The sequence below is a fragment of the Streptomyces sp. NK15101 genome (assembly GCF_020400725.1).
Taxonomy (GTDB): Bacteria; Actinomycetota; Actinomycetes; order Streptomycetales; family Streptomycetaceae; genus Streptomyces.
Window position 1 is genome coordinate 1 of record NZ_JAINVG010000058.1, and the last position, 48,588, is coordinate 48,588.

The 48,588-nt window shown below is 73.9% G+C and carries 40 protein-coding genes; 25 read left to right on the top strand and 15 right to left on the bottom strand.

What is annotated here, in order from left to right; translation table 11 throughout:
- The 3 genes from K7G60_RS26440 to K7G60_RS26450 all read right to left on the bottom strand — a co-directional run.
- A partial coding sequence (locus K7G60_RS26440) for a P-loop NTPase (RefSeq protein ID WP_225803454.1) occupies positions 1 to 650 on the bottom strand: 650 nt, incomplete at its 3' end.
- Between the two features lie 44 nt (positions 651 to 694).
- The gene (locus K7G60_RS26445) at positions 695 to 1,258 is read right to left on the bottom strand and encodes a DUF1003 domain-containing protein (protein WP_225803455.1); all 564 of its coding nucleotides are present in this window, start codon (positions 1,256 to 1,258) and stop codon (positions 695 to 697) included.
- Entirely contained in the window at positions 1,248 to 2,519 is a 1,272-nt protein-coding gene (locus K7G60_RS26450; RefSeq protein WP_225803456.1) for a magnesium transporter MgtE N-terminal domain-containing protein, read from the bottom strand. The genes K7G60_RS26445 and K7G60_RS26450 overlap by 11 nt, the downstream gene beginning before the upstream one ends.
- A 289-nt stretch (positions 2,520 to 2,808) precedes the next feature.
- Between K7G60_RS26450 and K7G60_RS26455 the strand changes: the two genes are divergently transcribed.
- The gene (locus K7G60_RS26455; RefSeq protein ID WP_225803457.1) at positions 2,809 to 3,567 is read left to right on the top strand and encodes a hypothetical protein; all 759 of its coding nucleotides are present in this window, start codon (positions 2,809 to 2,811) and stop codon (positions 3,565 to 3,567) included.
- Here the strand turns inward: K7G60_RS26455 and K7G60_RS26460 are convergent.
- Positions 3,564 to 4,073: a hypothetical protein gene (locus K7G60_RS26460; RefSeq protein WP_225803458.1), complete on the bottom strand. Its 510-nt coding sequence runs from the start codon at positions 4,071 to 4,073 to the stop codon at positions 3,564 to 3,566. The two genes, K7G60_RS26455 and K7G60_RS26460, sit on opposite strands and share 4 nt — an antisense overlap.
- A 60-nt stretch (positions 4,074 to 4,133) precedes the next feature.
- Positions 4,134 to 5,261: a magnesium and cobalt transport protein CorA gene (locus K7G60_RS26465; protein WP_225803459.1), complete on the bottom strand. Its 1,128-nt coding sequence runs from the start codon at positions 5,259 to 5,261 to the stop codon at positions 4,134 to 4,136.
- Between the two features lie 420 nt (positions 5,262 to 5,681).
- Here K7G60_RS26465 and K7G60_RS26470 point away from each other — a divergent pair, with 420 nt between their 5' ends.
- The 4 genes from K7G60_RS26470 to K7G60_RS26485 all read left to right on the top strand — a co-directional run bounded on the left by K7G60_RS26470 (position 5,682) and on the right by K7G60_RS26485 (position 9,047).
- The gene (locus K7G60_RS26470; RefSeq protein WP_225803460.1) at positions 5,682 to 6,266 is read left to right on the top strand and encodes a suppressor of fused domain protein; all 585 of its coding nucleotides are present in this window, start codon (positions 5,682 to 5,684) and stop codon (positions 6,264 to 6,266) included.
- 177 nt (positions 6,267 to 6,443) lie between these two features.
- Complete coding sequence (locus K7G60_RS26475; protein WP_225803461.1) at positions 6,444 to 7,082, top strand: DUF6758 family protein; 639 nt, start codon at positions 6,444 to 6,446, stop codon at positions 7,080 to 7,082.
- A 137-nt stretch (positions 7,083 to 7,219) separates the two neighbouring features.
- Entirely contained in the window at positions 7,220 to 8,083 is an 864-nt protein-coding gene (locus tag K7G60_RS26480; RefSeq protein ID WP_225803485.1) for a PHP domain-containing protein, read from the top strand.
- A gap of 358 nt (positions 8,084 to 8,441) precedes the next feature.
- Positions 8,442 to 9,047, top strand: coding sequence for a MarC family protein (locus K7G60_RS26485; RefSeq protein WP_225803462.1), 606 nt, complete (start codon positions 8,442 to 8,444; stop codon positions 9,045 to 9,047).
- Between the two features lie 101 nt (positions 9,048 to 9,148).
- Here the strand turns inward: K7G60_RS26485 and K7G60_RS26490 are convergent, their stop codons facing one another.
- Complete coding sequence (locus K7G60_RS26490) at positions 9,149 to 9,301, bottom strand: hypothetical protein (RefSeq protein WP_086024648.1); 153 nt, start codon at positions 9,299 to 9,301, stop codon at positions 9,149 to 9,151.
- Positions 9,302 to 9,476: 175 nt separating this feature from the next.
- On the opposite strand from K7G60_RS26490, the gene K7G60_RS26495 reads away from it, so the two are divergent.
- Positions 9,477 to 10,418 (top strand): NYN domain-containing protein, encoded by a 942-nt coding sequence (locus K7G60_RS26495; protein ID WP_374115691.1) that lies wholly within the window; start codon positions 9,477 to 9,479, stop codon positions 10,416 to 10,418.
- Here the strand turns inward: K7G60_RS26495 and K7G60_RS26500 are convergent.
- Positions 10,402 to 11,289, bottom strand: a complete 888-nt coding sequence (locus K7G60_RS26500; RefSeq protein WP_225803463.1) for an alpha/beta fold hydrolase — start codon at positions 11,287 to 11,289, stop codon at positions 10,402 to 10,404. The genes K7G60_RS26495 and K7G60_RS26500 overlap by 17 nt on opposite strands.
- Positions 11,290 to 11,780: 491 nt before the next feature.
- Positions 11,781 to 14,408 carry a DEAD/DEAH box helicase gene (locus tag K7G60_RS26505; RefSeq protein WP_225803464.1) on the bottom strand — a complete coding sequence of 876 codons (2,628 nt, stop codon included), beginning with the start codon at positions 14,406 to 14,408 and terminating at the stop codon, positions 11,781 to 11,783.
- A gap of 486 nt (positions 14,409 to 14,894) precedes the next feature.
- On the opposite strand from K7G60_RS26505, the gene K7G60_RS26510 reads away from it, so the two are divergent.
- On the top strand, positions 14,895 to 15,617 hold the full coding sequence (locus tag K7G60_RS26510) for a ferritin-like fold-containing protein (protein ID WP_225803465.1): 723 nt from the start codon (positions 14,895 to 14,897) through the stop codon (positions 15,615 to 15,617).
- A gap of 34 nt (positions 15,618 to 15,651) precedes the next feature.
- Here K7G60_RS26510 and K7G60_RS26515 read toward each other — a convergent pair whose 3' ends face one another.
- The 4 genes from K7G60_RS26515 to K7G60_RS26530 form a co-directional block, all read right to left on the bottom strand.
- Positions 15,652 to 15,921, bottom strand: coding sequence for a hypothetical protein (locus K7G60_RS26515; protein WP_225803466.1), 270 nt, complete (start codon positions 15,919 to 15,921; stop codon positions 15,652 to 15,654).
- Positions 15,922 to 16,109: 188 nt separating this feature from the next.
- Positions 16,110 to 16,337: a DUF3107 domain-containing protein gene (locus tag K7G60_RS26520; RefSeq protein ID WP_073809026.1), complete on the bottom strand. Its 228-nt coding sequence runs from the start codon at positions 16,335 to 16,337 to the stop codon at positions 16,110 to 16,112.
- A gap of 178 nt (positions 16,338 to 16,515) precedes the next feature.
- Complete coding sequence (locus K7G60_RS26525) at positions 16,516 to 17,175, bottom strand: TetR/AcrR family transcriptional regulator (RefSeq protein ID WP_041131117.1); 660 nt, start codon at positions 17,173 to 17,175, stop codon at positions 16,516 to 16,518.
- A 164-nt stretch (positions 17,176 to 17,339) separates the two neighbouring features.
- The gene (locus K7G60_RS26530) at positions 17,340 to 17,555 is read right to left on the bottom strand and encodes a hypothetical protein (protein WP_225803467.1); all 216 of its coding nucleotides are present in this window, start codon (positions 17,553 to 17,555) and stop codon (positions 17,340 to 17,342) included.
- 140 nt (positions 17,556 to 17,695) lie between these two features.
- Between K7G60_RS26530 and K7G60_RS26535 the strand changes: the two genes are divergently transcribed.
- From K7G60_RS26535 to moeZ, 12 genes are all read left to right on the top strand, one after another.
- A complete protein-coding gene (locus K7G60_RS26535) occupies positions 17,696 to 18,661 on the top strand; it encodes an alpha/beta fold hydrolase (protein ID WP_225803468.1) in 966 nt (321 codons plus the stop codon).
- Positions 18,662 to 18,669: 8 nt separating this feature from the next.
- Positions 18,670 to 20,265 carry a DUF3152 domain-containing protein gene (locus K7G60_RS26540; RefSeq protein ID WP_225803469.1) on the top strand — a complete coding sequence of 532 codons (1,596 nt, stop codon included), beginning with the start codon at positions 18,670 to 18,672 and terminating at the stop codon, positions 20,263 to 20,265.
- 101 nt (positions 20,266 to 20,366) lie between these two features.
- The gene (locus K7G60_RS39495; RefSeq protein WP_374115692.1) at positions 20,367 to 20,462 is read left to right on the top strand and encodes an Ms4533A family Cys-rich leader peptide; all 96 of its coding nucleotides are present in this window, start codon (positions 20,367 to 20,369) and stop codon (positions 20,460 to 20,462) included.
- A gap of 151 nt (positions 20,463 to 20,613) precedes the next feature.
- On the top strand, positions 20,614 to 22,341 hold the full coding sequence (locus tag K7G60_RS26545; RefSeq protein ID WP_225803470.1) for an ABC transporter substrate-binding protein: 1,728 nt from the start codon (positions 20,614 to 20,616) through the stop codon (positions 22,339 to 22,341).
- Positions 22,338 to 23,315 (top strand): ABC transporter permease, encoded by a 978-nt coding sequence (locus tag K7G60_RS26550; RefSeq protein WP_225803471.1) that lies wholly within the window; start codon positions 22,338 to 22,340, stop codon positions 23,313 to 23,315. Before K7G60_RS26545 ends, K7G60_RS26550 begins: the two co-directional genes overlap by 4 nt.
- The gene (locus tag K7G60_RS26555; protein ID WP_225803472.1) at positions 23,312 to 24,301 is read left to right on the top strand and encodes an ABC transporter permease; all 990 of its coding nucleotides are present in this window, start codon (positions 23,312 to 23,314) and stop codon (positions 24,299 to 24,301) included. Before K7G60_RS26550 ends, K7G60_RS26555 begins: the two co-directional genes overlap by 4 nt.
- Complete coding sequence (locus K7G60_RS26560) at positions 24,298 to 25,989, top strand: ABC transporter ATP-binding protein (protein WP_225803473.1); 1,692 nt, start codon at positions 24,298 to 24,300, stop codon at positions 25,987 to 25,989. Before K7G60_RS26555 ends, K7G60_RS26560 begins: the two co-directional genes overlap by 4 nt.
- Positions 25,990 to 26,179: 190 nt before the next feature.
- Positions 26,180 to 27,817, top strand: coding sequence for a glycosyltransferase (locus K7G60_RS26565; protein WP_225803474.1), 1,638 nt, complete (start codon positions 26,180 to 26,182; stop codon positions 27,815 to 27,817).
- Between the two features lie 13 nt (positions 27,818 to 27,830).
- The gene (locus K7G60_RS26570) at positions 27,831 to 29,405 is read left to right on the top strand and encodes a hypothetical protein (protein ID WP_263986351.1); all 1,575 of its coding nucleotides are present in this window, start codon (positions 27,831 to 27,833) and stop codon (positions 29,403 to 29,405) included.
- Positions 29,406 to 29,603: 198 nt separating this feature from the next.
- A complete protein-coding gene (locus K7G60_RS26575; RefSeq protein WP_225803475.1) occupies positions 29,604 to 30,575 on the top strand; it encodes an NAD(P)-dependent oxidoreductase in 972 nt (323 codons plus the stop codon).
- Positions 30,563 to 31,309 (top strand): spherulation-specific family 4 protein, encoded by a 747-nt coding sequence (locus K7G60_RS26580; protein ID WP_225803476.1) that lies wholly within the window; start codon positions 30,563 to 30,565, stop codon positions 31,307 to 31,309. Before K7G60_RS26575 ends, K7G60_RS26580 begins: the two co-directional genes overlap by 13 nt.
- 63 nt (positions 31,310 to 31,372) lie before the next feature.
- Positions 31,373 to 32,551 carry an adenylyltransferase/sulfurtransferase MoeZ gene (gene moeZ, locus K7G60_RS26585; protein ID WP_225803477.1) on the top strand — a complete coding sequence of 393 codons (1,179 nt, stop codon included), beginning with the start codon at positions 31,373 to 31,375 and terminating at the stop codon, positions 32,549 to 32,551.
- Positions 32,552 to 32,617: 66 nt separating this feature from the next.
- Here the strand turns inward: moeZ and K7G60_RS26590 are convergent, their stop codons facing one another.
- Together K7G60_RS26590 and K7G60_RS26595 are read right to left on the bottom strand one after the other, a co-directional pair.
- Positions 32,618 to 34,195 carry an alpha/beta hydrolase gene (locus K7G60_RS26590; RefSeq protein WP_225803478.1) on the bottom strand — a complete coding sequence of 526 codons (1,578 nt, stop codon included), beginning with the start codon at positions 34,193 to 34,195 and terminating at the stop codon, positions 32,618 to 32,620.
- 116 nt (positions 34,196 to 34,311) lie between these two features.
- A complete protein-coding gene (locus K7G60_RS26595) occupies positions 34,312 to 36,954 on the bottom strand; it encodes a lysylphosphatidylglycerol synthase domain-containing protein (RefSeq protein ID WP_374115693.1) in 2,643 nt (880 codons plus the stop codon).
- A gap of 159 nt (positions 36,955 to 37,113) precedes the next feature.
- Here K7G60_RS26595 and K7G60_RS26600 point away from each other — a divergent pair, with 159 nt between their 5' ends.
- From K7G60_RS26600 to nudC, 6 genes are all read left to right on the top strand, one after another.
- The gene (locus K7G60_RS26600) at positions 37,114 to 37,479 is read left to right on the top strand and encodes an MGMT family protein (protein ID WP_225803480.1); all 366 of its coding nucleotides are present in this window, start codon (positions 37,114 to 37,116) and stop codon (positions 37,477 to 37,479) included.
- A gap of 176 nt (positions 37,480 to 37,655) precedes the next feature.
- Positions 37,656 to 41,093 carry an ATP-dependent helicase gene (locus K7G60_RS26605; protein WP_374115694.1) on the top strand — a complete coding sequence of 1,146 codons (3,438 nt, stop codon included), beginning with the start codon at positions 37,656 to 37,658 and terminating at the stop codon, positions 41,091 to 41,093.
- Between the two features lie 73 nt (positions 41,094 to 41,166).
- Entirely contained in the window at positions 41,167 to 41,982 is an 816-nt protein-coding gene (locus tag K7G60_RS26610) for a hypothetical protein (RefSeq protein ID WP_225803481.1), read from the top strand.
- A 59-nt stretch (positions 41,983 to 42,041) separates the two neighbouring features.
- Positions 42,042 to 45,512: an ATP-dependent DNA helicase gene (locus K7G60_RS26615; protein WP_225803482.1), complete on the top strand. Its 3,471-nt coding sequence runs from the start codon at positions 42,042 to 42,044 to the stop codon at positions 45,510 to 45,512.
- Positions 45,513 to 45,521: 9 nt separating this feature from the next.
- Entirely contained in the window at positions 45,522 to 46,940 is a 1,419-nt protein-coding gene (locus tag K7G60_RS26620; RefSeq protein WP_225803483.1) for a dipeptidase, read from the top strand.
- 35 nt (positions 46,941 to 46,975) lie between these two features.
- Positions 46,976 to 47,944: an NAD(+) diphosphatase gene (nudC, locus tag K7G60_RS26625; RefSeq protein WP_225803484.1), complete on the top strand. Its 969-nt coding sequence runs from the start codon at positions 46,976 to 46,978 to the stop codon at positions 47,942 to 47,944.
- Between the two features lie 82 nt (positions 47,945 to 48,026).
- Here the strand turns inward: nudC and K7G60_RS26630 are convergent.
- On the bottom strand, positions 48,027 to 48,588 hold a 562-nt coding region (locus K7G60_RS26630; protein WP_374115695.1), incomplete at its 5' end, for an acyltransferase family protein.

A 48,588-nucleotide genomic window follows, 5' to 3' on the forward strand; every position in this document is an offset into this window, starting at 1 on the left:
TCGCCCCAGTACACGTCCGCGAGGAACTGCTGCAGCGCGCGGTGCAGCATCGGGCCGCGCCACACCACCGGCGCGTTGCCCGGGGTGAACATGCCGATGGAGATGACCTTCACGCCGTTCGCCGACGGCGGCATGATCATGTTCTCGACCTGGGTCGGACGGCCGTCCGCGCCCAGCATCCGCGGCACGCTGTGGCCGTAGATGTCGGCGTCCACGACACCGACCTTCAGCCCGTCGGCGGCCATCGCCGCGGCCAGGTTCACGGTCACGGAGGACTTGCCGACGCCGCCCTTGCCGGAGGCCACCGCGTACACCCGGGTCAGCGAGCCCGGCTTCGCGAAGGGGACCTCGCGCTCGGCGCTCGTGCCGCGCAGCGCCGCCGCCAGCTCCTTGCGCTGCTCGTCGCTCATCACGTCCAGCGAGACGTCGACGGCGGTGACGCCCTCGACCCGGGAGACGGCCTCGGTCACGCGCTGTGTGATGGTGTCGCGCATCGGGCAGCCGGAGACCGTCAGGTAGACCGTGACGGCGACCTTGCCGTCCGGTCCGATCTCCACCGACTTCACCATGCCGAGCTCAGTGATCGGCTTGTTGATCTCAGGGTCGTTCACCGTCGCCAGTGCTTCGAGCACCGCGTCTTCCGTAGCCATACCGACGATGGTACGGCGCCGACCACGGGCCGATGAAAGGGCTGTCAACGGTCGGGTACGTCACTTCCGCGGTCCTCGCCGGACGGGAATAGATCCCGGCGCTCCTCCATCTCCTTGAGCAGGTCCTGCAGCTCCGAGCGGATCCAGTCGCGGGTCGCGACCTCGCCGAGGCCCATCCGCAGCGCCGCGATCTCCCGGGTCAGGTACTCGGTGTCCGCGATCGACCGCTCGTTCTGCTTCCGGTCCTGTTCGAGATTGACCCGGTCCCGGTCGTCCTGCCGGTTCTGGGCGAGCAGGATCAGCGGCGCCGCGTACGAGGCCTGCAGGGACAGCGCGAGCGTCAGGAAGATGAAGGGGTACTCGTCGAACTTCAGCGACGACGGCGCGAAGACGTTCCACCCGATCCACACGACGACCGTCAGGGTCATCCAGACCAGGAACCTGCCCGTGCCCAGGAAGCGCGCGATCCGTTCCGAGAGGCGCCCGAAGGCCTCGGGGTCGTACTCCGGCAGCAGCCGGGACCGCCGCTCGCGCGGCAGGTCGAGCCGGATGCGGGGCACGGACCGCTCCCGCTCGCGCTCCCGGTCCCGCTCGCGCTCAGCCGCCATGTCCGGCCCCCTCCTCGTGGAACTCGGTCTCCCGCCAGTCGTCCGGCAGCAGGTGGTCGAGCACGTCGTCGACGGTGACCGCGCCGAGCAGCGAGCCGCTCTCGTCGACCACGGGCGCGGCGACCATGTTGTACGCGGCGAGGTAGCTGGTCACGGCCGGCAGCGGGGTGCCGGGCCCGAGCGGCGGCAGATCGCTGTCCACGAGCGAACCGACCAGCGTGAACGGCGGGTCGCGCAGGAGCCGCTGGAAGTGCACCGTGCCCAGGTACTTGCCGGTCGGCGTCTCGTCCGGCGGCCGGCACACGTACACCTGCGCCGCGAGCGCCGGGGACAGGTCCTGCTGACGGACCCGGGCCAGCGCGTCCGCGACGGTCGCGTCCGGGCGCAGCACGATCGGCTCGGTCGTCATCAGACCGCCCGCCGTGCGCTCCTCGTACGCCAGCAGCCGGCGCACGTCGGCCGCGTCGTCCGGCCGCATCAGGGTGAGCAGCCGCTCCTGGTCCTCCTCGGGCAGCTCGGACAGCAGGTCGGCCGCGTCGTCCGGGTCCATCGCCTCCAGGACGTCGGCGGCGCGCTCCTCCTTCAGCTTGCCGATGATCTCGATCTGGTCGTCCTCCGGCAGCTCCTCCAGGACGTCGGCGAGCCGGTCGTCGTCGAGGGCGGCGGCGACCTCGGCGCGCCGCTTGGGGGAGAGGTGGTGCAGGGCGTTGGCGAGGTCGGCGGGACGCAGCCGCTCGAAGGTGGCGAGCAGGCTCTCGGCGCCCTGCCCGTGCTCCTCCAGGGAGAAACCGGTGACGGCCGACCACTCGACGGTCAGCGTCTCCCCCTTGCGGCTCAGCACCCCGCCCTTCCCCTTGCGGACGAAGACCTTGTCGATCTCCCAGTCGCGGCGGGCGGGCAGCTGCTGGATGGCGACGTCGAGGACGGTGACCTCCTCGCCCGACTCCACCAGCGTCACGCGCCGGTCGAGGAGCTCGCCGAGGACGAGCCGCTCGGTGGGGCGCTGCTCGAAGCGCCGCATGTTGACGACGCCGGTCGTGATGACCTGGCCGGAGGCGACACCGGTGACCCGGGTCATGGGGACGAAGACCCGGCGGCGGCTCAGCACCTCCACGACCAGGCCGAGCAGCCGGGGCGGCCTGCGGCCGACGCGGAGCATGGCGACGAGGTCGCTGACCCGGCCCACCTGGTCGCCGACCGGGTCGAAGACGGGGACCCCGGCGAGATGGGAGACGAAGACCCGGGGGGCGCCTGCCGCCATGCCACGCGCCTCCTCGATGCCGCACGATTCGAGCTGCCGCAGAGCTTTGCCGGGGATTGCAGAGCTTTGCCGGGTTCAGGCTAGCCCGTGACGTTCCGCCCCGCCCCGGCAGTGACTCCGTACGGCTGCCTGCGAGGCCCGTCACCTGGCCCGGGTACGCTGCGGTCTGCCGTTCCCCCCATCGGCCCCGACACCGGACCCGGCCCTTCCGCCCGGCCGGAACGCGGCCGCCCCGGCATCCCGTACGGGCCGCGCCCGTCCCCCACACTCGACACGAGAGGCAGCGCAGATGACCGTTCGTACCCCGTCATCGCGTATCCGCAGGGCCGTCGCGCCCCTGGCGCTCTGCGCCGGACTGACGGTGGGACTCACGGCCTGCGCAGCCGACCCGGACGAGGGGACGAACGGCGTGGGGAGACTCTCCGCACCCGAGATCGAGAGCAAGGCGCAGACCGCGGCGGACGCGGCGAAGGCGGTACGGCTGTCCGGCACCCTGGTCAGCAAGGGTGGCACCTTCAAGCTGAACATGCGCCTCAAGCAGGAGGGCGCCACCGGCTCGGTGACGACGAAGAACAGCACCTTCGAGCTGCTGCGGGTCGGCGACGCGCTCTACCTGAAGGCCGACGCCGGGTTCTGGGCCCACGACGGCAAGGAGGGCGAGACGCCGTCCGAGGCGGACTCCGAGGCCGCCGACAAGCTCGACGACAAGTACGTGAAGGTCCCGCAGGGCGACCCCTCGTACAAGCAGCTGCGCGGCTTCACCGACATGGGGCTGCTCCTCGACGGCCTGATCGGCCTGCACGGCGAGAAGGTCAAGGGCGACCGGGACCAGATCGGCGGAGTCCGCACGGTCAAGGTCAAGGGCGGGGCCGACGGCGAGGGCGGCACGCTCGACGTGTCCCTGGACGGCGAGCCTTACCCCGTGCAGTTCGCACGGGGCGGGGGAGGGGGCGTGGTGGTGCTCTCCGAGTGGAACAAGGACTTCCCGCTCACCGAGCCGTCGAAGGAGGAGACCCTCGACTACGGCAAGCAGCTGCCCCGTACCTAGGACCGCTTCTTCTTCCGGAACAGCAGCTTCGGCAGACCCGCCGGGACCGGGCGGCGGGTGTTCGCCGACGTCGGCAGCGGGACTGCGGCCAGGGAGCCGTCCGGCAGCTCCGTGGTCGAGGACCGCGGGTCGAGCCGCACCACGCGGCACTCGCGCGCCCAGCGCTCGGGCATGGCCTCGCCGTCGGGGGCGTTGAGCCGCTTCCCCTTCAGCTCGGCGACCGCCGCGTCCCACTCCTCCGTACCGGGGGCGATCTCGCGGACGGCGGCGGTCCAGGCGACGAGCCGGCCGCCCTTGTCCTTGCTGCGGACGGTCACCTCGGCCGTGCCGCCGTCCACCAAGCCCGGCAGCGGCTGCTCGCCGGGCCCGTCGCCGACGACGTGCGCGGCGCCGTCGTGCCAGACGTGCCAGAGCGCGCGGGCGGGTCCCGTGCCGCGCACCCACACCAGGCCCGACTTCTTGGTGGCCTCCTCGACGAGGGCGGACCCGAGCAGCTCTTCTGTCATGGCCCGAAGCCTATCGGGCCGGCCCCGGAGGGCCTGCCGGTCGGGCCGGGCCCGCGAGGCCTACAGCCAGCCGTTGCGCTTGAGCGTGCGGTGGATGGTGAAGCAGACCGCGATGATGCCGGTCAGCACCATCGGGTAGCCGTACTTCCAGTGCAGCTCGGGCATGTGGTCGAAGTTCATGCCGTACACCCCGCAGACCGCCGTGGGGACGGCGACGATCGCCGCCCACGAGGTGATCTTGCGCATGTCCTCGTTCTGCGCGACGGTCGCCTGCGCCAGGTTGGCCTGGAGGATCGAGTTGAGCAGCTCGTCGAAGCCGACGACCTGCTCCTGGACGCGGGCGAGGTGGTCGGCGACGTCCCGGAAGTACTTCTGGATGTCGGGGTCGACCAGCCGCATCGGCCGCTCGGAGAGCAGCTGCATCGGACGGAGCAGCGGCGTGACGGCCCGCTTGAACTCCAGCACCTCGCGCTTGAGCTGGTAGATCCGGCCGGTGTCCGTGCCGCGCGTGGAGCCCTTCGCGGCCGGCGAGAAGACGTCGATCTCCAGCTGGTCGATGTCCAGCTCGACGGCGTCGGCGACCGCGATGTAACCGTCGACGACGTGGTCGGCGATGGCGTGCAGGACGGCCGAGGGACCCTTGGCGAGGAGCTCCGGCTCGCCCTGGAGGCGGTGGCGGAGGTTGCGCAGCGAGCCCTGGCCGCCGTGCCGGACGGTGATGACGAAGTCGGGGCCGGTGAAGACCATCACCTCGCCGGTCTCCACCACCTCGCTGGTCGCGGTGAGTTCGGCGTGCTCGACGTAGTGGATCGTCTTGAAGACGGTGAAGAGGGTGTCGTCGTACCGCTCCAGCTTGGGCCGCTGGTGGGCGTGGACGGCGTCCTCGACGGCGAGCGGGTGCAGCCCGAACTCGGCGGCGATACCGGCGAATTCGGCCTCGGTCGGCTCGTGCAGGCCGATCCACGCGAAGCCGCCGCTCTCCCGCACCTGGCGCATCGCGCCGCGCGGCGTGAGGCACGCGCGGTCGTCGATCCGGCGCCCGTCGCGGTAGACGGCGCAGTCGACCACGGCGCTGGAGGCCGAGTGGTCACGGGTGGGGTCGTACGAGGTGTACGTGGTGGGGGTCTTGCGCAGGCTGTGACGGAAGCTCGGGCGGACGGCAGCGGTGATGTCACGGATCATCGACATGGGCGTGCTCCTTCACGGATCGGCCGTCGGCGCGGAGCGTGGCACAGCCCGGAATGGGGACGGAGAGGTACGTCGTCCACAAAGCGGGCGGCACCGGAGGGGCGCGGAGACGGCGGTCGCTACAGACAGGGAAAGGCGAAAATTGCTCTTCCGTCGTGCGAGATGCCGGAGGGGCGGGTCCGTGCCGGACCCGGACGTCACCGGAAGGAGCGCACCGGGCTGGGGTGCGGAGCGGCGGAAGAGCGGCTGGTACTGCCCGATCGACTTCGGTCCATCGCAGTCCCACCTCCTCCGGCCGGTCCCCTGTCGGGGATGACGTGTGACGAGCAGTCGGGAATCCCGACCAGTGGCCAACACTATCAGCCGACAGAGGGTCAATCCCTTACTTTGCCCGTTCCATACGCGATCTATGCTCCCCGCATGGGAGAAGTTCTTGCACTGGTCGAGGCCCGGCTGCGGACCGCCCTCGGCGAACCGGACGCGCGGGCCGCGGTGACCTTCCTCGGCACGGACCGGATCGAGGTGCTGCGCTTCGTCGACGGCGACCTCGTGCGGTACGCGACCCTCGGGATGTCCGCCCAGCCGATGGCCGATCCGACCTCCGCGCTCGCCGACCCGGTGAAGGGCCCGCGCGCGGAGCTCGTCCTCACGGTACGGGGCGGGCTCGCCGACACCGACAAGGTGCTGCGGCCGCTCGCCGTCCTCGCCGCCACCCCGCAGGTCGAGGGCGTGGTCGTGGCCCCGGGAGCCTCGCTCGACGTCGGCGACCCGCTCTGGCCCGGCGCCCCCTTCAGCTCGGTGCTCGTCGCCGGGTCGGGCGGCCTGGTGGAGGACCTGGAGCTCGACGAGCCCATGGACCCCGTCCGCTTCCTGCCCCTCCTCCCGATGACCTCGAACGAGGCGGCGTGGAAGCGGGTGCACGGGGCACAGGCCCTGGAGGAGCGCTGGCTGGCGCAGGGCACGGACCTGCGCGATCCGCTGCGCAGGTCCGTGAACCTGGACTGAGGACCCGTCGGTTCCGCCGCGGATCCCGCCCTGACGGAGAACGCGCGGCCCCGGAGCGCCCTCCCGGCCGTGGCCGGGAGAGCGCATGCCCACCGCGGGTGAACGCCCCGGGCCGGACGGGTGATCGTTCGCAGCCGTTCTTGACGCGGGGCGGAAGAGCTAGGACCGTTGAGCCCTATGAGGGGCGAACCCAGTTGTCCGAAGTGCGGTGGCCGGGTCAGGGCGCCCGGTCTCTTCGCCGACTCCTGGCAGTGTGACGTGCACGGCTCGGTGCACCCGCTCCAGCCCGTGATCCCGCCCAGCGTCGAGGGCCTCGGGGTCGTGGTGCACAGATCCCACGTCCCGGTGTGGATGCCGTGGCCCCTGCCCGTCGGCTGGCTCTTCACCGGAGTCGCGTACGCCGGGGACGACCGCAGCGGCGGACGCGCGACGGCCGTCGCCTGCTCCGGGCCCGGCCCGCTCGGGGGGATCGGCGAGCTGCTCCTGGTCGCGGAGGAGCTCGGCGTCGGACTCGGCGCCCGGTACGCCGGCATCGACGGCCTCGATCCCGGCTCCGGCATGGCCATCGACAAGCCGCCCCAGGTGAAGATGCTCGCCGCCGGGCGTCCCACCCCGCTCTGGCACGTCACCGGCGCCCCGCAGGACCGCGCGGTCTTCGCGGGCGAGGCGCGCGGCCTGTGGCTGTGGGCGATCGTCTGGCCCGAGCAGTCAGGCCTCCTGATGTACGACGAGCTGGTCCTCACGGACCTGCGCGACGCGGGGGCCGAGGTCGACCTGCTGCCCTGCGGCGCGCTCACGCCGAGGCTGCTCGGCTGAGGGGCGCCTTCCACCGGCGGGTCCGGCGGTGAGCGGGTCAGGCGGTCCGTCCGGTGACGTTCCGTACGGACGTGTTCGATTCGCCCGTTATGCTGGAGCGTCCCTCCGTCCGTGCCGAGTCCCTGGAGTACCGCGTCGTGCGCATCGATCTGCACACCCACTCCACGGCCTCCGACGGTACGGACTCCCCGGCCGAGCTCGTCCGGAACGCGGCCGCGGCCGGTCTCGACGTCGTCGCGCTCACGGACCACGACACCACCCGCGGCCACGCCGAGGCGATCGCGGCCCTGCCCGAGGGGCTGACCCTCGTCACCGGTGCCGAGCTGTCCTGCCGGATGGACGGCATCGGGCTTCACATGCTCGCGTACCTCTTCGACCCCGAGGAGCCGGCGCTGCTCGCCGAGCGCGAACTCGTCCGCGACGACCGGGTGCCGCGCGCCCGCGGCATGGTCGGCAAGCTCCAGGAGCTCGGCGTCCCCGTCACCTGGGAGCAGGTCGCCCGGATCGCCGGCGAGGGCTCCGTGGGCCGCCCGCACGTCGCCGAGGCGCTCGTCGAGCTCGGGGTCGTCCCGGACGTGTCCGGCGCGTTCACGCCCGAGTGGCTCGCCGACGGCGGCCGGGCGTACGTCGGGAAGCACGAGTTGGACCCGGTCGACGCGATCCGCCTCGTCAAGGCGGCCGGCGGGGTCACCGTCTTCGCGCACCCGCTCGCCGTCAAGCGCGGCCAGGTGCTGCCGGAGGCCTCGATAGCCCGGCTCGCCGAGGCCGGACTCGACGGCATCGAGGTCGACCACATGGACCACGACGAGGTGACGCGGGCCCGGCTGCGGGGACTCGCGAAGGAGCTCGGTCTGCTGACCACGGGCTCCAGCGACTACCACGGCAGCCGCAAGACCTGTCGCCTCGGCGAGTACACCACCGATCCCGAGATCTACGGCGAGATCACCCGCCGCGCCGCGGGCGCCTTCCCGGTGCCGGGCGCCGGGGGACCCGCCGTCTGAGGCCACTCCGGCGGACCGGGCCGCACGGCCCTGCCCCCGGACTTCCAGGAGCCCGCTGAGGCGTCCGTCTCCCCGGCCGCCCGGGGACCCGCCGCGCCGGTTCGCCGGCCGGGACCCCGCTTCCCGGCGGTCCGCGCCGCGCCCGGTCCGCCGGCGCCGCGTCCGGTCCGCCGGCGCGGGCGTGCGTCCCGCCCCTGCTCCGCGCTCCCGGCCGTTCCTCTTCCCGTTCCCGGTCCGCCCCCGTACGGCTCCGTGCCGTGCGCGGGGTGGCGCTCCTTCCGCCCCGGCGCCGGAATCATGCATTCCGCTCCGTAGGGACACACCCCACCGTTCCACCTCTCCCGCAAGGCACCCCACCGTGTTCGACGTCGCCGTCTTCGGCTCGCTGTTCCTCACCCTCTTCGTCATCATGGATCCCCCCGGGATCACCCCGATCTTCCTCGCCCTCACCTCCGGGCGACCGGCCAAGGTGCAGCGCCGGATGGCCTGGCAGGCCGTCGCCGTCGCCTTCGGCGTCATCACCGTCTTCGGCCTGCTGGGCCAGCAGATCCTGGACTACCTGCACGTCTCCGTCCCCGCGCTGATGATCGCGGGCGGTCTCCTGCTGCTGCTCATCGCGCTCGACCTGCTCACCGGCAAGACCGACGAGCCCAAGCAGACCAAGGACGTCAACGTCGCCCTCGTCCCCCTCGGCATGCCGCTGCTCGCCGGGCCGGGCGCCATCGTCTCGGTCATCCTCGCCGTGCAGAACGCCGACGGCGTCGCCTCGCAGGTCTCCGTCTGGACCGCCATCGCCGCCATGCACGTCGTGCTCTGGCTGACCATGCGGTACTCGCTGGTGATCATCCGCGTCATCAAGGACGGCGGCGTCGTCCTGGTGACCCGCCTCGCCGGCATGATGCTCTCCGCCATCGCCGTGCAGCAGATCATCAACGGCATCACCCAGGTGATCCAGAACGCCTGATCAGGCGCCCGGGAAGCCCCCGGACACCACTGCGCCCCCGTACGGATTCCGCTCTTGCGAAGTCCGTGCGGGGGCGCGGTGCGTGGGGTGGACCCGACCTGTTACGAGGCCGAGGTCTCGGCGGGGCGGATCCAGATGCGCTGGCCGATCGAGGCGGCCTGCTGCACGATCCGGTTGACGGAGGCGGCGTCCACGACGGTCCGGTCGACGGGCGTGCCGTCGATGTCGTCGAGTCGCAGGATTTCGAAGCGCACGGGCTTCTCCCTTCGTCTGAGTTGATCCTCCTGGTGGAGAACTGCGTTGCGTACGGGTCCAACGCCATGCATCCGGCAAACATTCCTTACGCTAAAGAAAATTTTCGGATGACTAACTACCCGTGGGTAGGAAAGTGTGGCGGCCGGTCCCGGAGCGGCGGACAATGAGCCCCGTATGAACGACGCAGCCACCCCCCGACCGAACGCGGCCACGGCCGACACCGACGCCCGCCTGCACGCGCTGGACACCCGCCTGGAGCGCACCAATGAGCTCCTGCAGCGGATGCTGGCCGAGGTGGCCAAGACCCCCTCCACCCACGCCATCTTCGTCGACGCCGGTTACGTCCATGCTGCAGCCGGGTTGCTTGTGGCGGGCACCGAGGACCGGCGCTCCTTCGACCTCGACGCCGAGGGCCTCATCGAGGCCTTCATCGACACGGCCCGCACGATCTTCGCGGACAGCCGGCTCCTCCGCGTCTACTGGTACGACGGCGCCCGCCGCCGCATCCACACCCCCGAGCAGCAGACCATCGCCGAGCTCCCCGACGTCAAGGTGCGCCTCGGCAACCTCAACGCCAGCAACCAGCAGAAGGGCGTCGACTCCCTCATCCGCACCGACCTGGAGTCCCTCGCCCGCCACCGCGCCATCAGCGACGCCGCCCTCGTCGGCGGCGACGAGGACCTCGTCTCGGCCGTCGAGGCCGCCCAGGGCTACGGCGCCCGCGTCCACCTCTGGGGCATCGAGGCCGCCGAGGGACGCAACCAGGCCGAGGCACTGCTCTGGGAGGTCGACAGCCAGCGCACCTTCGAGCTGGACTTCTGCCGCCCGTACGTCACGCGCCGCCCCGTCACCACGTACGAGAACGAGGGCGAGCCGCTGCCCTCCCGCGAGGAGGTGCGCTTCGTCGGCGCCCAGATCGCCGCGGCCTGGCTCGCCGAGCGGGGCCGGGACCGGCTCGCCGAACTCCTGCCGGGCGCGCCCTACCTGCCGGGACCGGTCGACCAGGACCTGCTCGTCGAGGCGGAGCGCCTGCTCAGCCGCTCCCTGCGCGGCCACGCCGCACTCCGGCGCTCACTGCGCGACGGCTTCTGGCAGCACCTCAAGGCGCAGTACTGACCCTGGCCGGACTGCTGGTCCGCTCCCAGAAGCCGGTGAGGCGCTCCGTCAGCTCATGGGGGTGCGACACGTTGGGGGAGTGGCCGGCGCCCGCCACCACCGTGTGGTGCGCACCGGTGCGGGCGGCCGCCGCCGAGAGGTCCGCCGGGGCCCAGACCATCTCCTCCGCCCCGTACGCGATGTGCAGCGGCAGGCGCAGCGCGGCCAGCTCCTCCGTGCCGTCCTGACGGGCCAGCAGGAGCCGTCCCGCGCCCGCCAGTTGGGCGATCCTGGTGCGCATCCAGCGCCGCCGCAGGAAGCCCGCGAGCTCCGGCGTGTCGCCCGTGGCCGGCTCGTCGCCCCGGCTGTCCAGCCAGCACATGGCCTGCCACACCCGCTCCTTCGGCAGCACCGCCAGCGAGGCGCGCAGCACCCGCACCCGGATCCGCTGCGGCCGGGCCACCCGGCCGGGACCCGAGGAGAGCAGGGTGAGCGAGCGGAAGGCGCCGGGTGCGAGGGCGGCCGCCGCGCGGGCCACCAGGCCCCCGAAGGAGTGGCCGACCAGGTGCACCGGGCCGTCCCCGAGCGCCGCCGCCTGCGCCACCGCGTCGAGCGCGAGCGCCTTGCGGCGGTAGGCGGCCCGGCCCCGGGGGCCCGGCGTCTCGTTCTGGCCGCGCCCGTCCACGGCCACCGCCCGGTACCCGGCCTCGCTCAGCGGCCCGAGCAGCGCGAGGAAGTCCTCCTTGCTGCCGGTGTACCCGGGCAGCAGCAGCACCGTGCCCCGCCGCTCGCCCGCGGCCGCCGCGTCGAGCACGGCGAACGGCCCGCGCGCGGTCTCGAGCCGACGGGCACGGGTGCGGGGTGGCAGGACGAGGGAACGGGGCTTGCTCATATCTGGACTGTAGTGGGGAGCCGGGGGCCCGGCCTCGCCGCGCCCCTGTTGCGGGCGCCGTTCCGCCGGGCCCGCGCCCACCCGTCGCGCCCCCGTCGCGGGCGGTCGCTCTGCTGGGCGGCGCCCACCCCTCGCGCCCCGTTGTGGGCAGTCGTTCCGCTGGGGCGGAACGGGTGGGCACAACGGACGGCGCCCCTTGCCGGGCCCAGGCTCCCGCACCTGGACCCGCACCCCGTGCACAACTCCCTGGTGGTGCGGGTCCAGGCGCGGAACGCGGAGGCGCCGCTGAAGGGCGCCGTCCCGTGTGCTCACCCTCCCCCGAGCTCTCGGCTTCGCTCGAGCAGGGGGGACCCCCTTGCCCCAGCGGGACGATCGCCCACACGGCGGGTGAGCCGGGGCACCGCCCCGCAGGGCACGGGGCGCGGGGGTGCGTCGTACGGCCGAGCGGCCCGCCCCCGGAAGGGGCGGGCCGCTCGGGATCGGCGGTGGGGTCAGCTCTCGGGCTGGGCCGCCGCCTTCTTCGTGGTGCGACGGCGCGGGGCGGCCTTCTTGGGGGCCTCCTCGCTCGCCGTTTCCTCGACCGCCACGGCCTTCTTGGTGGTGCGGCGGCGAGCCGGCGCCTTCGGTTCGGTCTTCGGCGCGGAGGCCTCGGGAGCCTCGGCCACGACCGCCTTCTTCGTGGTGCGACGGCGCGGGGCGGCCTTCTTGGGGGCCTCCTCGGCCGGCGGTGCCTCGACGGTCTCGGCGACCGGTTCGGCCACGGCCTTCTTCGCCGTGCGGCGACGCGGGGCTGCCTTCTTCGGGGCCTCCTCGGGCGCCTCCTCCTTCGGGGCCTCCGCCACGACGGGCTCGGCGACGGCGACCGGCGCGGTCACCGAAGCGACGACGATGACCTCGGCGGGCGCCCCGGAGGCCGGGGACCCGGCGGGCCGACGGACCGCGCGGCGGCGGCGCGGCGCGGGCTCCTCCGCGACCGGAGCGGCGACCGGCTCGGCGGCCGGAGCCTCGACGACCGGCGCCTCGGCGGTCACCGGGGGTCCGGCGGGCCGACGGGCGGCGCGGCGGCGGCGCGGCGCGGGAAGCTCGACGACCAGGGCCTCGGCGGTCGGCGCCTCGGCGACCGGCTCCTCGACGACGACCGGAGCGGCCTCGACGACCGGCTCGGCCACCGGCTCCGCGACGGCCTTCTTCGCCGTGCGACGGCGCGGGGCGGCCTTCTTCGGCTCCTCGGCCTTCGGGGCCTCCGTCACGACGGGCTCCTGGACGACGACCGGAGCGGCCTCGGCGACCTGCGCCTCGGCGGACCGCTGGGCCATCAGGGCGACCGCGGCGGTCTCGGGCGTCTGGAACGACACGGTCTCCTCGACCGGACGCGCCACCCGGGCACGGCGGCGGCGCGGAGCCGGAGCCGGCTCCGCGGCCACGGGGGCCCGGTCGACCGGAGCGGCCGTCACGGCCTCCGGACGGGCGGCACGGGCACGGCGGCGGGGGGCCTTCGGCGTCTCGACGACCGGCGTCTCGACGACCGGCGTCTCGACGACCGGCGCCGCGGCGACCGGGGCCTCGAGGACGGGCGCCTTCACCGGAGCCTCGGTGGCGGCCGGAGCCGCGACGACCGGAGCCGCGACGACCGGAGCCTCGGCGGCCGGCGCCTCGACGACCGCCGGGGCCGTCGCGACCGCCTGGGCCGCGACCGGCACGGAGCCCGGGGCGCCGACGCGGGTGCGACGGCGGCGGCGCGGGGTGCGCGGCCCGGCCTCGGCGCGGGCCTCGTCCGCCGCGGACTCGACGGCCGGAGCCGCCGACGCCGGGGCGTCACCGAGCTCGCCGCCACCGCGGGTGCGGCGACGCTGGCGCGGGGTCCGCGTACGGGCCGGGCGCTCCTCGGTCCGCTCGGCGGCCTTCGGGCCGCGGCCACGGCGACCGCCGGGCTCGCCCAGGTCCTCCAGCTCCTCCGCGTCCAGACCCGCGCGGGTCCGCTCGGCGCGGGGCAGGATGCCCTTGGTGCCCGCCGGGATGTCCAGGTCCTCGTAGAGGTGCGGGGACGAGGAGTACGTCTCGACCGGGTCGTGGAAGTCCAGTCCGAGCGCCTTGTTGATGAGCTGCCAGCGCGGGATGTCGTCCCAGTCGACCAGCGTCACCGCGGTGCCCTTGGCACCGGCGCGGCCGGTGCGGCCCACGCGGTGGAGGAAGGTCTTCTCGTCCTCGGGGGACTGGTAGTTGATGACGTGGGTGACGCCCTCGACGTCGATGCCGCGGGCGGCGACGTCGGTGCAGACGAGCACGTCGACCTTGCCGTTGCGGAAGGCGCGCAGCGCCTGCTCGCGGGCGCCCTGGCCGAGGTCGCCGTGGACGGCGCCGGAGGCGAAGCCGCGCCGCTCCAGCTGCTCGGCGATGTCGGCCGCCGTGCGCTTCGTGCGGCAGAAGATCATCGCGAGCCCGCGGCCGTTGGCCTGCAGGATGCGGGAGACCATCTCCGGCTTGTCCATGTTGTGCGCGCGGTAGACGTGCTGCTTGATGTTGGCGACGGTCACGCCCTCGCCGTCGGGCGAGGTGGCCCGGATGTGCGTGGGCTGCGACATGTAGCGGCGGGCCAGGCCGATGACCGCGCCGGGCATGGTCGCCGAGAACAGCATCGTCTGGCGCTTGGCCGGAAGCATGTTCATGATCTTCTCGACGTCGGGCAGGAAGCCCAGGTCGAGCATCTCGTCGGCCTCGTCGAGGACGAGGACCTTCACGTGCGAGAGGTCGAGCTTGCGCTGGCCGGCGAGGTCGAGCAGACGGCCGGGGGTGCCGACGACGACGTCGACGCCCTTCTGCAGCGCCTCGACCTGCGGCTCGTACGCCCGGCCGCCGTAGATGGCGAGCACGCGGACGTTGCGCACCTTGCCCGCGGTGAGCAGGTCGTTGGTGACCTGCTGGCACAGCTCGCGGGTGGGGACGACGACGAGCGCCTGCGGGGCGTCGGTCAGCTGCTCGGGCTTGGCCCGGCCGGCCTCGACGTCCGTGGGGACGGTGACGCGCTCCAGGATGGGGAGGCCGAAACCGAGGGTCTTGCCCGTGCCGGTCTTCGCCTGGCCGATGACGTCGGTGCCGGTGAGGGCGACCGGGAGGGTCATCTCCTGGATGGGAAAGGGGGTGACGATGCCGACGGCCTCCAGGGCCTCGGCCGTTTCGGGGAGGATTCCGAGTTCTCGGAAAGTCGTAGTCAGGGTGCTGCCTCTTCTGTGAGACGCGGTGCGAGGCGAACGAAGGGGGTCGTACCGTGCCGGGATCTTCCGGGGGGATCAGGGGAGATCACCGCCGGGTGGCGCGGGACCACTGCCGTCGCTCGAGCGTCGTACCGCTGAGGGTGACCCTTCCGCGGGTCCGCCGGAAGGGCTGTCGGGCCGGAGCCGATCGGGCCACCGACCGGGCATCCTCATTCATGAGTCGGCCCACTGAATACGTCCGAACGTGCGAAAGCGTGTCCGCATACTCAGCAGGCGCCTTACCACTGTACCCCGGATTCGCGCATGTGTGTTGGGAGAAATCGTGATGAGGGCACGGTCACACTGACTGACCAGGACCTTCCCGGGCCGCGCGAGCGGGCTATTGTGCGCTCCATGGAGACGCCTGACAACGCCACACCCACCGGGATCGCCGCCAAGGACTGGGCGGAGGCTTCCGCCGAGCCGCAGTACCGCGCCGCCGTGATCGACCTCCTCGGCGCCCTCGCCTACGGAGAGCTCGCGGCCTTCGAGCGGCTCGCCGAGGACGCCAAGCTGGCGCCGACCCTCGCGGACAAGGCGGAGCTGGCGAAGATGGCCGCGGCCGAGTTCCAGCACTTCGAGCGGCTGCGGGACCGCCTCGCCGCCGTCGACGCCGAGCCGACCTCGGCCATGGAGCCCTTCGCGAAGGCGCTCGACGACTTCCACCGCCTGACCGCGCCCTCGGACTGGCTGGAGGGCCTGGTCAAGGCGTACGTGGGCGACTCGATCGCCAGCGACTTCTACCGGGAGGTCGCGGCCCGCCTCGACTCCGACACGCGCGGGCTCGTCCTCGCGGTGCTCGACGACACCGGCCACGGCAACTTCGCGGTGGGGAAGGTCCGCGCGGCGATCGACGCCGACCCGCGCGTCGGCGGCCGGCTCGCGCTCTGGGCGCGCCGGCTGATGGGCGAGGCGCTCTCCCAGGCCCAGCGCGTGGTCGCCGAGCGCGACGCGCTCTCGACGATGCTGGTCGGCGGCGTGGCGGACGGCTTCGACCTCGCCGAGGTCGGCCGGATGTTCTCCCGGATCACCGAGGCGCACACCAAGCGCATGGCCGCGCTGGGCCTCGCGGCCTGAGTCGGGGGCCGGCCGGACAGCGGCCGGGCGCCGGTCAGACGGTGGCTGATCGGCGCAGTCTGCGGGAGGCCGGGCGGATCAGCAGCGACAGCAGCACCGCCGTCACGGCCACCGCGCCGATCAGGGTGGCGAGGAAGTGACCGGGGCCGAGCGCCCCGTGGGTCACGAGCGCGCCGAAGACGCCGCCGAGCGCCCCGGTGACGAGGACGATCGCGCGGACGGGGAGGCGGTCGGGCAGCCGCTGCGCGGCGACCCAGGCCAGGGCGAAACCGAGCAGGGCGGAGCCGAGGGCTTCCAGGAGCACGGTGGATCACCTCGCGAGGGATGCGGGGCGGGTGGTGCGGTCAGAGGCGTCCTACCCCCGGCGCCCGGAACGCAATCCTCCCGTACCCCCTGACGTGGGAGTACGGGAGCGGCGCACGGGAGTACGGACGTGCGAAAGGCCCGGCGGACCGAAGTGGTCCACCGGGCCTTTCCCGTCGGATCCGGGGCTCAGAGCGCGCCGAAGCCCACGCGGCGCACGGTGGGCTCGCCGAGCTCCACGTACGCGATCTTCTCGGCGGGAACGAGGACCTTGCGGCCCTTCTCGTCCGAGAGGCTGAGCAGCTGCGCCTTGCCGGCCAGCGCGTCGGCCACCGCGCGCTCGACCTCCTCGGCGGACTGCCCGCTCTCCAGAACGATCTCCCGGGGTGCGTGCTGCACGCCGATCTTGACCTCCACGGCTATGTCCCTCCGAACGGTCAGCGTTGCGCGAAATACCCGCGCCGTACGCTGCACACATTAGCCCGGTGAGGGGACCCGCACGGGTCAGCCGCCGCACGCCAGGAGCGAACAGCGTCCGAGGGGGCCCTTGCGCGAGCGAAGCCGAGAGCTCGGGGGAGCGGCGCGCGGGAAGGCGTCAGTGCCCCTCGGCGCTCAACTGGCCGTCCACCGGGTGCAGCGGGAAGCCCGCGATGCCGCGCCAGGCGAGCGAGGTGAGCAGCCCGACCGCCTTGTCGCGGGGGATGCCCGATCCGCTGGACAGCCAGTAGCGGGCCACGACCTGGGAGACCCCGCCGAGGCCGACGGCGAGCAGCATCGACTCGTCCTTCGACAGGCCGGTGTCCTCGGCGATCACGTCGGAGATGGCCTCCGCGCACTGCAGGCTGACCCGGTCCACGCGCTCGCGCACGGCCGGCTCGTTCGTCAGGTCGGACTCGAAGACGAGCCGGAACGCGCCGCCCTCGTCCTCCACGTACGCGAAGTACGCGTCCATCGTCGCCGCGACCCGGAGCTTGTTGTCCGTGGTGGACGCCAGCGCCGTGCGCACGGCCAGCAGGAGGGACTCGCAGTGCTGGTCGAGCAGGGCGAGATAGAGCTCGAGCTTGCCCGGGAAGTGCTGGTACAACACCGGCTTGCTGACGCCGGCCCGCTCGGCGATGTCGTCCATGGCTGCGGAGTGGTACCCCTGGGCGACGAAGACCTCCTGGGCCGCGCCGAGCAGCTGGTTCCGTCGGGCACGTCGCGGCAGGCGCGTGCCCCGAGGGCGTGCTGCCTCTGTCTGCTCGATGGCGCTCACGCGGCCTCCCAAAAATCGATCCATGCGCGCTGTCGCGCCGCGCCGCCATCGTACTTTTGGGTAACCCGGCTGTGCGCGGTGCGAACGCAGAATTTCACGGACCGGACGCCCGGGTCGACAGTCGATTCAAGATTAAACCGAACAAATCAGCGGGAGTCGCGTGCTCAGCGGTAGTCGTCCTCGTCGAGGGCGACGACACGCGCCTGTTCGGACGCGTCCGCCTCGTTCGCCGAGTCGCGCTCGAGGTGGGTGGGCTGTTCGTCCTCGCGCTGCTGGAGTTCGGTGTGCTGCTCGGCAGCGTCGGCCTCGGGGATTTCCTGGTCCAGCACGACGTCCTCTTCCTCGGTGAATGTGTCCGGCTCGCTCGGATCGACAGTCATACGGTTCCTTCCGGGGGTGCGGGTCGCGGCGCTCCCGATGGCCCTCTCTCCGAGCCTAGGAGCGAACGCGCCCCGCCGCACACGCACCTGTGACCCCACCCACACACGTCGGCGCGTGATCGTCTCGTAATATTGCGGCCATGTCCTCGACCGAGCTGCCGGAAACCCGGACCGCCGCCGCCTCGCCCGCGTCGCGGGCCCGCGCCGTACGGGTCGCCGAAGGCGAGGAGCTCCGCTCCGTCGCGCTGCCCGGACTCACCCTCACCGTGCGCGCCCGGCCGGGGAACCGGCCCGGTCTGCCGCCCGCGCTGTACGTCCACGGACTCGGCGGCTCCTCGCAGAACTGGTCCGCCCTCATGCCGCTGCTCGCGGACCACGTCGACGGCGAGGCGGTCGACCTGCCCGGCTTCGGCGACTCCCCGCCGCCCGACGACGGCAACTACTCGGTCACCGGGCACGCCCGCGCCGTCATCCGGCTCCTCGACGCCGGCGGGCGCGGACCGGTCCACCTCCTCGGCAACTCGCTGGGCGGCGCCGTCGCCACCCGTGTCGCCGCCGTCCGGCCCGACCTGGTCCGCACCCTCACCCTCGTCTCCCCGGCCCTGCCCGAGCTGCGCGCCCAGCGCACCGCCTGGCCGACCGCGCTGCTAGCGGTGCCCGGCGTCGCCCCCCTCTTCGCGAAGCTCACCAAGGACTGGACGGCCGAGCAGCGGGTCAAGGGCGTCCTCGCCCTCTGTTACGGGGACCCCGGCCTGGTCACCGACGAGGGCCTCCGGCACGCCGTGGAGGAGATGGAGCGGCGCCTGGAGCTCCCGTACTTCTGGGACGTCATGGCGCGCTCCTCGCGCGGCATCGTCGACGCGTACACCCTGGGCGGGCAGCATGGGCTGTGGCGCCAGGCCGAGCGGGTCCTCGCCCCGACGCTCCTCGTCTACGGCAGGCGCGACCGGCTCGTCTCGTACCGGATGGCCCGGAAGGCGGCCGCCGCCTTCCGCGGCTCGCGCCTGCTGACCCTCCCCGAGGCGGGGCACGTGGCGATGATGGAGTACCCGGAGGCGGTCGCCCAGGCCGTCCGGGACCTGATCGCCGATGACGGCGGGAGCTGATCCGGGGCGTGGGACGACATAGTCGCAAGGGCTCCGCGCCCTCGGTGGCCGACACCGGGCAGCAGGCGGGAGCGGGGACGGGGACGGGGGCCTCGTCCCCGGCAGGGCCGCCGCCCGGGACGGGACGCCGCCGCAGGACCACGGCCGCCGGCGGCCAGGACGCCACCGGCCCGCAGGGGTACGGGACCCCGGCGCACGGCACGCCGGTGTACGGGACCCCGGCACAGGGCACGCCGGTGTACGGGACCCCGGCGCACGGCACCCCCCAGTACGGGGCTCCGGTCCCGGGGGCGCCGCGCCAGGGGGCTCCCGCGCAGGGGACTCCCCGCCAGGCGGCCCCCCAGTACGGGGCCCCGCCGCAAGGGACTCCCCCGCAAGGGACTCCCCCGCAAGGGACTCCGCGGCACGGGACCCCCGCGCACGGCACCCCCCGGTACGGGACCCCTGGGCAAGGGGCTTCGGGGCGTGGCGCGGCAGGGTACGGGCCGCCGCGGCACGCCACGCCCGCCCACGGGACCCCCGCGTACGCCGGCGGGGCCTTCGACACCCCCGCGCACGGCACCCCCGGCACCCCGGCGCACGGCGTCCCCGCCTACGGGGCGTCCGTACGGGGCGGTCATCCGCAGCACGACGAGGCCTCCGCCCCGCGCCCCGCTCCCTACGGCCCCCGCGGCGCCGGCGCCCGGCCCTCCGCGCCCGGACAGGACGGTGCCGAGGCGCCGTTCGTCCCCGCGCCGCGCCGGGAGGGCGCCGACGGGAGTCCGGAGGCGGAGGCCCCGGCCTCCCGGGGCGGTCTCGGCCGTGCCCTCACCGGAGTCGCGGCCGCCGCCGTCGCCACGGTCCTCGCCGTCGTCGTCGCCGGGCAGGTCGCCGACCGGGACGAGCCCCCGGCCGCCGCCCGCGCCGCCGAGGAGCCGGCCGAGCGGCCCTCGGACGACACCTCGGCCTCCCGGTCCGACGAGCGGGCGGTCCCGGCGAAGCCGGTGCCCGTCGTCGCCCCGCCGACGTACGAGCAGCTGATGACCCGCCAGTTCCCGATCGACCCGAAGCTGAAGGGCCCGGGGGAGTTCGAGGCGGTGCCGGGCCTGGCGAAGGCGCCCGGCAAGGGGCGGCTGATCCGCTACCGGGTCGACGTCGAGAAGGGGATCGGTCTCGACCCGAAGCTCTTCGCCGACGCCGTGCAGAAGACCCTCAACGACAAGCGCAGTTGGGCCGGCCGGGGCGAGATGACCTTCGAGCGCATCTCCAGCGGCGAGCCGGAGTTCGTGATCACCCTGGCCAGCCCGGGGACCACCGGCACCTGGTGCGCGAAGTCCGGGCTCGACACCACCGTCGACAACGTCTCCTGCGACTCGGCCTCGACCCAGCGCGTGATGATCAACGCGTTCCGCTGGGCGAAGGGGTCGGAGACCTTCGGTCCGAAGGCGATGCACGCCTATCGCCAGATGCTCATCAACCACGAGGTCGGGCACCGCCTCGGGCACGGTCACGTGAGCTGCCGCACGCCGGGCGCGCTCGCCCCCGTGATGCAGCAGCAGACGAAGTCCCTGGACATCGACGGCATCAAGTGCCGCCCCAACCCCTGGGTCTATCCGACGAGTTGACGCCACGCCCGATCGGAGGGTGTCCGCATCCCGAGACGACCGTCTCGGGATGGAGTGGATGCGCGTTGACATCGCTCACGCGTTCGTCCATATTTCTCGGCATGTCGCCCCGCCACGCCGTTTCCGACAGCGCCGCCCTCCAGCTGGCGCTCTTCGGCGTGACCGGACACACGGTCGCCGACATTCTCTGTAGCTGACGCAGCCCGAGCGCTCGTCGGCCTTTCGTTTTTCTCGCCGCGCCCGGGTTCTTCATTCCCGCAGGCGCCGTCCCCCCTTTCGGGCTCTTTCTCCGTGCCTGCGGAATTCCTTTTCCCCTTTCCGCAGTCCACCCCGAGAGGTCTCTTTCCGATGCGTCATTCGTCCGTCATCTCGCGCCGCGTGGCAGCGGCCGCCGTCAGTGTCGTCCTGGCCTCGGGCGCCGCCGCATGCGGTCCCGAGGACGCGGGCGCCAAGGGCGGTACCTCCGGCAAGGCCGCGGGCGCCCCGCAGAAGGGCGGCACGCTCACCGTCCTCAACAGCGAGGCCCAGAGCGACTTCGACCCGGCCCGCCTCTACACCTCCGGCGGCGGCAACGTCCCCTCCCTCGTCTTCCGCACGCTCACCACCCGCAACCGCGAGGCGGGCGCCGCCGGCACCCGGGTCGTCCCCGACCTCGCCACCGACACCGGCCGCCCCAACAAGGACGCCACGGAGTGGACGTACACCCTGAAGGAGGGCCTGAAGTTCGAGGACGGCACGCCCATCACCAGCGCCGACGTCAAGTACGGCATCGAGCGCTCCTTCGCGGCCGAGCTCTCCGGCGGCGCGCCCTACCTGCGTGACTGGCTCGTCGGCGGCGACACCTACCAGGGCCCCTACAAGGACAAGAAGGGCCTCGCGTCGATCGTCACCCCCGACGCGCGGACCATCGTCTTCAAACTGAAGAAGCCCGAGGGCGAGTTCCCCTTCGTCGCCACCCAGACGCAGTTCGCCCCCGTCCCCAAGGCCAAGGACTCCGGCACCAAGTACGAGGAGCACCCGGTCTCCTCCGGCCCGTACAAGGTCGTGAAGAACGAGAACGACGGCGAGCACCTCGTCCTGGAGCGCAACGAGCACTGGGACCCGAAGACCGACGAGGAGCGCAAGGCCTACCCCGACAAGATCGACGTCAGGTCCGGGCTCGACGAGGCCGTCATCAACCAGCGCCTCGCCACCTCCTCCGGCGCCGACGCCTCCGCGGTCACCACCGACACCAACCTCGGACCCGCCGAACTCGCCCAGATCGGCTCCGACAAGGCGCTCGCCGCCCGCGTCGGCACCGGCCACTTCGGCTTCACCGCCTACCTCGCCTTCAACCCGAAGGTGAAGCCCTTCGACAACCCGAAGGTCCGCCAGGCGATCTCGTACGCGGTCAACCGCACCAGCGTCGTCAACGCGGCCGGCGGCTCCGCCCTCGCCGAGGCCGGCACCACCTTCCTGCCCGAGCAGAAGTCCTTCGGTTTCACGCCGTACGACCACTTCCCGGCCGGGAGGACGGGCAACCCGGAGAAGGCCAAGCAGCTGCTCAAGGAGGCCGGCTACCCGAACGGCCTGACCGTCACCCTGCTCCACTCCACCGCCCAGAACCGGCTCACCAGCCCCGAGGTCGCCACCGCCGTCCAGGAGGCCCTCGGCAAGGCCGGCATCACCGTCGAGCTCGACGGGCAGGAGCCCAACTCCTTCAACGAGAAGCGCTGGAGCGTCAAGGACGCCCCCGGCTTCTTCCTCTCCCGCTGGGGCGCCGACTGGCCGGCCGGCGGCCCGTTCCTCGCGCCGATCTTCGACGGACGCCAGATCGTCACCGACGGCTCCAACTACAACCACGCGCAGCTGAACGACCCGGCGGTCAACAAGGAGATCGACGAGATCAACAAGCTGACCGACCTCGGGGCCGCCGCCGCCCGCTGGGGCGCCCTCGACAAGAAGATCGGTGAGCAGGCCCTCGACGTGCCGCTCTTCCACCCGGTCTACAAGCGGCTCGTCGGCAAGGACGTCAAGAACGTCGTCATCAGCGACTGGACCGGCGTCCTCGACATCTCGCAGGTCGCGGTCAAGTGACCACGCTCACCGACGCTCCGGCGCCCGTGACGGGGCCTCCCGTCACGGGCGCCGCCCGGCAGGCGTGGCGACGGCTGCGCACCCGCCCGGCCGCCCTCGTCTCCGCCGCCGTCCTCCTCCTGCTCGTCCTCCTCGCCCTCGCCGCGCCGCTGCTCGCCGCACTGGCGGGCCAGGACCCGCACACGTACCACGACGACCTCGTCGACTCGGCCCGCGGCGGCGTCCCCTACGGCGCCTTCGGCGGGGCGAGCGCCGACCACTGGCTCGGCATCGAACCCGGCACCGGCCGCGACCTGTTCGTCCGGCTCCTCTACGGCGCCCGGGTCTCCCTCCTCGTCGCCGTCGGCGCCACCGTCGTCCAGGTCCTGCTCGGGCTGCTCGTCGGCCTCGCCGCCGGGCTCGGCAACCGCTGGGTCGACGGCGTCCTCGGCCGGATCACCGACGTCTTCCTCGCCCTGCCGTTCCTCGTCCTCGCCATCGCCCTCACCGCCGTCGTCCCCCGCGACTTCCCGCGCCCGCTGCTGCTCATCCTGGTCATCGGCCTGCTCGGCTGGGCCGGCACCTCCCGGATCGTGCGCGCCCAGACCCTCACCCTCAAGGGCCTCGACTTCGTCGCCGCCTCACGGCTCGCCGGATCGGGGCGGTGGCGGACCGCCCGGCGCGAGCTGCTGCCCTCGCTCGCCGCGCCCGTCATCACGTACGCGGCGATCCTCGTCCCCACCAACATCGTGGTCGAGGCCTCGCTCTCCTTCCTCGGCGTGGGCGTCACCCCGCCCACCCCCTCCTGGGGGCAGATGCTGTCCACCGCGCAGACCTGGTTCCGGGCCGACCCGGCGTACGTGCTGCTCCCGGCCGGACTGCTCTTCACGACCGTGCTCGCCTTCACCGTCCTCGGCGACGCCGTCCGCACCGCCCTCGACCCGCGCGAGGCCGGCCGGCTCGGCGTGGGCACGCGAAAGGAGACCTCCCGATGACCCGCTACGCCCTGAAGCGGCTCGCGGGCGCCGCGTTCGTCCTCCTCGCGCTCTCCGTCCTCGTGTACGCGCTGTTCTACGTCGCACCCGGCGACCCCGCCCGGCTCGCCTGCGGCGAGCGCTGCAACCCGCAGCAGATCGCCCAGGTGCGGGAGCAACTCGGCCTGAACGAGAGCGTGACCGCCCAGTACCTGCACTTCCTCCAGGGCGTCTTCGCCGGCCGCGACCACTTCACCGGCACCGGCGTCCTGCACTGCGACGCGCCCTGCCTCGGCCTGTCGTACCAGACCGACCAGCAGGTCACCGAGCTCATCCTGGACCGGCTGCCCGCCACCGCCTCGCTCGCCCTCGGCGCCATGGTGATCTGGCTCGTCGTCGGCATCGGCACCGGGCTGCTCTCCGCGCTCCGCCGCGGCGGACTCACCGAGCGGACCCTCACCGTGCTCACCCTCGCCGGCACCGGCACGCCCGTCTTCATCCTGGGCCTGCTGCTGCTCATGGCGGTCTGCGCCTACCTCCAGTGGCTGCCCTTCCCGACCTACGTACCGCTCGGCGAGGACCCCGAGCAGTGGGCCTGGAACATGCTGCTGCCCTGGCTCGCCCTCGGCTTCTTCGAATCCGCCAAGTACGCGCGGCTCACCCGGAGCTCCACCCTGGAGACGCTCGCCGAGGACCACATCCGCACCTTCCGCGCGTACGGGGTGGGGGAGCGGTCCGTCGTCACCCGCCACGCGCTGCGCGGCGCCGTGCCGCCGGTCATCGCGCTCAGCGCCATCGACCTCGGCACCATGTTCGGCGGGGCCGTGCTGACCGAGTCGCTCTTCGGCATCCCCGGCCTCGGCAAGACCCTCATCGACGGCGTCCGCCACGTCGACCTGCCGATCGTCGTGGGCATCGTGCTCCTCACCGGGGTCGCCGTGGTCCTCGCGAACGTCGTCGCCGACCTCCTCTACGCCCTCGCCGACCGAAGGGTCGCCCTGACATGACGCTCCCGAACCACCGGCCCGGCGCCGTGGCCCCGCTCGTCGAACCGGACCCCCGGCCCGGCGCCGCGGCCCCGCTCGTCGAGGTCGACCGCCTCACCGTCGACTTCGACGGCGGCGCCCGGGCCGTCGACGGCCTCTCCTTCACCCTGGAGGCCGGCCGCGCGCTCGCCCTCGTCGGCGAGTCCGGCAGCGGCAAGTCCACCGTCGCCGGCGCCCTCCTCGGCCTCCACCGGGGCACGGGCGCGCGGCTCGGCGGCACCGTGCGGGTCGGCGGCATCGACGTCGGCGCCGCCGGCCCCGCCGAGCTGCGGCGGCTGCGCGGCGGGGTGGCCGCCATGGTCTTCCAGGACCCGCTGTCCGCCCTGGACCCCTACCACTCCGTCGGCGACCAGATCGCCGAGGTCTACCGGATCCATCACCCTGGATCCCGAAAGGCGGCCCGGGCCCGCGCCGTCGACGTCCTAGGCCGGGTCGGCATCCCCGACGCGGCCCGCCGCTCCCGCTCCCGCCCGCACGAGTTCAGCGGCGGCATGCGACAGCGCGCCCTCCTCGCCATGGCCCTCGCCTGCGAGCCGCGGCTCGTCGTCGCCGACGAACCCACCACCGCCCTCGACGTCACCGTGCAGGCCCAGATCCTCGACCTGCTGCACGAACTGCGGCGCGAGACCGGCACCGCCCTGCTCCTCGTCACGCACGACGTGGGCGTGGCCGCCGAGAGCGTCGACGAGGTGCTCGTCATGCGCCACGGGCGCGAGGTCGAGCGCGGCGCCGTCGCCGGAGTGCTCGGCGCGCCCTCGGCGCCGTACACGCGCGCGCTGCTCTCCGCCGTGCCCCGGCTCGACGGACCGGTCAGGACCGCCCCCGAAACGAAGGAGACGCTGCTCGAAGCGGTCGGCCTGCGGCGGGAGTTCGGCCGGGGCAAGGCCGCCGTGACCGCCGTCGACGGGGTCTCCCTCACCGTCCGCGCCGGCGAGACCCTCGGCGTCGTCGGCGAGTCCGGCAGCGGCAAGACCACCCTCGGACGGATGCTCGTCCGCCTCCTCGACCCCACCGGCGGCGAACTCCGTTACCGGGGCGAGGAGATCGGCGGGCTGTCCGACAAGCGGCTGCTGCCGTACCGGCGAGAGCTCCAGATGGTCTTCCAGGATCCCGTCTCCTCGCTCAACCCGCGCCGTTCCGTCGGCGAGTCGATCGCCGACCCGCTGCGCGTGGCGGGGGAGCGGGACGAGACCCGGATCCGGGGCAGGGTGCGCGAACTGCTCGACCGGGTGGGGCTCGATCCCGACCGGTACGCGGCCTATCCGCACGAGTTCAGCGGCGGCCAGCGCCAGCGCGTCGGCATCGCCCGCGCGCTCGCCGCCGAACCCCGGCTGATCGTCTGCGACGAACCCGTCTCCGCCCTCGACGTCACCACCCAGGCCCAGGTCACCGCGCTGCTCGCCGAGCTCCAGGCCGAACTCGGCCTCGGGCTCGTCTTCATCGCCCACGACCTCGCCGTGGTCCGGCAGGTCAGCGACCGGGTCGCCGTCATGCGCGGGGGCCGGATCGTCGAGCAGGGCACGGTCGACGAGGTGTACGGCGAGCCCCGGGATCCGTACACCCGGCAGCTGCTCGCCGCCGTCCCCTCCCTCGACCCGGTCCTCGCGGCCGAGCGCAGGGAACGGCGCCGGGAGCTGGCCGCCGCCTGACGCTCCGTGATCGTTCCACCGCGTACCGCGACGGAACGCGACCGGGGTGGGAAAGTTACGTGCATTCACCCCTTCCGGTGGTGCGACGGACAACCGTCCGTCGCACCACCGGTGTCTCCGCTTACGTTCTTCCCGCTGCGAGTCACCGGGCCGACGGTGGCGGCCGTCAAGGGAGATCGGGGGTGCACGCGTGCGGATCGGATTGCTCACGGAGGGTGGCTACCCGTACGCCACCGGTGACTCCGGACGCTGGTGCGAGCGGCTCGTGCGCGGGCTCGGACAGCACCGGTTCGACCTCTACGCCCTCGGTCCCGCCGGCACCCCGCGGCCCCTGCCGCCGAACGCCCGCGTCGCCCGCACCGCCGACCTCGGCGGCCCCGACGGGACCCCGGCCACCTCCGGAGCGTGGAGCCCCTGCGAGCCGCGCGCCTCCCGCCGGGCCTACGGACGCCACGAACGGCGCCGCTTCACCGAGGCCTGCCACCGGCTCGCCACCGGGCTCTGCGCCGAGGACGGCGAAGTCCCCTTCGCCGAAGGGCTCTACGCCCTCGCCGAACTCGCCCGCGAGCGCGGCGGACTGCCCGGCGCCCTCCGCTCCGACGACGCCGTCCGCGTCCTGGAGTCCGCCTGCCGCGCGCCCGGCGCACGCCGGGGCGCTGCCGCCGCGGGACTCCCCGACCACCTCGCCTTCGCCGAGCACCTGGAGCGGGCCCTGCGTCCCCTCTCCCTCGACTGGTACGGGGAGGACGCGCTCGGCGCCGCCGACCTCTGCCACGCCGCCGCCGGAGGCGCCACCGCCCTTCCCGGACTGCTGGCCAAACGCTTCTTCGGGACCCCGCTGCTCGTCACCGAGTACGGCGTACCGCTGCGCGCCCACTACCTCTCCACGGCCGGCGCCGACCGCTCCGCCCCCCTGCGCGCCCTGCTCGCCGCGCTCCACGGCCGGCTCGCCGGCGAGATCTACCGACAGGCCGCCCTCCTCACCCCCGGCAACGCCCACGCCCGCCGCTGGCAGGAGAAGTGCGGCGCCGACCGGGCCCGCATCCGCACCGTCCACCCCGGCATGGCCGCGGACCGCTTCGCCGAGGTGGGCGAGGACGAGGAGAGCGGCGACCCCGCCACCCTCGTCTGGGTCGGCCGCGTCGAACCCGCCAAGGACCTCATCGGCCTCCTCCACGCCTTCGCCGAGATCCGGGCCCGCCGGCCCGACGCCCGGCTGCGGATCGTCGCCGTGCCGGAACGCGAACCGGGCGGCGGCGCCTACCTCACGTACTGCAAGGGGCTCGCCGCCCAGCTCTTCCCCGACGAGGCCCCCGGGGCGCACGCCGTCGGCGAGAACCCCGTCACCTTCGAGGAGCTCGGCGGTCCCGAGGCGCCCACCCTGGAGGACACGTACGCCTCCGGCGCGCTCGTCGTCCTGTCCAGCCTCGCCGAGGGCTTCCCCGCCAGCCTCGTCGAAGCCATGTTCTGCGCACGGGCCACCGTCTCCACCGACGTCGGCGCCGTCGTCGAGATCATCGGCGGCACCGGCCTCGTCGTCCCCCCGCGCAACCCCCGGGCGCTCGCCGACGCCTGTCTCGCGCTGCTCCGCGACCCCGAGCGCCGCCACCGGCTCGGCGCCGCCGCCCGCGCCCGCGCGCTCGAACTCTTCACCGTCGAACAGAACCTCGCCGCGTTCCGCGGCATCTACCTCGAACTCCTCTCCCACGCGCCGGTGCGCCACCGCCCCGGGGACGGCGTCCCCTTCGCCCACCCGGCCGAGGCGCATGTGCCCGGCAGTTGGACGCACAAGGCCGTGGCCGCGGGGACGGGAGCGCCCGATGCCTGAAGGAGACACCCCCATGCGCGGCTCCGCCGCCCCGACGAGTCCCGGAGCCTGGGACGCCCGCTCCGAAGCCCTCCTCGGCACCCCCGCCCTCACCGCGGCCGGCAGCCTCGACCTGCGCGCCCCCGCGCCCGAGGACCCCGTCGACGCCGCCCCCTCCGGGATAGCCCCGGCCCCGGAGGCGGCCCCCACGGCGCCCCCACGACCCGGCACGGCCTGGGGCGCGCCGGACCCGGCGCCGGAGGAAGCGACCCCGTCGGATCCGCCGGCCCCCGGCCGGGCCTCCGAGGACCCCGGTCCGGCCGGGGAGCGGGCCGGGACGGCCGAGCAGCCCGAGCGGGCCCAGCGGCCCGAGTCGGTTGAGCCGGCCGAGCGGACCCGCGCCGAGGACCGCAAGGCGGCCGCCGTGGACGGCACCGCACCCCGGTCCGCATCGACGGGCTCTGCCGTGGACGGCACCCCGCCCCGCCCCGTACCGGCAGGCCCTGCCGTGGACGGCACCGCACCCCGCCCCGCACCGGTCGGTCCCGCCGCGGACGGCGCCGCGCGCCCCCGGAGCCGTCGTGGGCAGGCCGACCCCGTGAAGGTGCTCATGCACCGCCACCGGGAGCTCTGCGAGCGGGCCGTCGATCCGCTGGAGATCGCCGCCGGCCTCGAAGCGCAGGGGTTCACCGACCGGACCGCCGCACGGTTCCGGCACCGGGACGTGTTCTCGCTCGCCGAGGAGCTGTACGCGCGCGTGCCCCGCGGACAGGAGAACCCCGCGCCCGTCGTGGAGCCGGAGCGGGCACGGGCGCCCTGGGCGCTCGCCGCCCTCGCCCCCGGCGGGGTCGCCGGGCTCACGGGGCTCGGGCTCGCCCTCGGCCACGGGCCCGTGCGGCTCGCCGTCGGGGCCGCCGGATCCCTCGCCCTCGGCGGGGCGCTGCTGCTCGCCGTCCGGCAGGGCCCCTTCCGCGGCCCGGACGGAGGAGCCGTCCCCGCCGCCCGGCTCTGGACCCTCTGGCTCCTGGCGTACGCGGTCGGCGGCGACGGACTCCTGGACCAGGTCCTCACCGGCGGCCCCGACGGGCCCTGGGAGCTCGCCCCCGCGCCCCTCCTGGGCCTCGCCCTCGCCGTCGCCCCCGCCGCCTGGGGCGCCCACATCTTCGCGAGCCGGGCCCGCCGCCGGATCGCCGACAGCCGCGGCCTCGCCGACTTCGCCGCCGCCACCCGGCCGCTGCTCCTCGGCACCGTGACCCTCCAACTCCTCGCCCTCGCCGCCCTGCTCGCCCTCACCGGCTTCAGCTCCGGGGCCCTCGCCCTCGGGGCGCTCCTGCTGCTCGCCCGGCTCCACACCGTCCACGGCCATCCCGAGACGGCCGCCGCCGTCCTCGCCGCCGCCTGTGCCGGCGAGGCCCTCGCCCTCGCGAGCGTCCTCGCCGCCCGTGTCCCCCTCCCCGGCTTCGACGCGCTCGCCGCCCCGGTGCGCGCCCTCGTCGAGGCCTGGGGCCCCGGGGCCGTACCCACCCTCGTCTGCGGCGCCGCCGCGCTCGGCCTGCTGGCCCACGCGACCGGTGCCCTCACCCGGGCCTCCGCCCACGCCACCCCATGAGAACCGGCCCCGCATCCCGCCGGAGGCCCGGCGACCGGAGCGACCACCTCGCCGGGCCTCCCGTCAAGAACCCCCTCGCACCCGCGGAGCCGACGCCGCGGGCGCGCCCCGTCACCCCTCTCATCACCCCGCAAGGAGAACGAAGATCATGACCCCCCGAACCCAAGGACCGGCCGGTCGGCACGTAGGGGCCGCACGATGAGGGTGCTACTGCTCGGAGCCAACGGCTTCATCGGCCGCTTCGTCGCCGACCGGCTGCTCGCCGACCCGGCCGTCCACCTCACCGCGCTCGGCCGGGGCGACGACGCCGACGTGCGCTTCGACCTCGCCTCCGGCAGCCCCGGCGCGCTCACCCGCTTCCTGGACGCCGTCCACCCCGGGGTCGTCGTCAACTGCGCCGGCGCCACCCGGGGCGGTGCCCGCGAGCTGACCCGGCACAACACCGTCGCCGTCGCCACCGTCTGCGAGGCCCTGCGCCGCAGCGGCTGCGGGGCCCGCCTCGTCCAGGTCGGCTGCGCCTCGGAGTACGGGCCGAGCCAGCCCGGCTCCTCCACGGCCGAGGACGCGGTCCCGCGCCCCGGCGGCCCGTACGGCGTGTCCAAGCTCGCCGCGACGGAACTCGTCCTGGGCTCCGGCCTCGACGCGGTCGTCCTGCGGGTCTTCTCCCCGGTCGGCCCCGGCACGCCCGCCGGTTCCCCGCTCGGCCGCCTCGCCGAGGCGATGCGCCGCGCGATGCAGGCCGGGGACGGCGAGCTCAAGCTCAGCGGCCTCGGCGTGCAGCGGGACTTCGTCGACGTGCGGGACGTGGCGCGGGCCGTCCACGCCGCCTCCCTCTCCGCCGCCCAGGGCGTCGTCAACATCGGCACCGGCCGCGCCGTCAAGCTCCGGGACGCCGCCGCCGTCCTCGCCAGGGTCGCCGGCTACTCCGGCAACCTGCACGAGCTGGACGCCCCGCACGGCATCCCGCAGCGCCCGATGATCGGCGCCCCCCGCACCGAGGGGACCATCGCCGACCAGTTGGCCTCCGCCCCGTACCCGTACCCCGACGGCTGCGGGCCCTGGCAGCAGGCCGACGTCCGCACCGCCCGCGACCGGCTCGGCTGGCGGCCCCGGATCAACCTGGAGGAGTCCCTCGCCGACATCTGGATGGAGGCGGCGTGTCGCATCTGACGACGACCACGGCCACCGGGGCCGTCCAGGCGCTCGGCTTCGGCGTCCCCGGATACGCCCATCCGCTGCTCGCCCCCGTCGAGTGGGCCGAGCTGACCCGCCCCGGGACCCCGCTGCACTGGGCGGTGCTCAACGTGGCGGATGGCCCCGGGAGCCGTCCCGACCCGCACTGCCTGGAGGCGGCCGGGAAGCTGCGGAACGCCGGGGTGAAGGTCCTCGGCCACCTGGACCTGGCGCACGGCTCCCGGCCCTTCGGGGAGCTGGTCTCGGACGCCCACCGCTTCCTCGACTGGTACGGGACCGGCGGTTTCTACCTGGACCGCGCCCCCGCCGACCGGGCGGACCTGGCCGGCACCCGGCGGCTCACCGCGGCCCTGGAGGCCGTGCTCGGCGGCGAGGCCCACCTCGTCCTCGGCCACGGCACCCACCCCCACCCGGGGTACGCCGAGGCCGCCGACCAGCTGGTGACCTTCGCCGGCTCCTGGGTGGACTACCGCTGGTCGCAGGTTGCGGAGTGGACCGCCGAGTACGCGGAGACCAAGTTCGTCCACCTCGTCCACGGGATTCCGCGCACCCACCTGGACGAGGCCCTGCGGATCGCCCGCTGGCAGGGGGCGGGAACGATCTTCTTCACGGACCGCGCGGGGCCGCCGGGGCAAACCGCACCATTTCAATCACTGCCCGGCTACTGGGACGAAATCGTCTCGCGGATCGGAACGGGTGTCTCGGAATGAGAAGGGGCGTGGCAGTGTTACGGGGAGAACAACCGTACTGACATCCCGACCACCGGAGTCCCCGTGTCGCTGCCACCCCTGGTCGAGCCGGCCGCCGAGCTCACCGTAGACGAGGTCCGCAGGTACTCCCGCCACCTGATCATCCCGGACGTCGGGATGGACGGGCAGAAGCGGCTGAAGAACGCCAAGGTGCTGTGTGTGGGCGCCGGCGGCCTCGGTTCCCCGGCCCTGATGTACCTGGCCGCCGCCGGCGTGGGAACGCTCGGCATCGTGGAGTTCGACGAGGTCGACGAGTCGAACCTGCAGCGCCAGATCATCCACAGCCAGGCGGACATCGGCCGCTCCAAGGCGGAGTCCGCGAAGGACTCGGTCCTCGGCATCAACCCGTACGTGAACGTGATCCTCCACGAAGAGCGGCTCGAGGCCGACAACGTGATGGACATCTTCAGCCAGTACGACCTGATCGTCGACGGCACCGACAACTTCGCCACCCGCTACCTGGTGAACGACGCCTGCGTGCTGCTGAACAAGCCGTACGTCTGGGGCTCGATCTACCGCTTCGACGGACAGGCGTCCGTCTTCTGGTCCGAGTACGGCCCCTGCTACCGCTGCCTCTACCCGGAGCCCCCGCCGCCGGGCATGGTCCCGTCCTGCGCCGAGGGCGGCGTCCTGGGCGTGCTCTGCGCGTCCATCGGCTCCATCCAGGTCACCGAGGCCATCAAGGTCCTGGCCGGCGTGGGCGACCCGCTGGTCGGCCGTCTGATGATCTACGACGCCCTGGAGATGCAGTACCGCCAGGTCAAGGTCCGCAAGGACCCCAACTGCGCGGTCTGCGGCGAGAACCCGACCGTCACCGAGCTCATCGACTACGAGGCCTTCTGCGGCGTCGTGTCCGAGGAGGCCCAGGAGGCGGCGCTCGGCTCGACGATCACTCCGAAGCAGCTCAAGGAGTGGATCGACACCGACGAGAAGATCGACATCATCGACGTCCGCGAGCCGAACGAGTACGAGATCGTCTCGATCCCGGGCGCGCGTCTGATCCCGAAGAACGAGTTCCTGATGGGCAACGCCCTCCAGGACCTCCCGCAGGACAAGCGGATCGTCCTGCACTGCAAGACGGGTGTCCGCAGCGCGGAAGTCCTCGCGGTGCTCAAGTCCGCGGGCTTCGCGGACGCGGTCCACGTCGGCGGCGGCGTGATCGGCTGGGTCCACCAGATCGAGCCCGAGAAGCCGGTCTACTAGGACGTGCCGCGGAGGGCCCCGGACCCGTTGACACGGGCCCGGGGCCCTCCGCGCGCACCGGGGCCGTCACTTCTTGCAGACCGTGCCCGAGGCCGGGACCTTGCCCGCCAGCAGGTAGTCGTCCACCGCCTTCTTCACGCACGCGCTGCCGCTGTTGTACGCGCCGTGGCCCTCGCCCTCGTACGTCAGCTCCACGCCGACGCCCTTGCCGAGCGCCTTCACCATGGCCCGGGCGCCCTCGTACGGCGTGGCCGGGTCGCCGGTGTTCCCGACGACCAGGATCGGCGCCGAACCGGGCGCCGAGACGTCCGGGTGCTCCCACGCCCCCGGCACCGGCCACTGCGAGCAGCTCGCGAGCGCCCAGCCCATGAAGTCGCCGAAGACGGGGGAGGCCTCGCGGAACTGGGGCAGCCGCTCCTTCGCCTGCCCGAGGGTGTAGCGCTCCTTGAAGTCCACGCAGTTGATGGCCGCGTTCGCGGCCTGGATGTTGCTGTAGGAGCCGTTCTCGCCGCGTCCGTTCATCGAGTCGGAGAGGGAGAGGAGCAGCCCCCCGTCGCCGCCGTCGGCCGCGTCGAGCCCCTGCTCCAGATACGGCCAGAACTCCTTCGAGTACAGGGCCTGCGCGATGCCGTTGGTGGCCTGCGTCTGGGTCAGCTTCCGGGAGCCGATCCCGGGGATCGGCTTCTTGTCGAGGGCCGCGAGGAGGTCCGTGATCCCCGTCTCGATCTCGGCGACGCTGCTGCCGGGCAGCGCGCACTCGTCGCCGCGGTCCACGCAGTCCTGGGCGAAGTTGTCCAGCGCGAGCTGGAAGCCCTTCGCCTGGCCGAGGGCGCCGTCCTCGACGCCCGCGTCCGGGTCGACGACCGCGTCGAAGACGGCCCGGCCCACGTTCTTCGGGAACATGTGGGCGTAGACGCCGCCGAGTTCGGTGCCGTACGAGATGCCGAAGTAGTGCAGCTTCTCGTCGCCGAGGACCTGGCGCATCAGGTCCATGTCCCGGGCCGCGTTCTCCGTGCCGACGTGCGGCAGGGCCGCGCCCGCGTCCCGCTCGCAGCCCTTCGCGTACCGCTTCTGCGCGTCGGACAGCGTCCGCTCCTCGGCGGTGTCGTCGGGCGTGAAGTCCAGGGCGTAGTAGGCGTCGAGCTCCTTGTCGGTGGCGCACTCGACGGGATCGCTGCGGCCGACCCCGCGCGGGTCGAAGGAGACCAGGTCGTAGCGGCCGCGCAGGGTCTCGTAGTCGGCGGCGAAACCGGGCAGGCCGGTGACGCCGGAGCCGCCGGGGCCGCCGAAGTTGAAGAGCAGCGAGCCGATCCGCCGGGAGGTGTCACGGGCCCTGGCCCGGATGAGGGCCAGCTCGATGGTCTCGCCGTCCGGCACCGACCAGTCCAGCGGCGCCTGGAGGAAGGAGCACTCCCAGGCGGCGCCCCCGGGCAGCGGCGTGGGCGCCGGCCCGCCGCCCTCGGCGGGAGACGGCGGCGGACAGGGCGCCCAGGACAGCTTCTGCGCCGTCAGTGCCGAGAGCCCGCTCGTGGCGGTCGGCTTCACCGCGTCCGCCGCCTGGTCTCCCCCGTCCGAGCAACCGGCGGCGAGCAGCACGGTGGTGGCGGTGAGCAGAGCGGCGCGCTGGGCGGCGGAGATCGGCATAGGCCCATCGTGGGCCGCCGCCCCCGCCGCCGCGCGGGACGGAGGTCCAAGCGGGTGGCGGAGGAGGGGCTCCCGCCGGTCACGCCGGGAGCCCGGTCCGCCCGGCGGGACGGCCCCTACAGGGCTTCCCGCTTGGTCAGCCAGTTGAAGCAGAGCCACCCCGGCAGCACCGGGAGCCACAGCGTGAGCAGGCGGTACAGGAGCACGGCCGGGGTCGCGACCTCGATCGGCAGGCCCACCGCCACCAGCCCGAAGGTGAGCGCGCCCTCGACCGCGCCGACACCGCCCGGCGTCGGCGCCGCCGAACCGAGTGCGTTGCCCGCGAGGAAGACGACGGCCACGCTCGCGTAGCTGAGCGTCTGGCCCTCGTGCCCGAAGGCCCGGATGGAGGCGTCCAGACAGAGCACGAACACACCGGTGAGGAGCAGCATCCCGCCGATGCCCGTCGCCAGCTTCATGGGCCGCTGGAGCACGTCCAGCATGCGCGGCACCACACCGGCGAAGAGCGAGCGCAGCCGCGTCGACACGAACTTGCGCATGAACGGGATCGCCGTCACCACCAGGACGAGCACCGCGACCGTCAGGAGCCCGGCGATGACCGTCCTCGACGGGGTGAAGGACTGCGACTTCTCCGTGCCCGTCAGATAGCCGAAGGAGAGCAGGAGCAGGATGTGCGCCCCCAGACCGAAGAGCTGCGAGGCGCCGACGCTCGCCACCGCGAGCCCCGGGCGCACCCCCGAGCGCTGGAGGAAGCGGGTGTTCAGGGCGACGCCGCCGACCGCCGCCGGGGCGACGATCTTCACGAAGGAGCCGGCGACCTGCGCCACCACCGTCCGCCAGAACCCGACCCGCTCGGGCACGAAGCCGAGCAGGCTCATCGCCGCCGCCACGTAGCTGAGCGCCGAGAACAGCACCGCCGCGGCCACCCACCGCCAGTCCGCCTCGCTGATCGTCGACAGCGGCGTGCGGGCGATCTGGGAGAGCAGGAAGTACGCGGCGACCGCGCCCGCGATCAGGCTGACCAGGGTCCGCGGCTTGATCCGCTCCAGACGGACCGGCTCCACCGGGGCCTGCGGGCGGATCAGCAGCACCTGCTGCCGGATCTGCGCGAGCAGGTCCTCCTCGCGGGCCTCGTCCAGGGCGGTGTCGAGGGCCCGCTTCTCGGCCTTCTTGTCCGCCTTCTTCTCGGCCTTCGTCTCCGCCCGTACGGCCTTCCGGTCCGCCGCCGCCTCGGCCTTCGCGAGCTCCCGCTCGTGCTTGGCCGCCTCCGAGGCCGCGAGCACGGCCTCCCGCTCCCGCGCGGACCGTTCCCGCGCCCGCTTCCGCAGCGTCGCGCGCGTGGAGCGGCTCAGCGCGATCGGCTGGAGCAGCGGCAGGCAGTCGGCGACGGTGTCCGGGCCGAGGATCTCGACGGCCGTGGCGACCGCCCGCTCCGCCCCGACCCGCAGACCGAGGGTGGTGAGCAGCTGGGCGATGTCCATCCGCAGGACCAGGTCGCCGGCCGCGATCTCGCCGCCCCGCAGATCGGTGAGGATCACCCTGCCGGAACGATCCACCAGGATCGCGTCCCCCGTGAGCCGGCGGTGCGCGATCCGCCGCGACTGCAGCGCCCGGACCTGCCGCCAGGCGCTGCGGACCAGCTCGTCGGTGATCTCGGCGTCGTCGAGCGAGTCCAGGCTCCGGCCGCCGATGTGCTCGTACACCAGCATCACGGCGTCCGGGCCGAGCTCCGAGGTGGCGATCAGCTTCGGCGCGTTCGCCCCGGCGGCGATCGCCGCGTACGCGAGGAGCGCCTCCTGCTCCAGGGCCTGGCGCAGCGAGACGATCGAGCGGCGGGTGGTGATCGTCCGCAGCGTGATCCGCCGCCACGCGCGGTAGAAGAAGCCGTGCGCCTGCTGCTCCCGGTCGACGACCGTGACGTCGAGCGGCGGCCCGTCCTCCAGGGTCACGATGTAGCGGCGGCCCCGGTCGCCGCTGTCCGCCGAGTCGGGCACGCCCTCGGCGCGCAGCGCGGTCACCGGCCGGAAGCCCACCCGGCGCAGACCGGCGAGGAGGGTCTGCCCGGTGGGCCGGACGTTCGGCGAGCCGACGGCGTACAGGGTGCCGTACGCCACCGTCCAGCCGATCAGGACGGTCAGGATGATCGAGAGGGCGGTGGTGTAGCCGGCCACCAGCATCGTGAACGCGTCGAGCAGCAGCACCACCCAGAGCGACACCCGCCAGCGGGGCCTGCGGGCCATGCCGACGGCCGTCATGTACGCGATCACCGGCGCGAGGTAGTTGTGCACCGGGTCCGTGAGCCCGCCCCCGGACTGCGGCTGGGTCAGCGCGTCCTGGACCGTGCCGGGCGCGGCCTGGGAGACCCACAGGTCGGTGGCGAGGGTGACGCCGTGCGCCAGGACGGCGGCGAGGACGCCGTCCGCGATGCGCAGCCCGTCCCGCTTGATCAGCCGCTCGATGGCGAAGGTGACCGGCACGAGCAGGACGGCGATGGACGAGACGAGGCCGGCGATCTTGACGAAGACGTCCGGGGTGCCGGTCGCCCCCTTGTTGATGTCCTGCTCCAGACCCGAGGTCGTGGCGTGGGCGAACGCGGCGACGGCGATGACGAGCCCGATGGCGAGCAGACCGACGAGCAGCCGCATCAGGTCGGAGGGCCGGTGGACGCGGGCGGCGAGCAGCGGCTCGTCGCCGGAGACCCGCTCGGGCACGTCGGGCTGAGCCCCGCCGGGAGGCTGCGTGTCCTGCCCCATCACCATGTCCGTCTCTGCCTGCGCGTCTCGTCGATCACGTTCTTGTGCGTCTTGTTCTTGTACTTGTCGCTCTTGATCTCGTATCACCAGTCACCGCCCGCACGATGGTGGCACGAAGAGCTGCCGCGCGGAGGCATCAGGGCCATGTCGGTGGGGTGAGGCAGGATGGGGCGGATGAGCATGGAGGAGCCCGTGGGGGAGACCGGAGAACTGCCCGAGTACGCGGAGCGGGTGCTCGACCTCGCCGACTCGATCCCTCCCGGCCGCGTCATGACCTACGGCGACGTGGCCGAGTGGCTCGGCGAGGGCGGACCGCGCCAAGTCGGCCGGGTCATGGCCCTGTACGGCGGGACGGCCCCCTGGTGGCGGGTGGTCCGCGCCGACGGCACGCTGCTGCCCGGCCACGAGCTCCGGGCCCTCGGCCACTACCGCGAGGAGGGCACCCCACTGCGCGCGGCGGGACCGGCGGCCGAGGGGCACGTGCCCAGGATCGACATGCGCCGGGCCCGCTGGGACGGAACTCACATCTGAGGCAGCCGCCCCGGTCGGCCCGGGCGGGACGGGCCCGCGAGGGTGGACGCGGTCCGGAGTACGGCTTGTCGGCGGCCCGCTTCGCGTAACGTCTTCGCTCGCGTCTCCCGAGGCGGCGGCCACGGCACACGGCCGCCTCACCCGCACCACCACACCCACCAGGACCGGCGAACCACGTGAGCTCCTCCTCCACCACCCGGCGTACGCCGCCGCCCCAGGGACAGCCGTACCCGGGTCCGGGACGGCAGCGGACCCCGGGCGCGTACCGACTGGTGCGCACCACGCCGGCCCCGCTGGATCCCCCTCAGCTGGACGCAGTCCAGCGGGAAGTGGTTGACCACACCGGCGGACCTCTCCTCGTCCTCGCCGGACCCGGCACCGGCAAGACGACGACGCTGGTCGAGGCGGTCGCCGCCCGCATGGAGAACGGCGCCGACCCCGAACGCCTCCTCGTCCTCACCTTCAGCCGCAAGGCCGCCGTCGAACTCCGCGACCGCATGGCCGGCCGGCTCGGCGGCCGCCGCCCGCCGCAGGCGACGACCTTCCACTCGTACTGCTACGCCCTGATCCGCGCCCACCAGGACGCCGAGCTCTTCGCCGAACCGCTCCGGCTGCTCTCCGGACCCGAGCAGGACCTCGCCGTCCGCGAACTGCTGGCCGGCCAGATCGACCTGGAGAAGGCGGGCCTCGGCCGGGTCGGCTGGCCCGACGAACTCCGCGCCTGCCTCACCACCCGGGGCTTCGCCGACGAGGTGCGGGCCGTCCTCGCGCGCTCCCGCGAACTGGGCCTCGGACCGGACGCGCTCGCCCGCTTCGCCGACCGGGTCGGCCGCCCGGACTGGAAGGCCGCGGCCGGCTTCCTCGCCGAGTACCTCGACGTCCTCGACCTCCAGGGCGTCCTCGACTACGCGGAGCTCGTCCACCGGGCCGTACCGCTCGCCCGGGACTCCCGCCTGCCCGCGTACGACGCGATCTACGTCGACGAGTACCAGGACACCGACCCGGCGCAGGTCCGGCTCCTGCACGCGCTCGCGGGCGACGGCCGGAGCACGGTGGTCGCCTTCGGCGACCCCGACCAGTCCATCTACGCCTTCCGGGGCGCCGACGTGAACGGCATCCTCGACTTCCCCTCCTCCTTCGCCGGCGCGGCCGTCCGCGTCCTGCGCACCTCGCGCCGCTCGGGTGCGAAGCTGCTCGGCGCGACCCGGCTGCTCGCCCAGCGCATGCCGATGCCCCGGCTCCCCGCCGACAAGGTCCGCGCCCACCGCGAGCTCGCCCCGACGCGGGACGGGGGACGGGCGGAGGCGTACACCTACCCCACGGCCTCGGCGGAGGCCGAGAACATCGCCGACCTGCTGCGCCGCGCCCACCTGGAGGACGGCGTCCCCTGGCAGGACATGGCCGTCCTCACCCGCGCCGCCGCCTCCCTCCCCTCCCTCCGCCGCGCCCTCACCTCGGCGGGCGTCCCCGTGGAGACGGACGCCGCGGACACCCCCCTCCGCCACGAACCGGCGGTGGCCCCGCTGCTGCTGGCGCTGAGGGCGGTGGCGGGGGGCGCGGGCACGCGCTCCGAGCCCCCGGTCGTGCCCACCCGTTCCGCCGGGGCGGAACGGGTGGGCACGACCGACGACGGCGCCGCACCCGCCCCGGACGGCGAGTCCCAGGACGCCACGTCCACGCAGGACGGCGACCCCGCTCCCGGTGCGGCGGGCACTCCGGACGCCCCCGGCACCGAAGAGACCTGGCTCCCCGTGGAGACCGCCCTCGAACTCCTCGCCTCACCCCTCGCGGGCGTGGACCCGGCGGACCTCCGCCGCCTGGGCCGCTCCCTGAGGGACGAGGAACGCGCCGCCGGCAACAAGGTCCCGCCCCCTTCGGACGTCCTCCTCGCGAGGGCTCTCGCCGAGCCCGAGCGCCTCGTCGCGCACGACCCCGCGTACGCACGCGGAGCCCAGCGCCTCGGGCAGCTCCTCCAGGAGACCCGCGCGCTGCTCGACGCCGGCGGCACCGCCGAGGAGGCCCTCTGGGTGCTCTGGCAGGGCACCCCCTGGCCCGGCCGCCTGGAGCGCGCCGCCCTCCGCGGCGGCCCCGCCGGACGCAACGCCGACCGTGACCTCGACGCCGTCTGCGCCCTGTTCGAGACCGCGGCCCGCGCCGAGGAGCGCGTCGGCGGCCGGGGCGTCCTCAACTTCCTGGAGGAGCTCGACGCCCAGGACATCGCCGCCGACACCCTCACCCGCCGGCACACCCGTCCGGACGCCGTCCGCCTGATGACCGCGCACCGCTCCAAGGGCCTGGAGTGGAGCCTCGTCGTCGTCGCCGGTGTGCAGGAGGGCCTCTGGCCGGACCTCCGCCGCCGGGGCTCCCTCCTCGAAGCGGACCGCATCGGCCGCGACGGCCTCGCCGAGCCCCTCAGCCCCGGCGCCCTCCTCGCGGAGGAGCGCCGGCTGTTCTACGTCGCCGCCACCCGCGCCCGCGACCGGCTCGTCGTGACCGCCGTGAAGGCCGCCGCCGAGGACGGCGACCAGCCCTCCCGCTTCCTCACCGAGTTCGGCGCCGAGCCGAAGGACGTCCCCGGCCGCCCGCGCCGCCCGCTCGCCGTCTCCGCCCTGGTCGCCGAGCTCCGCGCCACCACCGTCGACCCGGAGGCCTCGCCCGCGCTCCGCGAGGCGGCCGCCGACCGGCTCGCCCGGCTGGCCGCGCTCACCGACGAGGACGGCCAGCCGCTGGTTCCGGCCGCGCATCCGGACCGCTGGTGGGGCCTGTTCGAGCCGACGCGCAGCACGGCGCCGTTGCGTGACCGCGACCGCCCGGTGGCGCTGTCGCCGAGCTCCCTGGAGAACCTGGTCTCCACCTGCGCCCTCCAGTGGTTCCTGGGCCGGGAGGTCAAGGCGGCGGCCCCGGCCACCGCCGCCCAGGGCTTCGGGAACGTCGTCCACGTCCTCGCCGACGAGGTCGCCTCCGGGCGCACCCCGGCCGACCTCGACGTCCTCATGGCCCGGCTGGACTCCGTGTGGGACGCCCTCGCCTTCGACGCGCCCTGGAAGTCGGCCCAGGAGAAGCAGCACGCGCGCGTGGCCCTCGAACGCTTCCTGAGCTGGCACGTCATGGACCGCGGCGGCCGCACCCCCGCCGCCTCCGAGCACGGTTTCGACGTGACCCTGGCGGCGGGGGAGTACGAGGTCCGCATCCGGGGCTCCATGGACCGCGTCGAGACCGACGAGCACGGGCGCGCGTACGTCGTCGACTTCAAGACCGGCAAGTCGGCCCCCACCCGCGACGAGGTCGCCCACCATCCGCAGCTCGCCGTCTACCAGCTCGCGGTGCGCGAGGGCGCCCTCGACGAGGTCTTCGGCGGCGACCGCCCGGAGCCGGGCGGCGCGGAACTCGTCCAGCTGCGGCAGGCCGCCCCGAAGAAGGAGGGCGGCGACGCCCTGCCCAAGGTCCAGGCGCAGGAGCCCCTGACCGGGGAGTGGGTCGGCGAGCTGCTCGCCAACGCGGCGGGTCGGGTCCTCGACGAGCGGTTCACCCCGAGCACCGGCCAGCACTGCACGACCTGCGCCTTCCGCGCCTCCTGCAGCGCCCGTCCGGAGGGCCGCCAGGTCGTCGACTGACCCCGGCCGGGTCGCGGCCACGCGCGTGCGGGGCGACGCTGGTGGACGAGGGTCCGAACGCGAGGAGGCCCGCATGGCGTCCCACCGAAAGCTCCGCGCCGCGGCGGTCGTCTGCGCCGCCGTCGTCGTCACGGGCCCCGCCCCGGCCGCGGCCTGGGCGGCGACCGCCCGGGCCGACGCCGTCCCGTCCGGTGCCGCGGCGCCCGCGCCCTCCCCGGACCCGTTCGAGGGCCTCACCGCCGACGAGATCGGCGACCGGGCCGTGACCGCCACCCGGTCCGCGACGTCCCTGCGCATGACCGGACGGGTCGTCAGCGAGGGACAGCCGCTCGACATCGACTTCGCCGTCGACGACAGCGGCGAGTGCACCGGCGTGATGAAGGTCAAGGGCGGCACCTCCGAGCTGCGCCGCCTCGACCGTGTCACGTACATCAAGGGCGACGAGGCCTTCTGGCGCGCCTCGATGACCTCACAGGGGATACCGGAGGCGCAGATCGGGGCCACCCTCGAACTGATCAGGGACCGCTGGCTGAAGATCGCCCCGGGACAGGCGGGCAGCGAGGACCTGGGCGGCGTCTGCGACCTGAAGTCGCTCCTCGACGACCTGGACAAGGACGAGAAGCAGCGCAGGGGGCTGACCCGGGGGCCGGACGGCAAGGTCGACGGGACCCCCGTCGCGACCCTGGTGAGGAAGAAGGCCGGCGGCGAGACGACCACCGTGTCCGTCTCCGAGCAGGGCAAGCCGTACATCCTGAAGACGGTCAGGACGGGCGGGAAGGAGCCCGGCGCCGTCGTGCTCTCCGACTACGACAAGCCGGTCGACGTGAAGGCCCCGCCGGCCGACGAGACGGTGGACCTCTCGAAGCTGGACCAGGGCACGCCCTCGTAGAAGCGCAGGTGGGACCCGTGCGTGACCGGAGTGTCGGCAGGCCCGGCTAGCCTCTTCCGGTGACCCCGCGCATCACCGACCCCGAGCAGCTCAAGGAGCTGCTCGGCATCCCGTTCACTCCGGAGCAGACGGCCTGCATCACCGCGCCGCTCGCCCCGCAGGTCGTCGTGGCCGGAGCCGGCTCCGGCAAGACGACGGTGATGGCCGCCCGGGTGGTCTGGCTGGTCGGCACGGGCCAGGTCGCCCCCGAGCAGGTCCTCGGTCTCACCTTCACCAACAAGGCGGCCGGCGAGCTCGCCGAGCGCGTCCGCACCGCCCTCGTCCGCGCCGGCGTCACCGACCCCGACGTCATCGACCCGGAGAACCCCCCGGGCGAGCCCCGCATCTCCACGTACCACGCCTTCGCCGGTCAGCTCCTGACCGACCACGGCCTCCGCATCGGCCTGGAGCCCACCTCCCGCCTCCTCGCCGACGCCACCCGCTACCAGCTCGCCGCGCGCGTGCTGCGCGAGGCCCCCGGCCCGTACCCCGCGCTCACCCGGTCCTTCCCGAGCCTCATCACCGACCTGCTCGCCCTCGACGCCGAGCTCGCCGAGCACCTCGTGCCGCCCGAGCGGCTCCTCGCGTACGACTCCGAGCTCCTCGACGCCCTCGCCGGCGCCAAGCTCAGCAACGCCGAACTGCGCAAGGTCCCCGAGGCCTCCGCCGCCCGCCGCGAACTCCTCGACCTCGTCGTCCGCTACCGCGCCGCCAAGAGCTCCCGCGACCTGCTCGACTTCGGCGACCAGATCGCCCGCTCCGCCGAGCTCGCCACCACCCGGCCCGAGGTCGGCGCCATCCTGCGCGAGGAGTTCCGCGTCGTCCTCCTCGACGAGTACCAGGACACCTCCGTCGCCCAGCGCCTGCTGCTCTCCGGACTCTTCGGCCAGGGCCCGTCCGGCCGCGGCACCGGACACGCCGTGACCGCCGTCGGCGACCCCTGCCAGGCCATCTACGGCTGGCGCGGCGCCTCCGTCGCGAACCTGGACGACTTCCCCGAGCACTTCCCGCACCGGGACGGCAGCCCCGCGAGCCGCTACTCCCTCTCCGAGAACCGGCGCAGCGGCGGCCGTCTCCTGGACCTCGCCAACGGGCTCGCCGCCCCCCTGCGCGCCATGCACGCGGGCGTGGAGGCGCTGCGCCCCGCCCCGGGCGCCGAGCACGACGGCACCGTCCGCATCGCGCTCCTCCCCACCCACGCGGAGGAGATCGACTGGCTCGCCGACTCCCTGGCCCACCTCGTACGGACCGGCCGCGAGCCCGGCGAGATCGCCGTCCTGTGTCGTACCGCCACCGACTTCCCCGCCATCCACGCGGCCCTCGTCGCCCGTGACGTCCCCGTCGAGGTCGTCGGCCTCTCCGGCCTCCTCCACCTGCCCGAGATCGCCGACCTCGTCGCCGTCTGCGAGGTCCTCCAGGACCCGGGGGCCAACGCCGCCCTGGTCCGGCTCCTCACCGGCCCCCGCTGGCGCATCGGCCCCCGCGACCTCGCCCTCCTCGGCCGCCGTGCCCGCCTCCTCGTCCACCGCGGCGGCGGGGAGACGGATCCCGAGCAGCGGCTCGCCGCCGCCGTCGAGGGCGTCGACCCGGCCGAGGTCGTCTCCCTCGCCGACGCGCTCGACACCTTCCTCGACTCCGGCGGCACCGACGACGGCCTGGCCTTCTCCGCCGAGGCCCGGGTCCGCTTCGCGCGCCTCGCCACCGAGCTGCGCGCCCTGCGCACCTCCCTCGCCGACCCGCTCATGGACGTGCTGCACCGCGTCCTGGCCGCGACCGGCCTGGAGGTCGAGCTCTCCGCCTCCCCGCACGCCCTCGCGGCCCGTCGCCGCGAGACCCTCGGCCACTTCCTCGACATCGCCGCCGGCTTCGCCTCCCTCGACGGCGAGGCCAGCCTCCTCGCCTTCCTCGGCTTCCTGCGCACGGCCGTCCAGTTCGAGAAGGGCCTCGACAGCGCGCTGCCGGGCGGCGAGAACACCGTGAAGGTCCTCACCGCCCACAAGTCCAAGGGCCTCGAATGGGACGTCGTCGCCGTCCCCGGCCTGGTGGCGGGCCAGTTCCCGAGCGCCCGGGCCCGCGAGTCGTGGACCTCGCAGCCCCAGGTGCTCCCGCACGCCCTGCGCGGAGACGCGGCCACCCTGCCGGACATCGACACCTGGGACGCCAAGTCCCTCACGTCCTTCAAGAACGCGATGCGGGACCACCAGCACACCGAGGAACTCCGCCTCGGCTACGTCACCTTCACCCGCCCCCGCTCCCTGCTCCTCGGCTCCGCCCACTGGTGGGGCCCCGCCCAGAAGAAGCCCCGCGGCCCCTCGGACTTCCTCCGCGCGCTGTACGACCACTGCACGGCCGGCCACGGGGAGATCGAGGCCTGGGCGGACGAACCGGAACCGGACGCGCAGAACCCGTCCCTGACGGAGGAGGACAAGGACCTGGCCTGGCCGCTGCCGCTGGACGAGGGGTCGTTCAGGCGCCGCAAGGAGGCGGCGGAGGCCGTCCGTCACCGGTTGTGGGCGTACGTTCCGCAGGGCGACGGGGGCACCGCCGGACGGAGTCCGGGGGAGGGCGGGCACCGCCCCCCGGAGCGCGACGCCGCGGACCCCGGCCCCGAGGACCTCTGGCCCGAGGAGGAACCCGCCTGGGAGGACGAGGAACCCCTCTGGGACGAAGAGACCCTCCCCGAAGACACCCACAAGGACGCGATCCCCGCCCCCCGCGAGGAGCCGCGCCCCGAGGAGCCGCGCCCCGAGGAGCCGCGCCCCGAGGAGCCGGCCCCGCTCACCCCCGAGGACGCGAAGACCATCGCCTCCTGGGACCGCGACCTCACCGCCCTCACCACCGAGCTCCGCCGTGCCCGCGCGACGACCCGGGACGTCCTCCTCCCCGCGTACCTCTCCGCCTCCCAGGTCCTGCGCCTCGCCGCCGACCCCGACGGCTTCGCCCAGGAGCTGGCCCGGCCCATGCCGAAGGCGCCGCAGCCCGCGGCCCGCCGGGGCACCCGCTTCCACGCGTGGGTGGAGTCCCGCTTCGAGGAGCTCCCGCTGCCGTTCCTCGGCCCGGAGGACCTCCCCGGCGGCGAGGACTTCGCGGGCGAGCCCGAGATCCTCGACGAGCGGGACCTCGACGAGCTCAAGGAGGCCTTCGCCCGCACGCCGTACGCCCACCGCACCCCGTACCGCGTCGAGGTCCCCGTGCACCTCTCCCTCGCGGGCCGGGTCGTCCGGGGCAGGATCGACGCCGTCTACCGGGACCCTGAGTCCGGCGCGTACGAGGTCGTCGACTGGAAGACCAGCCGGGACCGCTCCGCGGATCCGCTGCAGCTCGCGATCTACCGGCTCGCCTGGGCCGAGCAGCACGGCCTCGCGCCCGAGGAGGTGGCCGCCGCCTTCGTGTACGTCCGAACGGGTGAGGTCGCCCGTCCCGCCCGGCTGCCCGGCCGTGCCGAGCTCGAGGCCCTCCTGCTGGGCGGGGCACCTCCGGACGCCGGATAGGCTCGGGGCATGAGCGAGACCCCGGACAGCGCCGTCCGCACCGTACGCACGTACGTCGAGCAGCACCGTGCCGCCTTCCTCGGCGACCTGGCCGAGTGGCTGCGCATCCCCTCCGTGTCGGCCCGGCCGGACCTGGCCGGAGACGTACGGCGCAGCGCCGAGTGGCTCGCCGCCAAGCTCACGGAGACCGGTTTCACCACGGTCGAGATCTGGGAGACCGACGGAGCCCCCGCCGTCTTCGCCGAGTGGCCCTCCGGGGAACCGGACGCCCCGACCGTCCTCGTCTACGGCCACCACGACGTGCAGCCAGCGGCCCGGGAGGACGGCTGGCACACGGACCCGTTCGAGCCGACGGTGGTCGACGGCCGGCTGTACGCGCGCGGGGCGGCCGACGACAAGGGGCAGGTGTTCTTCCACACCCTCGGCGTCCGCGCCCACCTCGCCGCCACCGGCCGCACCGCGCCCGCCGTCAACCTCAAGCTGATCGTCGAGGGCGAGGAGGAGTCCGGCTCCCCGCACTTCCGGGCGCTCGTCGAGGAGCACGCCGAGCGGCTCGCCGCCGACGCCGTGATCGTCTCCGACACCGGCATGTGGTCCGAGACCACCCCCACCGTCTGCACCGGCATGCGCGGGGTCGCCGACTGCGAGATCGAGCTGTACGGCCCCGACCAGGACATCCACTCCGGCTCCTTCGGCGGCGCCGTGCCGAACCCGGCCACCGTCGCCGGCCGGATCGTCGCCGCCCTCCACGACGAGCACGAGCACGTGGCGATCCCCGGCTTCTACGACGGCGTGACGGAACTCACCGACGCCGAGCGGGCCCTCATCGCCGAGCTGCCCTTCGACGAGGCCGCCTGGCTGCGGACGGCCAAGTCCCACGGCACCCTCGGCGAGGCCGGCTTCACGACCCTGGAGCGGGTCTGGGCCCGCCCCACCGCCGAGGTCAACGGCATCGGCGGCGGCTACCAGGGCCCCGGCGGCAAGACGATCGTCCCCGCCTCCGCCCGGATCAAGCTGTCGTTCCGGCTGGTCGCGGGCCAGGATCCGGCCAAGATCGAGCTCGCGGTGCGGGACTGGCTCGACGCGCTCGTCCCCGCCGGCATCCGGCACGAGATCGTCTTCGGCGCCCCGACCCGTCCCTGCCTCACCCCCCTCGACCACCCCGCCCTCAAGGCGGTGGCCGGGGCCATGAGCCGGGCCTTCGACGGCGCCAAGGTCCGCTACACCCGCGAGGGCGGATCCGGACCGGCCGCCGACCTCCAGGACGTCCTGGAGGCACCCGTCCTGTTCCTCGGCATCTCCGTCCCGTCCGACGGCTGGCACGCCCCCGACGAGAAGGTCGAGCTCGACCTCCTCATGAAGGGCGTCGAGACGACCGCGTACCTGTGGGGCGACCTGCCCGCCGCCCTCCACAGCGTCGCCCGCTGAACCCACACACCGATCCGGGGGAGTTGGAAGCAACCGTGAGCACCTTGAAGAACGCGCCGAGCAGCCCGGCGCCCGCTTTCGCGGACCGCCCGATCTCGCTCACCGCCCCGAGCGGCATCGACCGCGCCGCCCACCACCGCCTCGACGAGGCGTGGCTGGCGGCGGCCTGGAGCCACCCCACGACCCGGGTCTTCGTGGTCTCCGGCGGCCAGGTGCTGATCGACGACCGCCCCGACGGCACCACCGAGATCGTGATGACCCCGGCCTTCGAGGCCCCGGTCACCGAGACCCACCGCTACTTCCTGGGCACGGACGCCGACGGCGTCTCCTACTTCGCGCTCCAGAAGGACTCCCTGCCCGGCCGCATGGACCAGTCCGCGCGCCCCGCCGGACTGCGCGAGGCCGGACTGCTGCTCTCCGACCGCGACGCGGCCCTCATGGTGCACGCCGTGGCCCTGGAGAACTGGCAGCGCCTCCACCGCTTCTGCTCGCGCTGCGGCGAGCGCACGGTCGTCGCGGCCGCCGGTCACGTCCGCCGCTGCCAGGCCTGCGGCGCCGAGCACTACCCGCGCACCGACCCCGCGGTGATCATGCTGGTCACCGACGACCAGGACCGGGCGCTGCTCGGCCGTCAGGTGCACTGGCCCGAGGGCCGCTTCTCGACCCTCGCCGGCTTCGTGGAGCCGGGCGAGTCGATCGAGGCGTCGGTGGCCCGCGAGGTCTTCGAGGAGGCCGGCGTCACGGTCGGCGAGGTCGAGTACGTCGCCAGCCAGCCCTGGCCGTTCCCGTCCAGCCTGATGCTGGGCTTCTTCGCCCGCGCCACGTCGTCCGAGATAAACGTGGACGGCGAGGAGATCCACGAGGCCCGCTGGTTCTCCCGCGAGGACCTGGCGGCCGCCTTCGAGTCCGGCGAGGTCCTGCCGCCGTACGGCATCTCGATCGCCTCCCGGCTGATCGAGCGCTGGTACGGCAAGCCGCTCCCGAAGCCGGGCGACGTGGTCTGACGCGGTCCGCGCGCTCCGCGCGCCCGGCCCATGAGGAAGTCCCCGCTCCGGCGCCGCCGGACCGGGGACTTCTCCGTGGTGCTCACAGGTGGGTGAGGTGGCGCTTGAGGTACCGGGCGAGCGGCCGTTCGACGAGACGGTGGACCAGGTACGACAGCATCAGCATCCCGAGCAGCACGGCGACGAGCAGCACCCACGGGGGGACCCGCCCCGCGAAGCGGGTGAAGAACTCCCAGCCGATGACCTCGTGCAGCAGGTACAGGGGGTAGGTCAGCGCCCCGGCGACCGGCAGCCACCTCCACCGGATGCCGGAGAGCCTGCGGGTGGCGACCAGCGCCATCACCCCGAAGAAGGCGGCGAGCACGACGAGCACGGGCCACGCCGGCCGGTCGCCGAGGAAGGCGAGCCCCTTGAACTTGTCGACGGAGGGCGCGAGCGAGGCGCAGTAGCAGAACCCGACGACGCCCCAGAGCATCAGGCTCGGGCGGAACCGGTACATCAGGTGGAACGCCATGCCGGCGATGAAGAACCAGCTGTACTCGGGGATCAGGAGCAGGCGCAGCGGGCCGGGCGCGGCCGGGGCGACCAGGACGGTGGCCGCTCCCCAGACGCAGCAGAACAGCAGCACCCTGCGGTACGTCAGC

Bases quoted from the DNA above. Each gene is read 5' to 3' on its own strand.
- K7G60_RS26575 (WP_225803475.1), top strand. From the start codon at position 29,604: ATGAGGGTGCTACTGCTCGGAGCCAACGGCTTCATCGGCCGCTTCGTC.
- K7G60_RS26595 (WP_374115693.1), bottom strand. From the start codon at position 36,954: ATGGTGATGGGGCAGGACACGCAGCCTCCCGGCGGGGCTCAGCCCGAC.
- K7G60_RS26470 (WP_225803460.1), top strand. From the start codon at position 5,682: ATGGGAGAAGTTCTTGCACTGGTCGAGGCCCGGCTGCGGACCGCCCTC.
- K7G60_RS26555 (WP_225803472.1), top strand. From the start codon at position 23,312: ATGACCCGCTACGCCCTGAAGCGGCTCGCGGGCGCCGCGTTCGTCCTC.
- K7G60_RS26610 (WP_225803481.1), top strand. From the start codon at position 41,167: ATGGCGTCCCACCGAAAGCTCCGCGCCGCGGCGGTCGTCTGCGCCGCC.
- K7G60_RS26500 (WP_225803463.1), bottom strand. From the start codon at position 11,289: ATGAGCAAGCCCCGTTCCCTCGTCCTGCCACCCCGCACCCGTGCCCGT.
- K7G60_RS26475 (WP_225803461.1), top strand. From the start codon at position 6,444: ATGAGGGGCGAACCCAGTTGTCCGAAGTGCGGTGGCCGGGTCAGGGCG.
- K7G60_RS26545 (WP_225803470.1), top strand. From the start codon at position 20,614: ATGCGTCATTCGTCCGTCATCTCGCGCCGCGTGGCAGCGGCCGCCGTC.
- K7G60_RS26450 (WP_225803456.1), bottom strand. From the start codon at position 2,519: ATGGCGGCAGGCGCCCCCCGGGTCTTCGTCTCCCATCTCGCCGGGGTC.
- K7G60_RS26510 (WP_225803465.1), top strand. From the start codon at position 14,895: ATGGAGACGCCTGACAACGCCACACCCACCGGGATCGCCGCCAAGGAC.
- K7G60_RS26465 (WP_225803459.1), bottom strand. From the start codon at position 5,261: ATGTCGATGATCCGTGACATCACCGCTGCCGTCCGCCCGAGCTTCCGT.
- K7G60_RS26530 (WP_225803467.1), bottom strand. From the start codon at position 17,555: ATGACTGTCGATCCGAGCGAGCCGGACACATTCACCGAGGAAGAGGAC.
- K7G60_RS39495 (WP_374115692.1), top strand. From the start codon at position 20,367: ATGTCGCCCCGCCACGCCGTTTCCGACAGCGCCGCCCTCCAGCTGGCG.
- K7G60_RS26455 (WP_225803457.1), top strand. From the start codon at position 2,809: ATGACCGTTCGTACCCCGTCATCGCGTATCCGCAGGGCCGTCGCGCCC.
- K7G60_RS26560 (WP_225803473.1), top strand. From the start codon at position 24,298: ATGACGCTCCCGAACCACCGGCCCGGCGCCGTGGCCCCGCTCGTCGAA.
- K7G60_RS26570 (WP_263986351.1), top strand. From the start codon at position 27,831: ATGCGCGGCTCCGCCGCCCCGACGAGTCCCGGAGCCTGGGACGCCCGC.
- K7G60_RS26620 (WP_225803483.1), top strand. From the start codon at position 45,522: ATGAGCGAGACCCCGGACAGCGCCGTCCGCACCGTACGCACGTACGTC.
- K7G60_RS26445 (WP_225803455.1), bottom strand. From the start codon at position 1,258: ATGGCGGCTGAGCGCGAGCGGGACCGGGAGCGCGAGCGGGAGCGGTCC.
- K7G60_RS26535 (WP_225803468.1), top strand. From the start codon at position 17,696: ATGTCCTCGACCGAGCTGCCGGAAACCCGGACCGCCGCCGCCTCGCCC.
- K7G60_RS26590 (WP_225803478.1), bottom strand. From the start codon at position 34,195: ATGCCGATCTCCGCCGCCCAGCGCGCCGCTCTGCTCACCGCCACCACC.
- K7G60_RS26600 (WP_225803480.1), top strand. From the start codon at position 37,114: ATGGGGCGGATGAGCATGGAGGAGCCCGTGGGGGAGACCGGAGAACTG.
- K7G60_RS26505 (WP_225803464.1), bottom strand. From the start codon at position 14,408: ATGACCCTCCCGGTCGCCCTCACCGGCACCGACGTCATCGGCCAGGCG.
- K7G60_RS26495 (WP_374115691.1), top strand. From the start codon at position 9,477: ATGAACGACGCAGCCACCCCCCGACCGAACGCGGCCACGGCCGACACC.
- K7G60_RS26460 (WP_225803458.1), bottom strand. From the start codon at position 4,073: ATGACAGAAGAGCTGCTCGGGTCCGCCCTCGTCGAGGAGGCCACCAAG.